The 57,671-nt window shown below is 65.8% G+C and carries 43 protein-coding genes and 4 tRNA genes (2 of these 47 cut by a window edge); 16 read left to right on the top strand and 31 right to left on the bottom strand.

The features are described from left to right. The 6 genes from AAFU51_01160 to asd form a co-directional block, all read right to left on the bottom strand. On the bottom strand, positions 1–158 hold the start of the coding sequence (locus AAFU51_01160) for a hypothetical protein (GenBank protein MEO1569852.1). It extends 1,339 nt beyond the left edge of the window; the window shows 158 of its 1,497 coding nt (coding positions 1–158); its start codon is at positions 156–158; the stop codon falls past the left edge of the window. Positions 159–224: 66 nt separating this feature from the next. Beyond that, entirely contained in the window at positions 225–851 is a 627-nt protein-coding gene (locus tag AAFU51_01155; protein ID MEO1569851.1) for an SLBB domain-containing protein, read from the bottom strand. 140 nt (positions 852–991) lie between these two features. Further along, on the bottom strand, positions 992–3,601 hold the full coding sequence (locus AAFU51_01150) for a P-loop NTPase (GenBank protein ID MEO1569850.1): 2,610 nt from the start codon (positions 3,599–3,601) through the stop codon (positions 992–994). 408 nt (positions 3,602–4,009) lie between these two features. Beyond that, positions 4,010–4,690 carry a tetratricopeptide repeat protein gene (locus AAFU51_01145; protein MEO1569849.1) on the bottom strand — a complete coding sequence of 227 codons (681 nt, stop codon included), beginning with the start codon at positions 4,688–4,690 and terminating at the stop codon, positions 4,010–4,012. Between the two features lie 217 nt (positions 4,691–4,907). Further along, the gene (locus AAFU51_01140; GenBank protein MEO1569848.1) at positions 4,908–5,423 is read right to left on the bottom strand and encodes a GNAT family N-acetyltransferase; all 516 of its coding nucleotides are present in this window, start codon (positions 5,421–5,423) and stop codon (positions 4,908–4,910) included. Beyond that, positions 5,420–6,511 (bottom strand): aspartate-semialdehyde dehydrogenase, encoded by a 1,092-nt coding sequence (gene asd / locus AAFU51_01135; protein ID MEO1569847.1) that lies wholly within the window; start codon positions 6,509–6,511, stop codon positions 5,420–5,422. Before asd ends, AAFU51_01140 begins: the two co-directional genes overlap by 4 nt. A gap of 135 nt (positions 6,512–6,646) precedes the next feature. On the opposite strand from asd, the gene folD reads away from it, so the two are divergent. The 4 genes from folD (at position 6,647) to AAFU51_01115 (ending at position 10,233) form a co-directional block, all read left to right on the top strand. Then, positions 6,647–7,552, top strand: a complete 906-nt coding sequence (gene folD, locus AAFU51_01130) for a bifunctional methylenetetrahydrofolate dehydrogenase/methenyltetrahydrofolate cyclohydrolase FolD (protein MEO1569846.1) — start codon at positions 6,647–6,649, stop codon at positions 7,550–7,552. 110 nt (positions 7,553–7,662) lie between these two features. Beyond that, a tRNA-Phe gene (locus AAFU51_01125) sits at positions 7,663–7,735 on the top strand. A gap of 127 nt (positions 7,736–7,862) precedes the next feature. Further along, positions 7,863–7,936 (top strand) — tRNA-Asp (locus tag AAFU51_01120). Positions 7,937–8,079: 143 nt separating this feature from the next. Then, positions 8,080–10,233 carry a TonB-dependent receptor gene (locus AAFU51_01115; protein ID MEO1569845.1) on the top strand — a complete coding sequence of 718 codons (2,154 nt, stop codon included), beginning with the start codon at positions 8,080–8,082 and terminating at the stop codon, positions 10,231–10,233. A 4-nt stretch (positions 10,234–10,237) separates the two neighbouring features. Here the strand turns inward: AAFU51_01115 and AAFU51_01110 are convergent, their stop codons facing one another. The 9 genes from AAFU51_01110 to AAFU51_01070 form a co-directional block, all read right to left on the bottom strand. After that, positions 10,238–10,675, bottom strand: a complete 438-nt coding sequence (locus tag AAFU51_01110; GenBank protein MEO1569844.1) for a VOC family protein — start codon at positions 10,673–10,675, stop codon at positions 10,238–10,240. A 59-nt stretch (positions 10,676–10,734) separates the two neighbouring features. Continuing rightward, positions 10,735–11,769, bottom strand: a complete 1,035-nt coding sequence (locus AAFU51_01105; protein MEO1569843.1) for a hypothetical protein — start codon at positions 11,767–11,769, stop codon at positions 10,735–10,737. 90 nt (positions 11,770–11,859) lie between these two features. Further along, positions 11,860–14,562: a DNA mismatch repair protein MutS gene (gene mutS / locus AAFU51_01100; GenBank protein ID MEO1569842.1), complete on the bottom strand. Its 2,703-nt coding sequence runs from the start codon at positions 14,560–14,562 to the stop codon at positions 11,860–11,862. A gap of 171 nt (positions 14,563–14,733) precedes the next feature. Next, the gene (locus AAFU51_01095; protein ID MEO1569841.1) at positions 14,734–17,064 is read right to left on the bottom strand and encodes a carboxypeptidase regulatory-like domain-containing protein; all 2,331 of its coding nucleotides are present in this window, start codon (positions 17,062–17,064) and stop codon (positions 14,734–14,736) included. A gap of 82 nt (positions 17,065–17,146) precedes the next feature. Then, positions 17,147–17,704, bottom strand: a complete 558-nt coding sequence (locus AAFU51_01090; protein ID MEO1569840.1) for a hypothetical protein — start codon at positions 17,702–17,704, stop codon at positions 17,147–17,149. 38 nt (positions 17,705–17,742) lie between these two features. Then, entirely contained in the window at positions 17,743–18,324 is a 582-nt protein-coding gene (locus AAFU51_01085; protein MEO1569839.1) for a superoxide dismutase family protein, read from the bottom strand. A gap of 70 nt (positions 18,325–18,394) precedes the next feature. Continuing rightward, a complete protein-coding gene (locus AAFU51_01080) occupies positions 18,395–18,772 on the bottom strand; it encodes an MmcQ/YjbR family DNA-binding protein (GenBank protein MEO1569838.1) in 378 nt (125 codons plus the stop codon). 96 nt (positions 18,773–18,868) lie between these two features. Next, positions 18,869–20,485: a T9SS type A sorting domain-containing protein gene (locus AAFU51_01075; protein ID MEO1569837.1), complete on the bottom strand. Its 1,617-nt coding sequence runs from the start codon at positions 20,483–20,485 to the stop codon at positions 18,869–18,871. A 255-nt stretch (positions 20,486–20,740) separates the two neighbouring features. Continuing rightward, complete coding sequence (locus tag AAFU51_01070) at positions 20,741–21,070, bottom strand: DUF3467 domain-containing protein (protein ID MEO1569836.1); 330 nt, start codon at positions 21,068–21,070, stop codon at positions 20,741–20,743. Between the two features lie 94 nt (positions 21,071–21,164). On the opposite strand from AAFU51_01070, the gene AAFU51_01065 reads away from it, so the two are divergent. After that, positions 21,165–22,529: a glycosyl hydrolase 53 family protein gene (locus AAFU51_01065; GenBank protein MEO1569835.1), complete on the top strand. Its 1,365-nt coding sequence runs from the start codon at positions 21,165–21,167 to the stop codon at positions 22,527–22,529. Positions 22,530–22,568: 39 nt separating this feature from the next. On the opposite strand, the gene AAFU51_01060 is transcribed toward AAFU51_01065, so the two are convergent. Further along, positions 22,569–23,993 (bottom strand): pyridoxal-phosphate dependent enzyme, encoded by a 1,425-nt coding sequence (locus tag AAFU51_01060; protein MEO1569834.1) that lies wholly within the window; start codon positions 23,991–23,993, stop codon positions 22,569–22,571. Between the two features lie 308 nt (positions 23,994–24,301). Between AAFU51_01060 and AAFU51_01055 the strand changes: the two genes are divergently transcribed. The 7 genes from AAFU51_01055 to aroA all read left to right on the top strand — a co-directional run bounded on the left by AAFU51_01055 (position 24,302) and on the right by aroA (position 34,445). Beyond that, the gene (locus tag AAFU51_01055; GenBank protein MEO1569833.1) at positions 24,302–25,792 is read left to right on the top strand and encodes an aldehyde dehydrogenase family protein; all 1,491 of its coding nucleotides are present in this window, start codon (positions 24,302–24,304) and stop codon (positions 25,790–25,792) included. A gap of 128 nt (positions 25,793–25,920) precedes the next feature. After that, the gene (locus AAFU51_01050; GenBank protein ID MEO1569832.1) at positions 25,921–29,007 is read left to right on the top strand and encodes a T9SS type A sorting domain-containing protein; all 3,087 of its coding nucleotides are present in this window, start codon (positions 25,921–25,923) and stop codon (positions 29,005–29,007) included. Between the two features lie 464 nt (positions 29,008–29,471). Next, positions 29,472–30,176 (top strand): hypothetical protein, encoded by a 705-nt coding sequence (locus AAFU51_01045; GenBank protein ID MEO1569831.1) that lies wholly within the window; start codon positions 29,472–29,474, stop codon positions 30,174–30,176. 417 nt (positions 30,177–30,593) lie between these two features. Then, a complete protein-coding gene (locus tag AAFU51_01040; protein MEO1569830.1) occupies positions 30,594–31,268 on the top strand; it encodes an HAD hydrolase-like protein in 675 nt (224 codons plus the stop codon). Between the two features lie 105 nt (positions 31,269–31,373). Then, positions 31,374–31,943 carry a sigma-70 family RNA polymerase sigma factor gene (locus tag AAFU51_01035; GenBank protein ID MEO1569829.1) on the top strand — a complete coding sequence of 190 codons (570 nt, stop codon included), beginning with the start codon at positions 31,374–31,376 and terminating at the stop codon, positions 31,941–31,943. Between the two features lie 81 nt (positions 31,944–32,024). Next, positions 32,025–33,074, top strand: a complete 1,050-nt coding sequence (gene add, locus AAFU51_01030) for an adenosine deaminase (protein ID MEO1569828.1) — start codon at positions 32,025–32,027, stop codon at positions 33,072–33,074. 54 nt (positions 33,075–33,128) lie between these two features. Beyond that, positions 33,129–34,445 carry a 3-phosphoshikimate 1-carboxyvinyltransferase gene (gene aroA, locus AAFU51_01025; GenBank protein MEO1569827.1) on the top strand — a complete coding sequence of 439 codons (1,317 nt, stop codon included), beginning with the start codon at positions 33,129–33,131 and terminating at the stop codon, positions 34,443–34,445. Here the strand turns inward: aroA and AAFU51_01020 are convergent. Beyond that, positions 34,442–34,801, bottom strand: a complete 360-nt coding sequence (locus AAFU51_01020) for an MGMT family protein (protein MEO1569826.1) — start codon at positions 34,799–34,801, stop codon at positions 34,442–34,444. The two genes, aroA and AAFU51_01020, sit on opposite strands and share 4 nt — an antisense overlap. A gap of 4 nt (positions 34,802–34,805) precedes the next feature. Beyond that, on the bottom strand, positions 34,806–35,639 hold the full coding sequence (locus tag AAFU51_01015) for a prohibitin family protein (protein MEO1569825.1): 834 nt from the start codon (positions 35,637–35,639) through the stop codon (positions 34,806–34,808). Positions 35,640–35,873: 234 nt separating this feature from the next. Here AAFU51_01015 and murB point away from each other — a divergent pair, with 234 nt between their 5' ends. Then, positions 35,874–36,959, top strand: coding sequence for a UDP-N-acetylmuramate dehydrogenase (murB, locus tag AAFU51_01010; protein ID MEO1569824.1), 1,086 nt, complete (start codon positions 35,874–35,876; stop codon positions 36,957–36,959). Between the two features lie 34 nt (positions 36,960–36,993). On the opposite strand, the gene AAFU51_01005 is transcribed toward murB, so the two are convergent. Next, complete coding sequence (locus AAFU51_01005) at positions 36,994–37,935, bottom strand: ADP-ribosylglycohydrolase family protein (protein ID MEO1569823.1); 942 nt, start codon at positions 37,933–37,935, stop codon at positions 36,994–36,996. A gap of 115 nt (positions 37,936–38,050) precedes the next feature. On the opposite strand from AAFU51_01005, the gene AAFU51_01000 reads away from it, so the two are divergent. Continuing rightward, entirely contained in the window at positions 38,051–39,883 is a 1,833-nt protein-coding gene (locus AAFU51_01000) for an ATP-binding cassette domain-containing protein (protein MEO1569822.1), read from the top strand. Positions 39,884–40,116: 233 nt separating this feature from the next. Here the strand turns inward: AAFU51_01000 and AAFU51_00995 are convergent, their stop codons facing one another. Beyond that, positions 40,117–42,429: a S46 family peptidase gene (locus tag AAFU51_00995; protein MEO1569821.1), complete on the bottom strand. Its 2,313-nt coding sequence runs from the start codon at positions 42,427–42,429 to the stop codon at positions 40,117–40,119. Between the two features lie 144 nt (positions 42,430–42,573). On the opposite strand from AAFU51_00995, the gene AAFU51_00990 reads away from it, so the two are divergent. Next, positions 42,574–42,657 (top strand) — tRNA-Leu (locus AAFU51_00990). Positions 42,658–42,660: 3 nt separating this feature from the next. Here the strand turns inward: AAFU51_00990 and AAFU51_00985 are convergent. From AAFU51_00985 to AAFU51_00955, 7 genes are all read right to left on the bottom strand, one after another. After that, positions 42,661–43,515 (bottom strand): 2-oxo acid dehydrogenase subunit E2, encoded by an 855-nt coding sequence (locus tag AAFU51_00985; GenBank protein MEO1569820.1) that lies wholly within the window; start codon positions 43,513–43,515, stop codon positions 42,661–42,663. A 78-nt stretch (positions 43,516–43,593) separates the two neighbouring features. Continuing rightward, positions 43,594–43,679: transfer RNA gene (locus tag AAFU51_00980), tRNA-Ser, on the bottom strand. Positions 43,680–43,815: 136 nt separating this feature from the next. After that, positions 43,816–44,541, bottom strand: coding sequence for a tRNA pseudouridine(55) synthase TruB (gene truB, locus AAFU51_00975; GenBank protein MEO1569819.1), 726 nt, complete (start codon positions 44,539–44,541; stop codon positions 43,816–43,818). 60 nt (positions 44,542–44,601) lie between these two features. Then, on the bottom strand, positions 44,602–45,546 hold the full coding sequence (locus AAFU51_00970; GenBank protein MEO1569818.1) for an FkbM family methyltransferase: 945 nt from the start codon (positions 45,544–45,546) through the stop codon (positions 44,602–44,604). A gap of 226 nt (positions 45,547–45,772) precedes the next feature. Next, on the bottom strand, positions 45,773–47,224 hold the full coding sequence (gatA, locus tag AAFU51_00965) for an Asp-tRNA(Asn)/Glu-tRNA(Gln) amidotransferase subunit GatA (GenBank protein MEO1569817.1): 1,452 nt from the start codon (positions 47,222–47,224) through the stop codon (positions 45,773–45,775). Between the two features lie 104 nt (positions 47,225–47,328). Further along, positions 47,329–50,526 (bottom strand): lamin tail domain-containing protein, encoded by a 3,198-nt coding sequence (locus AAFU51_00960; GenBank protein ID MEO1569816.1) that lies wholly within the window; start codon positions 50,524–50,526, stop codon positions 47,329–47,331. Positions 50,527–50,587: 61 nt separating this feature from the next. Next, complete coding sequence (locus AAFU51_00955) at positions 50,588–50,911, bottom strand: hypothetical protein (protein MEO1569815.1); 324 nt, start codon at positions 50,909–50,911, stop codon at positions 50,588–50,590. A 539-nt stretch (positions 50,912–51,450) separates the two neighbouring features. Between AAFU51_00955 and AAFU51_00950 the strand changes: the two genes are divergently transcribed. After that, entirely contained in the window at positions 51,451–52,386 is a 936-nt protein-coding gene (locus tag AAFU51_00950; protein ID MEO1569814.1) for a glycosyltransferase, read from the top strand. 9 nt (positions 52,387–52,395) lie between these two features. Here the strand turns inward: AAFU51_00950 and AAFU51_00945 are convergent, their stop codons facing one another. The 4 genes from AAFU51_00945 to AAFU51_00930 form a co-directional block, all read right to left on the bottom strand. Further along, a complete protein-coding gene (locus AAFU51_00945; protein ID MEO1569813.1) occupies positions 52,396–53,664 on the bottom strand; it encodes a pitrilysin family protein in 1,269 nt (422 codons plus the stop codon). Positions 53,665–53,810: 146 nt separating this feature from the next. After that, entirely contained in the window at positions 53,811–56,084 is a 2,274-nt protein-coding gene (gene pnp, locus AAFU51_00940; protein ID MEO1569812.1) for a polyribonucleotide nucleotidyltransferase, read from the bottom strand. Between the two features lie 357 nt (positions 56,085–56,441). Beyond that, positions 56,442–56,708, bottom strand: a complete 267-nt coding sequence (rpsO, locus tag AAFU51_00935; GenBank protein ID MEO1569811.1) for a 30S ribosomal protein S15 — start codon at positions 56,706–56,708, stop codon at positions 56,442–56,444. Between the two features lie 336 nt (positions 56,709–57,044). Next, on the bottom strand, positions 57,045–57,671 hold the 3' portion of the coding sequence (locus tag AAFU51_00930; GenBank protein MEO1569810.1) for a bifunctional riboflavin kinase/FAD synthetase. 330 nt of this gene lie beyond the right edge of the window; 627 of the gene's 957 nt are visible here — the last part of the coding sequence; its start codon lies off the right edge, out of view — the gene reads right to left on this strand; its stop codon occupies positions 57,045–57,047.

Below are 57,671 nucleotides of genomic sequence, written 5' to 3'. Positions count from 1 at the left end.
TCCAGGATGGTCCATGCCCCGCGCCCCATCCACTGACGCGCGGTCGTGGCCTCGCCCGCTGGGCCTGAGCCCTCCGGACCTATGCCCTCTAGACCTGGGCCATCTGCACGAAGGTTGCTCGTGGCTGGTGCGAGATCCGGGTCTGCTGGACGTGCCACGTGGTCCGGGTCGTCGCGTGGTAGTGGGAGCGAGGATGTACGTCCGACTCAAGACGGAGACAACGCTTAGTTGCCTCGGATCGCATCGATGAAGAAGGCGATCCCGCCCAAGGCCCCGCCTACAGCCAGGAGGTCGCGCCAGCCATACCGCTGCTTCTCGATCGTTTCGACCAAGAGCGTGTCGCCCTCCCGGAGCAGCGGGTAGGAGCGTGTGTCGGTGAAGGAGTCGTTCAAGTCCTCCTCGAAGATGGGACGATTGCCCGAAGTTGGCCGGAAGAGCTTCACGGTGGTCTTCCGCCGGCGCTCGGCCTGCTGCGTGGCCAACTGTGGGCCGCCCGACAGCGCAAGCAGGCGCCCCAGGTCCATGCCGGGTCCCACTTCGTAGAGCCCAGGATTCACCACGGCGCCAACCACGTAGACCTGGATGGTGGGCTCGCCAGGCTGCGTGAAGAAGAAGTAGTTGCGCACGTTCGAGTTGGTACGTTCCACGCGACCATACTGGCCCGTATCGGCCGTACCGCCCTGCGCCGGACTCGTCTGCGCCGGTACCGGCACCGGTGCCCCCTGCGGATAGCGCTGCTCGGGCGTCGTCTGCGGCGGGAGGCTGCCCGGCGGCGTCTGCTGCGCCATCGCCCCGCTGCTGAACAAGGCGAACGCTGCCACTACGGCAAAGAGGCGGATGGAGTAGGTCATGATTGTGGGCGGATGGAGAAAACGGTCAGCGTGGCGTGCGGCGGCAAGCCCCTGCGGAGTCTCTCAAAAGACGTTCCTGAACGCCGCGTGGAATCGACGAAGCGGACACCGCAGCGGCATCCCCGCTTGCGAGCGGTTGCCTACTTGTACGACGTCGTGTAGCGGTAGCCAAAGGTCTTCTTGTACCCAGCGGCGAGCTTCGGATCGAAGCGGTTGAGCACCACACCTGCGATGTACCCGCCCGCACCACTGAGCTCGGCCGCCGTCTGCGTGAGTGCTTCACCCGACGTGTCTCCTGCCGAAGCCACAAGCACCGCGGCGTCGGTGTGGACAGCGAAGAACGATGCATCGGCAGCAACGAGGGCTGGCGGGGCGTCGAAGATGATGAGGTCGAAGGTGCCGCTCAAGCGGTCGATGAGGCGATAGACCTCCTCCCCACTCCAGAGCTGCTCGGGGCTATCCACGGGCTCCCGGACCGTGAGCGCGAAGAGGTTGCGCACGCTCGTGTTCCAGTAGACCATGTTCATACCCGCACCCTGCGAGCCAGCGGGCGGGTTCGGCCCGAGCCCGAGGTAGTCGTGCACGGACGGACGGCGCAGGTCCGCGTCGACGATGAGCGTCCGGAGGCCCGCCTGCGCGGCTGAGATGGCGAGGTTGATCGCCGTCACCGACTTACCGGAGCCCACCTCGGGGCTCGTCACGACGATCGAGCTCGTACCGCCAGCCTCGGTGCCGAGGCGGGCATAGAGTGAGGCTTGGAGGTGGCGGTAGGACTCCGCCGACGGCGCGAAGGGGTCAGTCAGTGTGACGAGCGCTGGGTTGACGCCGCTCTGCTGTCCCTTGACGCCCTTCACTTGAGGCACTACCCCGAGGACCGAGAAGCCATACTCAGCGAGGTCGCTGGGCGCATAGACCGTCGTGTCGGTGCGATAGCGGGCAAACGCCGCGCCGAGGCCTAGCACGAGACCGAGCACGAGCGCCATCGGCAGCGTCACCGGCCAGTTCGGGCGCGATGGCTTGAGCGGCACTTGCGGCTCACGCACCACCTGCGTCACGCCAAACTCCGACTCCGCGGCAACTTCGGCCTCGTTGAGACGCCCTTCGAGGTACTGGTAGCTCTGCTCGGCAGCGGCGCGAGCGCGCTCCAACCCGGCCACGTCCCGGGCACGGCCTGGGATGCTGAGAAGCTGCCCCTGCTCTTCGCTGAGGCGCTGACGCAGCGAGGACACCTCGGCACGCGCCCCTTCGAGAGCGACGCGCTCCTGGCTAATGCGCTGGTTGAGGCTCGTGACATAGACCTCGCCGGTTTGGGACGTCGGATCGACACCGCCCGCCTGGACGACTTCGTCGACGAACTGCTCCGAGAGCTGCGCACGGCGTGCCCGCAGGCCCGTGAGCTGCGCCTCGTAGCGCGCGACGTCCGGGTTGAGCGACGGATTCGAGCGCAGCATCGGCTGCTGCACGTAGATGTTGTTGAGGACGCGCTCCAACTCCGTGATTTGCGCCTCTGTCTCGCGCAGTTCGCCCTGCACGCCCGAGGCGATGCGCTGCGTCAGGCGCGGCTGCAACTCGGCAAGTTCCTGCTCCAACGCGCGGAGCGACTGTTCCCGCATCGACACGTTGACGCGCGCCCGGTCGAGTTGCGCTTCGAGCGAGGCCACCTGCTGGATCAACTGCTGAGCCTGGGCGCCAAGGTCTACAGCGCCACGCTGGCGGCGGTAGCTGCTGAGTTCGTCTTCAAGCGTGGCCAGTTCGGCCTCCCGCTGGTCGCGCTGGTCGGCGAGAAAGGACCGCGTGCGCTCGATGTATTCGCGGCTCGTCTCACGCGAACGACGCTGGTATTCCTCCATGTAGAACTGGGCCAGGAGGTGCGCTTCCTCCGCCGTCCCGCCCTTTGCCGAGACGCGCACAGCGTCGACGTCGAGGCCCGCGGGCTCGACGCTCACGTAGCTACGTTGGATGAGCGCGCCCAAAGCTCGCTCGTCGAGCGGCTGGTCGCCGAGGGTACCGAGGATGGGGAACGTGGTGGTGCGCTCGTTGGCGAGCGCCAGTAAGCGCTCGGCCGTCCGCTCGGCAATCACGGGAGACTGCTGTAGGATGATGGCCTGGTTGAGCACGCGTCGGGTGCTCTCAACGCCACCCGGCGTGTCCACGAACCGCCCCATGATCTCGGTCTGCACCTCATTCGGGTCGGGCGTGTTGACCAATAGGATGGCGTACGAGTCGTACTGCGGCCCCATGTACAGGAGCGCACCTGCCGTCAGCGCCACGACAAATACCGTGATCCCGAGAATCAACTTCCAGCCGCGCCTGAGGATATCGTTCTTTTCCTGGGCGGACCGGCGCGCCTCAAGCTTCCGAGGGGGTGCGATGTTCGGGAAGAGCGGGCTCGCACCCGGATCGCTCAGCGGCACCGGCACCAAGCCCTCGGCGGGTCGCGTTGCCACGGCGGTGCGGCGTGCCCCCCGCGCGTCCTGCTGGCGCGTACTCGGGGCAAGCGCTTGCGACGCCGCCCGAGGCTCGCCGCCGTCTCCAGGGGCATCCAGGCGGATTTCGCTAGGATCATGCGGAACGTAGGGGTCGTAACCGCCGCCATAGCCATCGGCCTGGTGGACGGGGTCCGCAGGCTCGACGTTGCGGACCTCTGGAACGACGGGACGATCGTCCTGAAGCGCACGGAGTTCGCGCGCAAGTCGCTCGCGCGAGCCATCGCGGGTGGGGTAGCCAGCAGGATCGTTCGGGTTCGACATAGTCGGTGAAAACGGTTGCGCCAGACGAGGTCACGCCGTGGCGGAAAGCGAGCAGGATGGCAAGAGCGTGTGCCCTCCACAAGGATCCGACCAACGTCCGGCACCCTCGATTCAGGGTGCGGTTGGGTGCATGAACGCAACACCGCACGTCCCTATTGGAGCTATGGAGGCCCGCTTGAGGTAGGTGCCCAACTCCATCCATATTCGGGACGCAAGGGTTCGACCGACGCACGGCAGAAGCGACGCCAGCTGCACAGAACCCGGATACCGCACAGCCAGAGCGAAGCCCATGATTTGCGGAAGGTAGCATGCCCTCGCGCGCTGTCAAGCGGGCCCCTACGCTGGCTGAGCAACCGCGCTAGGCGCCGGGGCCGCCTTCTAACACGGAGGGCCCCGCTCCCGTCCTGCCTAGGACGCGATGCGCGCTAAGTCCCGGGCTGTGGCGCGGTCTGTCTCGGCCCGCTCGCTCACACCGAGGTAGGCGAAGATTTCACCGCGCAGCGTGTACGCGTCCGCATCCGACGGGTCGAGGTCAATGCTGCGGTTGACATCGGGGAGCGCGTCGGCATAGTTGCCGATGGCGAGGAGCGCCAGTGCCCGGTTGAAGTGTGCCTCGGCGTAGGTGGGCGCAAGCCCGATGGCGATGCCGTAGTCGGCGACAGCCTCGAACGGGCGTCCGTTGTCGCCAAAGGCGTTGCCCCGGTTGAAGTAGAGCTTGGCATCATTCGGCGCGACCCTCATCGCAGCCGTGAAGTCGTGGATGGCCTGCTCGTAGTCCTGCACGGCGGCAAAGGCGAGGCCGCGGTTGTTGAACGTGTCCGCGTCCGGGCCGTCGAGGTGGAGCGCCTGCGAGTAGTCGGCGATGGCCGCGCGGTGGCGTCCGCGGCGCTGCTGGGCGAGGCCTCGGTCGTAGCGACAGCTTGAATCGAACGGCATCAGCTCGATGGCGCGGTCGAGGTGCTGGATCGCGCGGTCGAGTTGGGCGGTGCTAGCGTCGCCGTGACCGAGTTCGAGAAGGCGCACGGCCTCTTCATAGGCCTGGCTGGCCTTGTAGTGTTCGCGTTGAGCGCGAACCTGGGGATCAGACATGGGAGAGCGTGAGATCGATAGGAGAGCGCCGAAAGCATGTGCGAAGGCCGTGCCGACTTTCCCAGGCTCCAGTCGCAACGCCGTTTCTGGCCCGTACGCGCCGATTGGGTCCATCGTACGAGGCGGTCTCGTCCCAGGCTGACACTGTTTCGTCTCAGCCGTCGTCTCAGCCTGAAGCGCGGTGGCCGCACACGCCGGATTGCTCCGTGGCCTGCACTCAGGCGTTAGCAGCTGCTCCAGGTTTCGCGCTGAGCCGCATCGTCACTGCCACGGCCTCACCGCCAACGCTCCGCCAAAACGCCCGTGCGGCTTCGCCGGCTGCCACCACACGCGCCTCGACCCGTGCGATGCCGAGGCCGTGTGCCCAGGCCTGCACCTGCTCGACCAACCGCTTCGCCACTCCCCGCTGTCGCCACGCCGGGTCTACTACGATTTCATCAACGAAGACGAACAGATCTGGCTGATAAAGCGGCCGAGGCTCAGCGACGTGCGCAGTCACAAGACCGACGACTTCGCGCTCGATGGTCGCCACAAGCGCGAGAACGCCAGGGTCATCGAGCATGCTGTTGAACTCGGCGGTCCACAAGGCCTCGGCGTCTTCGACAGTGGCTAGGACTGGGTCGAGGTCTGACTGGAGGGCGTCGAGATACGCCCACAGCCGAAGCACCGGCACGAGGTCGCCGCGCTCGACAGGCCGGATGGCGACCGGTGGAGCCTTCTCCGGGCCGCTCACAGTACTGCGACGCGTTTTCCCAGAGCGCCCAAGCGTTGCTCGGTGCGGAGGAGTTCGGCGTTGAGAATTGCCCCGCCTGCTGCACCGCGAATCGTGTTGTGCGAGAGCACGACAAACTTGACGTCGAACAGCTCACAGTCGCGAACGCGACCGACGGAGACCTGCATCCCGCCCTCGCGGTGCACGTGGCGGCGCGGCTGCGGGTAGGCGTCCTCGTCGAAGACGTGGAGGAGCCGATCCGGAGAGGACGGCAGTGCCAGGTGGTCAATGGGCGAGACGAAGGCGCGCATCGCCTCGATGGCCTCACCTGCGCTCGCCTTCGACCGGAACTTCACCGACACCGCCTCCATGTGGCCGTCCACGACCGGCACCCGCGTGCACGTCGCCGAGGTGCGAATTTCGACGTGCTCGACACCCTCAGTGGTGAGCTGCCCGAGCAGTTTGCCTGGCTCTTCGCCGAGCTTCAGCTCTTCCCCGCCGATGAAGGGCACCACGTTGGCGACGGCGTCGAGGGACGCCACGCCTGGGTAGCCTGCGCCGCTGAGCGCCTGCATTGTCACCACGTGCAGCGCCTCGATGCCGAAGGCGTCGTGCAGGGGCTTGAGCGCGCAGACGAGCCCGACAACTGAGCAGTTGGGGTTCGTGACGATGTAGCCGTCGTCGCGTAGCGCGCCCGTGGTTTTCTCACCCCCCCACTGTTGCCGGTCGATCAGCGCCGTGTGGTCGGGGTTGACCTCCGGGATGAGCAGCGGCACGTCGGCGTGCATGCGGTAGTTCTTCGCGTTCGAGATGACCGGATAGCCCGCTCGCGCAAAGGCTGCCTCCACATCGCCCGCCACGGACGAGTCCAGCCCGCTGAAGACGAAATCGCAGTCGAGCTCCGGTGTGCACGGCTGCACGACGAGGTTGCGGACAAGCTTGGGCATTGGTGTGTCGAGCGTCCAGTGCGCCGCTTCGGCGTAGGGCTTGCCCGCCGAGCGCGCACTTGCGGCCAGCGCGGTGACGCGGAAATACGGGTGGCCGTCGAGGAGTTGGACAAAGCGCTGACCGACGGCGCCGGTCGCGCCCAAAATGCCGACTCGAATCATGGGTCGAGGTGGGAGTGGAAGGTGACGGAAGGTGTCAGGCGAATCTACCGGGGCCTTCGCATTGCGATCCGCACGGGCCTGGTACTTTTGCGTGTCGCGAACCGCTTCCACCCTCGGCTTCTTCTAGGCTTCACCATGTCTGACACCGATACTTCGCCTGCCCTGCTCATCGACGGGCGCGCTGTTGCTGCGGCCGTCCGCGCCGATCTCCGCGCCGAGGTCGATGCATGGGTGGCGACTGGGCACCGCGCGCCGTCCCTCGCCGTCGTGCTCGTCGGCGATAACCCGGCGTCGGCGTCGTACGTCCGCGGTAAGACCAAGGCCGCCGCGGAGGCAGGTATCACCGCTGAGACGCTACGCCGACCGGCCGACTTGTCTGAAGCTGACCTCCTCACCCTTATCGCCAGCCTCAACGCCGACGACAGCGTAGACGGCATCCTCGTCCAGCTGCCCCTCCCCGACCACATCGACGCGGCGAAGGTGATCCATGCGCTCGCTCCAGAGAAGGACGTCGATGGCTTCCACCCCGAGAACGTCGGACGCGTGGTCCTGGGAGCCGGAGGTTTTGCCCCGTGCACTCCGGCTGGCATCGTGGAGATGCTGAAGCGCACCGGCATAGAGACACGCGGGGCGCACGCGGTGGTGGTCGGGCGCAGCCACATCGTCGGCACGCCGATGGCCAACCTTCTCCTCCAACGTGGCCTGGACGCCACCGTGACCGTGTGCCACAGCCGCACTGCTGACCTACGTCACCATACCCTGCAGGCGGACATCCTCATTGCTGCGGTGGGCCGTCCTCACATGATCTCGGCCGGAATGGTCAAGCCGGGTGCCACGGTGATCGACGTGGGCATCAACCGCGTGGATGATGCCTCCCGCAAGCGCGGCTATCGGCTCGTAGGCGATGTCGACTTTGACGCGGTCAAGGAGGTAGCGGGGGCGATCACGCCCGTTCCCGGCGGCGTGGGTCCGATGACCATTGCGATGCTACTGCGCAACACCTTTGAGGCGGCGCGCCGGGCAGCGGACGGCGCTGCGTGACACCCTTCGCCAACTGTTCGCACTCTGCGAATGTTCTTCGCAACGGGGCTCCGTATCTTTGAGGCCTTGCCATCGCGCGGGGTGCGAGTGCCCTCCGCAGCGGCGCTACCGGCCAGGTAGCTCAGTTGGTAGAGCAATGGACTGAAAATCCATGTGTCGGCGGTTCGAGTCCGTCCCTGGCCACTGTTCTTTGGGCGGTGCCGCTCGATGTGAAGCGCGCGTTGATCGCGTCTCGCGTGTTGTCCCAGTTCGTCTCGCCACCGTATGTTTTGATCCTGTCGTGCCGAAATCGGTGCGCCAGTCTCTGTTCGGTCCGGTAGTTCAGTTGGTTAGAACGCCGGCCTGTCACGCCGGAGGTCGCGGGTTCGAGTCCCGTCCGGACCGCACAGCAGCGCCCCACGCTCACCGCGTGGGGCGTTTTTTTATGGAACGAGTTTCCCCGCCGCTAACCGAGGAATCGGACGGAATTCTCGCGTGTGGCCCGCCCGCGATTCCCGTGGTCTCGCCATGTCACCCCAGCGCTCGTCATGATCGGTACAGCATACGCGCGTCTTCTTCGTTGGCTGTGGGTCCTGCCCCTGTTCGTCCCAGCGGCCGTGCTCGCGCAGAGCGCCGAGGGTACCCTTCCGGACCCCGATGCATCCGTGCGGACCGTACCGGACACGCTGCGTCAGCTACGCGACGTCGTCGTGACTGCGGCGCCGTTCACCCTCGAGTCCGCGCGGGCCCCTCTCTCCGTAGTCACCCGCATTCGACCAGGTGTCGAGCGTGTCACCGAGCCAGGGGCATCGCTCGCAGATCTTGGGGCCGGCCTTCCTGGCGTGTGGATCTCGGACCGCGGCAATCCCTCTACGGGCGAACGCCTGCTCGTGCGCGGTGTTGGCTGGCGCTCGGCCTTCGGTGTACGTGGCTCCCACGTGTTGCTGGACGACATCCCGCTCACGCTCCCGGACGGCCAGGCGCAACTCAATGTGGTCGATCCGGCCCTCGTCCGACGGGTAGAGGTGTTGCGGGGCCCGGCCTCGACGTTCTGGGGCAGCGGCTCGGGGGGCGTCATCGCGCTTTCGACGGAAGCAGGGCCTGGCGCCCCGAACGTAGCACTGCGCGCCCTTGGAGGCGGGTTTGGGCTCTACAAGGCCGAAGCAGCCGTGCAGCCATCGCTACGACGTGGTCGCCTGTCGGTGTGGGGCTCGGCGGTCAGCCAGCGTGGCTACCGCACCCATGCCGCTTCGGAGACGTTTCGCCTTGGCGCTTCGGGTCGTCTGCCGCTAGGCGCCGGGCGGTCACTGCAAGTTGTCGCCCTTGGAGCGTATGTCCCGCGAGCACAATCGCCGGGTGGGCTCACCCCCGAACAGGCTGCGGAAGACCCCAGGCAATCGCGCGCTGCCTCCATCGAGCAAGACGCCGGGAAAGAACTGACGCAAGGCTACCTAGCGCTCTCCTATGCCCAGCCACTTACAGCAAACGCCCGGCTCGCCACCACGGTGTGGGGCGGGCTCCGCACACTCGACAACCCGATTGTCCCCCGGTACATCGAACTTGACCGTGCTACCGGTGGCGCACGCGCAACCATTGAAGGCACCCAGGTCGCCGACCGACCCGTCTCCTGGGGCCTCGGTCTCGAGGTAGAAGCGCAGCGCGACGACCGCCTGGAGACGACCAACGACAGCGGCCGACCGGGCGCCGACGTGCTTACGAGTCAACTCGAAACCGTCCAGTCTAGCGCGGTCTTCAGCCGCATTGCGCTACCGTTTTGGGATCATGGCACAGGGTCTTGGACGGCCACGGCGGCCCTGCGCGCCGACCTCATCACCTATGAAGCACGGCCCAATGGCGTCGATGTGGGGGAGCCTGAGGAACGACGCCGCGCAGATGGCGCGCTGAGTCCATCCGTCGGCCTGACATGGACAGGGGCGCGTGGGCTGACCGTTTTCGTGAACGGAGCTGGTGCCTTCGACGCACCCACCACCACGGAATTGGGCAATCGCCCCGATGGCCGACCCGGCCTCAACCCGTCCTTATCGCCTGAGCGAACGTGGGGGGCCGAGGTAGGCGCTCGACGCACCTGGGCGAGCGGCAACGGGTTCGTCCGCCTCGACGCGGCGGCGTTCGCCGCACGTGTGTCGGGCTTGCTCGTCCCCCGCGAAATCGACGACGTCACCGTGTTCGACAACGGCGGACAAGCGGCGACGCTAGGGCTTGAACTGGGTGTCCAGGCCGAGCGCCTGCCCTTAGGACCGGGCCGCTTCTCCGGCGCCTGTGCTCTCACAATGGTGCGGGCCTCTTTCCTTGACAACGATGATCCCGACGTGCCAGCAGGCACTCGCCTTCCCGGCATCCCTCCTGCCCTGGCAACCTGGACGCTAACCTGGAGCTCCCATCGGACCCCGCTGCTGAACAGCCGGTTGGTCGTGGGGCTGAGCGGAGAAGCGGTCTCCGCCTACGATGCAACCATCGGGGGAAGCGACCGGACAGACGGCCATGCTGTGTTGCACCTACGCATCGCACTGAGCGACGTGCGGCTCGGCGGGGGCGTGCGCGCCACGCCGTTCGCGACGGTCCGCAACGTCACCGACGCGCGCTATGCGGGCTCCGTGGTTGTGAACGCGTTTGGAGGGCGCTTCCTTGAGCCGGCACCTGAGCGGCACGTCCTTGTAGGCGTATCGGTGTCGCTGAAATAGGCGGCTAGCCCTCGTCAGGCGGCTGCATTGTCGGCTGGTACAGTTCGACGCGGTGCCCGTCGGCGTCGCGGACCCAGGCGAACTTGCCGTAGGCCTCGTCTTGCCGCCCCAGTGCTTCGATGCCGTTCTGCTGGAGGCGGTCGAGGAGCGCGTCGAGGTCATTGACGCGGAGGTTGACCATGAACGGCTGGTCGCCGTACGTCTCCACGTCGCCGTGGACGAGAGGCGGCGGGAAGTCCGCCTTCGCCTGCATGATAGCGAATGTGGTGTCGAGGCGACGAGCCGGATCGTCGCGGTGGAGGCTCCAGAACTGATGGTAAAACGCGCCAAACTCGACGCTGCCCTCGAAGGCGAGCCCGAGGTGCTCGGTGTACCAGTCGGCGAGACGCTTCGGGTCGTTTGAGAAGACGAAGGCGCCGCCGAGGCCGTTGATGTGATCCATGAGTCTGTACGAGACGCGTGAGCGGACGATGCCTGGTCGCAGCCGAGTGTTGAAGCCGATTACGCGGCGCGGCGGCGCTTCTTGGGCTTCTCTACCGTGGTGGACACCTCGGCGGCGACGTCCTCGGGCTGCGCGCTTGCACCGTCGCCGGTGGAGGGCGCATAGCGGGCGTGCATGCGGTCGAGCAGGTTCTCGATCTGGTCCGGAGCGAGACGGTCGAGGTCGGACGTACCGCAGTAGTGCCGGGCCGCTACGCGTAGTTGCGCCGCGTCGAGGCCGTAGACGGTAGCCGTCTCGCGCAGGTCGGCGAGCGTAGGCCCGAGCGCGTCGGGCTCCGCAGCAGGCTGCGATGCCTCGTCAGCAGGTAGGGCGGCCGGCTGAGGTCCCGCGCCTAAACGGTTGAGGAAGTCGGCAAACGTCGGCTGCTCGATCTCGGCGCCTACGGGCAACTCGGGCACGTTGGACTTCACGACGCGCGCCACGCGCACGGTCTCGAAGCCCTCGACCCGGACGAACAACTCCACCATCACATCGACGAAGTATTCCAGGCCCGACGCCGTCATCGGGAGCACGCGCCCCAGTTCGTTTTCTTCCCGATCCTCTTTACCCTTGGCCGCGATCTGGTCGGTGATGACCACGCACGCGCCGGAATCGACGCAGAGGCGACGGAGGACTTCCTGGAGAACGAGTTGGTCGGCCTGCAACTCCTCGGCCGTGGGCTGCTCCGTCGGATCGCTTGTTCGGGCCCGCACGGCTTCGAGCAGGGCTCGGTGTTGGCGTCCGAAGTACATCGCCCAGGAGTCGAGGGCGTAGCAGCCATAGCCCTGCGCCTGTCCTTCGGGGCCCAGCGCCCAGTCAATGAAGGCGGGCAACTCCTGGGGCTGCTCAATCTCAAGCGCGTCGAACGTGGTACCGTCGGCGCCAGGAAGTAGGCGCGCCTTCCGCTCCGTGTCGAAGAAGCACAGGCGCCCGAGCCCAGCGTCGGCCAGGCTGGCGGCGAAGACCGATTTGCCAGCCCCAGCCGCGCCACGGACCGCCATCACAAGACGACGGCGCCGAGGGCGGCGGCTGAGCGGGTTGAAAGACAGCGACATGGCAGAGTTGGGATGTGTGCGCGGAGGACTCGAAATCAAGCTCCTGCAGCCGAGTGCCATCCGTGTGTCACACGTCCTCGCAGCCCTCGATCATCCGTCCGCGATCTGCTTCAACTCGGCGAGCTTCATCAGGGCCTCGATGGGTGTGAGGCGGTTCGGGTCGAGCGCTTCCAGCGTGTCCAGGAGTTGCGCCGCGATGGGATCAGGGGCGGCGTAGGCGACGGGTGCCGTGAGGTCAGGCGCCGGGATCTCGGGCGTGGCGCGCACGGACGGCAGCGCGCCGTCGCCAGACGCTGCTTCGGAGCGTGGGCCCTGCATCTCAGCCGCGACATCGTGCGCTTCCAGGTGGCGTAGCACGTGTTTCGCGCGAGCAATCACCGCTTCAGGCAACCCCGCCATGCGCGCCACCTCGATGCCGTAGCTATGGTCGGCCCCGCCGGGGATGAGGGTGCGGAGGAAGATCACGCGGCCGTCGTGCTCCTGCACCTGGATGCGGAAGGGCAGCACGCCGTCCAGGCGGTCGGCGAGCGCGTTGAGTTCGTGGTAGTGCGTCGCAAAGAGCGTCCGAGCTGCGACGGGTGTATGATCGTGCAAGTGCTCCACGATTGCCCAGGCGATGCTCAGCCCGTCGAAGGTGCTCGTCCCGCGCCCGACCTCGTCGAGCAGGATGAGCGAGCGTTGCGTGGCGTTATTGAGAATGTTGGCCGTCTCGTTCATCTCCACGAGGAAGGTGCTTTCCCCCGCCGCGAGGTTGTCCGAGGCACCGACGCGCGTAAAAATCTTGTCCACCACGCCGATCCGTGCGCGCTTGGCCGGGACGAAGCTGCCGACTTGCGCGAGCAGCACCGCGAGCCCGACCTGCCGCAGCACGACGCTCTTCCCCGCCATGTTGGGCCCGGTGATGACGTGCACTTGGCCACCCCTCGTCGGCTCGATGTCGACCTCGCCGTCGGGGTCCAGCAACACGCTGTTGGGGATGAACGCCTCGCCAGCGGGCAGCGTCCGCTCCACGACGGGGTGCCGCGCCGCTTCGAGGTCGAGCACGCGCGACTCGTCGACGGTCGGGCGCACGTAGTCATACTTCCGCGCGGCCTCGGCGAGCCCAGCGAACACGTCGAGCATGGCGAGGTAGCGGGCGTTGCGCTGGATCGGCTCGACGGCCTCGGCGACAGCCATCCGAAGCTCCGAGAACAGCTGTTGCTCCAGCGCCAGCGCGCGCTCCTCGGCGGTAAGGATCTTCTCCTCGTAGACCTTCAGGTCCTCGGTGATGTAGCGCTCCGCGTTGACAAGCGTCTGTTTGCGCGTCCACGCAGCCGGGACCTTGTCCTTGTGCGTGTTGGTGACTTCGAGGTAGTACCCGAAGACCTTGTTGTAGCCGATTTTGAGGCTCGTGATGCCCGTCTCGGCCGCGGCACGCGCCTGCAACTCGGCGAGGTAGGTCTTGCCGCCCTTGGACACCGTGCGGAGGTCGTCGAGTTCGTCGGAGAACCCGGAACGGATCGTGCCGCCCGCGTCCATCTTGGCCGGCGGCTCGTCGGCGAGCGCGGCGTGGATACGGTCGACGGTGTCCTGGCAGAGCGTGAGCGCGTCGGTGACCTTCGCGAGCGTCTCGGACGCCACGTCCTCCAGCAGTTGCTTGACGGGCGGGATCTGCCGGAGCGTGAGCTTGAGCGTGACGAGGTCGCGCGGCGTGGCGCGGCCCGTGCAGACCTTGGCGGCGAGGCGTTCGAGGTCGCCGACTTGCTTCAGTTCCTCGCGCAGGCTGCGTCGCAATCGCTCTGACTGGAAGAGCGCGTCCACGGAGTCGAGGCGCTGTTCGATCTTCTCGACGGACTGTAGCGGTCGGACGAGCCAGGCGCGCAGGAGCCGCCCGCCCATCGGCGTGAGCGTGTGGTCGAGGACGCCGATGAGCGAGCCGTCCCGGCGGCCCGACTGCATCGCGGCGACGAGTTCGAGGTTGCGCTTGGTGGCGGCGTCGAGCGCGATGTAGTCGCTGGCGTCGTAGCGCTGGAGGCGGCGCACGTGCGGGACGCGGCCCTTCTGCGTCTCGCCGAGGTAGTAGAGTGCCGCCCCCGCCGCTGCGATTGCGAGGGCGTCGGCGCTGTTCGGCCCGTCGTCGCCGTGATTGTCATGGAAGCCGTAGCCTTTGAGCGAGTGCGTCTCGAAGTGCCGCAGCAGAGTCTCGTAGGCGAAGTCGTAGCTGAAGACCCAGTCCTCCTGCGGCGTGAGCGCGAACGACGTGTCACGGATCGACTGAAGCTGCTTCTTCTGCCGCTTATCGATGAGCAACTCCGCCGGGCCTACGGTCTGCAGCAGCCCCTCGAAGTCTTCGGCCGCAGCCTCGGCGACGAAGAACGCGCCCGTCGAGGCGTCCACGAACGCGAAGCCGACACGGCCCTGCATGTGCTTAGTCGTACCCCAGACCGCCGCAGCGAGGTAGTGCGCGTGCTTCGCCGAGAGCAGTTGGTCGCGCATCGCCACGCCCGGCGTGACAACCTCCACCACGTCGCGCTTGACGATTTTTCGGGCGAACTTGGCGTCTTCGAGTTGCTCGCACACCGCGACGCGGTAGCCCGCACTGACGAGCTTCGGCAGGTGCGTTTCGAGCGCGTGGTGCGGGAAGCCGGCGAGCGGGATGTCCTCCGCCGCCCCGTTGCCGCGTTTCGTGAGCGTGATCCCGAGTACGTCGGCCACGACCTCGGCGTCGCGCTCGAACGTCTCGTAGAAGTCGCCCATGCGGAACAGCAGGAGCGCACCGGGGTGGCGGTCCTTGATCTTCCAATACTGCCGCATGAGCGGCGTCGCGCCCGCGCGCTTTTTCTTGTCGGCGGGCAGCGGGAAGAGGCTGGCTTGCTCCTGCGTCTGGGACGCGTCGGCGGGGGTATCGGACATGGTAGACGGCGGGTCGTTCGTGCCCGGCGAAGATACCGCCGCGCGGGTGTCAGTCCTGCTGTCACCGAGACCTCACCGGGCCAGTCCAATGCCTATGAACCACCCAACCTGGTCCAGCCGATACGCGGTGTCGATACGCATGGGAAAACGAAACGGGCGCAGCAGCGACAGGCCGACCTCGTGCGCGCTGTCGGCGTCCTCCGTCCACAGATGCCCGCCTGTGAGGGCCACGCCTACGGGGAGCCCGACGGTTTCGAAGAGGCTACGTCCGAAGTCGTGCTCCCAGGCGAGTTGAACGAACTGAGGCGTCGAGACAGGTGGACTGGCGATCGTGCGGAACGAGCCGAAGCCGCTGACCGCACCGGCTCGCGTCTCGGTGCGCGGACGCAGCTGTAGCGGTGCGTCGCCGCTCACCCACCCTGCCGAGAGGCTCGCGTAGAGCGCCGCAGGCTCGGGCCGCCGCCGAAACAGCGTAGCTACACGTCCGCCGACCTCACCGGTGAACCGCACCATGCTTGTCGCGTCCGCGCCATCCGCGTCGAACCGCCCCAGTTGGCTAGTCAACTCAGCGTAGATGCCTTGGGGCCGGGCCGCCCACCGCGGCTCCGTCCCCAACCCAATGCTCGCCTCGACCGATCGCCACGTGCCGGGCGTAGCCTCCGCGTTCGGACGCTGCCCTTCGCCGACGAACATGCCTTCGTAGTCGGTGCCATTGGACAAAGAATCGTGCGTCGCGAGTTGCCCCGCTACCTCAATGTGCGCCTTCTCCGTTGTCCACGACAGCCCGGCCTTCACGCGTGTGCGACGGAGGTAGTCGTGGTAATCCGCCCAGCCGATGTAGGTCGGCACCGCGAGGAACGGCTGCGGATAGACCGACGACCGCTCGAACGGGACCGTGGCCACGCCGCCCTCAGCGAAGCCAACCAGACGTTCGGAGCCAAGCCGCACCGGCAGTCGCGCCTCCATGCGCAGTCCTGCATCGAGACGCACATTCGACGTAGCGATGCCGAGGCGCGGACGCACAGCGACGTTTTCGCCAACGCCGAAACGCGGCCGAACGCCGAAATAGGCCCCTTGGACGCGGTTATACCACGCCTCCACGCTCTCTGCGAAGCGCGGCAGCGGAGGCGCGAGGGCGTCGGTCACGACTACTTCGGGAGCCTCCTCGACTGGGAGCGGAACGTAGTAGCGCAGCAAGCCCTCGGGGATGAGCGAGGCGCGCAACGGACGCGTGCTCGCCAGCAGCACCCGCGCCTCGTCGTCGTCCGGCGGCGCGATGGAGCGACCGGCGGCGTAGACGTCGCGCCCCGCGTAGACGCCAGGCGGCTCGGCGATGCGCTCGCGGCGTGCGAAGAGGCTGTCGCCCCCGAAGATCCCAGGGCGTCGACTCGTGACGATGGTCGTCTGCTGCGTACGGACGACCGGGAGAAAGGCACCGGGCACGCCTACGTCCACCCGTCCGGTCACCTCGAAGCGATCCGAGATCCAGACAGAGTCGGCCTCCGCCGAAGGCGTGAACGTCTGTCGATACGTCGCGGCCCATGCCTGCACCGGCGGTTCTTTCTCCAGCGTGACGGACGGCCGCAGTTCGGCCTCGGCGAGCACGAACAGGCTATCGACGACGCGCAGCCGGCCCTCGAAGGCGGAGGCGAGCGCCGAACGAGAGCGTACCGACACCTCCCACAGCACCTGCCCGTCCTCCTCAATGCGGTCGCCGACGCGGAAGGTGTAGACATCGAGCGCGTTCGGGTGCGTCGGACCGATGAAGCGGAAACCGTCGAGGACGACCTCGTCGTCGAGGTAGAAGTCGGGGACGGGCACCACGCGGGCGTAGCGGAAGGCGCGACCTGCAGGGCGACGGTGCCGGGCGAGCACGATCTCGCGGCGAGAATCGCCCCTTGCCGTCTGCGTGGGCCGCACGTAGACATCGCTGAGTGTTTCGGTGACGCGGATCACTTCACCACGCCGCCTTAGCGTGAAGCGGGTGTAGTGTTCAGCGGTGTACGGTTGGAGGGCGGCTCGACGCTGTTGCTTGCGCCGGATGACCTCCCGCATGAGCGTCACAGCACGATTCTCCCCCGCCACATCCAATCCTTCCAGTTCGAAGACGCGCGGACGTAGCCGGATCGTCACTTCCAGCGGCTCGCCCGGAAGAATTACGACGCGTTGTGGTTCATAGCCGAGAAACCGCACCTCGACGGTTGCAGGAAGGCTTGGCAGCCTCAGCCGAAACCGCCCCGTTGCCTCAGTGGTCGTCCCCCCTTCAATCCCGCCGGTGAGTGTTATCGACGCCCCCGCAAGCGGCTGGTCGTCTTCGCCTACGACCGTGCCCCGCAGTACCTGACCGGACGCATCGCTTGCAGCGCACCACAGGAGTAAAACGAGGACGTAACGAACAGTCACAGAGCGATGCAGAGTCTGGCAGCAACGAGGGGCGATGCGACAACGGCTAGGTCCGCGCTCCTCGTGTGCCTGGCCGCAACGATCAGCCATCGCCACCAAATCCCTGCGCGCCAGCAGTCGTGCGCACGCGCTCGATGCGGTCGACTTCGTGGATGGTGCACCCGATGGGATCGCCGTCTTCGTCGAGGTCCCGCGCAAAAAGATCGCGGACCCGCAGTGTGCCCGTGATTCGCACCCGCTCCGATGGGCCGACGGCCACGCTGTCCTCGTCGCGGACGACCACCGGCTGGAACCCTGCGCCAGAGCAGCGGGCGTTGAGTTGGCTCGGCCCGCGCCCGTCCCCGATGAACGTCGTGAAGTAACGGCGCTCGGTCTCCACGTCGCCCGTGGGCGCGTCTACGTCCGGGAGCAGCTTAAGCTGACACGCGCGTCCACTCGGCGCGGTACCGCCCGCGGAGCACATGAGCAAGCGCGGCCGCAGGTGCAACACGTCTTCCACCGTCACGCGGCGCACGTCGTAGTCGTGCGCACACGCCTCGTGGTAGTCAACGACCACCGGCTGAGCACCCGGGCGAGGTTCCGATCCGTACAGCGCGGACTGGCAGCCCGCGAGCGCCGCGAGCAGGAGGAGCGATGACAAGACGCGCACGGTGCTAGCAACCTGTCGGGCTGGGCGCGCTACATCGCAGCGCCATCCTGAGCGATGATGCCGCAACCAACGCGGGCTCCTGCGGCACCAGAAGGCTGGCTGGTCAGGTCATCCGCGCCGGCGTGGATGATGAACGCCTTGCCAACGATGCTCCTCTCGCCATCGAGGCGGAGCACGGTGTCGTCGAAACTGCCCGCTGCGACGCCGTCCGCGTTGGCCTCGATGTTGCCGAGGTCGCCTTTGTGCCGCTCTGCTGCGTCGTTGGACGGAGCGCCATGGTCGTGGCCGTCGGGGTTGAAGTGCCCCCCTGCGGCGCCGCCGGGCGTGCCGTCCTCGCCAGGCCCGCAGCCGCCATTCGTGTGGACGTGGAAACCGTGCAGTCCTGGGGTCAGGCCAACAATCTCGTAGGCTACCGACACGCCACCGCCCCCCTCGGTGAAGGTGATGGTACCTGAGACGCCGGAGTCCGCGAGCGCCTCGATGGCGACGGATGCCATCTGAGCCGGAGCGGCAGCGTCTGCCTCAGTTGGTTCGTCAGGCGTAGTGGGCTCGTCGGACGACGACGCGCAGCCAGCGAGGGTGAGGGCACAAGCGAGAAACAGAGCGCGCATAACACGGCGGGGCAAGATGTGAGCGTCCCGGTGTGACGGGGTGCCTGCCAGGCAGTTCCAGACCGGCTCGTCAGCGCGACGCGGCACGCTCCCAGCCGAGCGCTTCGAGGCGAGCCTGCTCCGATTTCTTGAGCGAGCCAGCAATGAGGTCGTACGAGTGGTCGATCAACGCTCGCACGAGGTCACCGTCGAGGCGCCCATACTCGACCGTGTTCCAGTGTTTCTTGTTCATGTGGTAGCCTGGCTGCACGGCGTCGTAGCGCTCACGCAGGGCGACCGCACGCTCGGGGTCGCACTTCAGGTTGACCGTCCACGGCGGCCCGTCGAGTCCGAGCAGGGCGAACATCTTGCCGCCTGCCTTAAAGACCAGCACGGTATCGCCGAAGGGGGTTCCCTCCGAGGCATCAGGTTTGGCGAGGCAGTAGTCCCGGGCGATATCGATGGTCATGGCAATAGGGCGTGAGCACAAAAAGGCGGCGGGACGAAGCTAAGCGCTGCTCCGTCCCGCCGCTGTGAACCTAGGCGTGCGGGTTTCCCAGCCCTCTCAACGAAGTACCGTCAGTCGCTTGGTCGCGATGGCGGCACCCCGTTCGAGGCGGTACACGTAGACTCCGCTCGCCAGTCCGGTCGCGTCGAACTGCGCGGTGTGCGCTCCCACGCCGAGGTCAGCGCCGCTGAGAAGCTGGGCTACGGCGCGGCCTGTCACGTCGTACACGGTGAGCGTGACCTGCTCAGCTTGTTCCAAGGTGAACCGGATGGTCGTGGCCGAGCGGAGCGGGTTCGGGTAGGCACCCTCGCGGTACCCATCGTCCGCGTCGTCCGAGGCCTGGGCGAGCGCGTCGAGGCGACGGAGTGACCACCCGTCGGAGCCAGGCGCCCGAGTTGCGGCTTGGTCGGCTACCCGAAACGCGGCGAAGTCACCCGCGTCCGCAGCACTGGCATAGGTGCCGAGCTTGAAGAAGGCGTAGTAGTGTTCGTCAGGATCCAGGCGACCGGGCACGTCGAGCGCGTACCGGACGACGCCGTCGAAGGCCTGCGGGATGCGTACGGGGTCTGCCTGCGTCATGCCCTCGCTGGCGTAGCGTTCGTCGTCAAAGTCGTAGCGGCGGAGTTCGACCCAGGCGTCAACGTGCTGCGCGGTGCCGCTGTTGTTGGTGACCCGCACGTCCACAAAGGTCTCCGAGCCCGGTGCGATCTCGTCTGGCATGCCAACGAGGTCGAGCGCGAGGTTAGGGATCGGCGCATCGAGAGCCGTCACCGTCGCGTCGGGCGGGCCCCAGATGGTGGTATCGTGGTCGCCGAAATAGTCGTAGCGGAAGTCCTCATCGTCGTAGACGGTCGTCACGAGCACATAGCGCGTGTTGGCGTCGAGCCATACGTCGTCGATGAGCGAGGCATACCAGTAGTAGCTGGTCGGGTAGTCATCGTCCGAGGCGACGAGGTTGCGGCAGGGGTCGAAGCGGAAGGCTTCGTCTTCGTAGAGGTAGATCACGCCGTCCCAGAGGTAGGGAAACTCAAACTGCTCGGAGTGGATGTCGTACCACCCTTCCGTGTCGGTTTCGAACGCCTGCAGGACGAAGGCGGGAAACTGCGTGAAGCTCGCCGCACAGGCGTCGGGGGTTGCCTGGCTGCCCGGCCGGAACCACAGCGCCGACTCGCCGCCGTAGGGCAGTTCAGTGGTTGACAGCGGCGGTGCGTCGTCGAACCGGAGGTCGGCGTTGGAGTCGGTGGTGTAGAGCTTGTTCGTGAACGCTCCGACCTGATTGGGTGTGAGGCTGGTCGTCACGATGACGTACGTGCCCGCGAAGAGCGTCGTCGTCAAGGACGAGCTTGCGCTGTTGGCGATGAGGTTGTCGCACGGGGCCATTGGGTCGAACGTGCCCTCGTACAAGAGCAGAAGGCCAGCGAAATCCCAGCTCCCTTCGATCCAGTGGCGGATCGGCGCGGTCCCGAACTCGACGTCGTAGGCGTCGGTGAGGAAGCCCTGGGAGTCGTAGGGCACGACGGTGTCGGAGACTTCGCACGGACCTCCGTCGAAGGTCGGACGGGCCCACGTTGGCGGGCTGTCGGCGGTCGTGCCGTCGTAGACGATGGAAACCTGGGAGAACGCTGCAGGCGTGAGGACCACGCCAAGCACCAGCAGGAGGCTAGCAATACGCATGGGAGAGGCGGCTGGAGGAGAAGGCTGCGGCATCGTTTCCGAGGCAAACGCGCGCCGGAACCGATGTCCCAACAGCGTACCGCAACGCAAAACCCGATGGTGACAGCCGATTCCTACCCTCCGCTTCAGGCGAGAGCGCATCCCGCTGTAGGGGATGGTATGCAGCCAGTCCGACTTATGCCGCTCCGCGCCACCGCTCGTGTACCCCTCGCACCTTGACTCACCCGTGCTGTGACGGATTCACAAAAACGGCCGCTATGCTTCGCCGCCGGGGCCTCCGAAGAACTGAATGGGGCCTGACGAGCCGTTCTCGCCGATGGCGCCAAACTGCGCCTCGTACTTCCCGATGTTGTCTTCCAAGGCCGCCAGCAGGCGCATGGCGTGCTGTGGCGTGATGACGATGCGACTCTTCACGCGTGCCTTCGGCAGCCCCGGCATCACACGGATGAAGTCGAGGATGAACTCCTCGGGAGAATGCGCGATCATGACGAGGTTCGAGTAGATCCCCTCGGCTTGCTCTTCGCGGAGTTCGATGTTGAGCTGCGGGTTCTGGGGCGCGTCGTCGGGGCGCTTGGCGTCGGACATGGGCGAGATGGGAAGCGGGTGAGGACGGGAACCGAAGGTACGGCCTGCCCTTTGCTTGCCGCCTAGTCTTCCTCCCTCCTACCTGCTAGGCGCGATGCGCGTTGTCTCCTCTCTTCTGCTGCTCTGCGCGTGCCTCGCAGGAGCCGCGTGGTGCCAGGCGCAATCCGCGTTGCCCATCCGGTGCGCCGACCTTTCGTTCGAAGACGAGGTGCTGGCGGGGGGCGGACAGTACGATGGCGGGACCGCGATGGCACAACTCGCGGAAGCGGGTCTGAACACGGTACGCCTCCGCCTCTGGCATACACCGGAACCGGGCCGCGACGACCTTGCCGATGTCCTCGACGCCGCGACGCGGGCCGAGGCGCTCGGTCTCGATGTGCTCCTCGCGCTACACTACTCCGACACGTGGGCCGATCCGGGGCAGCAGACGCAACCAGCGGCCTGGGCGTCGCTCTCGCCCAACCTCCTAGCGGACAGTGTCTACGCCTACACGAGCGCCGTTCTAGCCGCTCTGCGCGACCAGGGCACACCGCCGCGCTACGTTCAACTAGGCAACGAGATCACGGGCGGGATGCTGTGGGACACGGGCCGCGTCGGAGGCACGTTCGATACGCCGACCCAGTGGACACAGCTCGCCGCGCTGCTCGCTTCCAGCCGCGCGGCCGTCCGTGGCGTGCTCGGCGACGATGTGACGGTGGTGGTCCACATCGATCGCGGGGCCGACCTGGCGGGCGCTACCTGGTTTTTCGACCGCCTTCGTCCGCTCTTTGACGACTTCGACGTGATCGGGCTGTCGTACTACCCCTGGTGGCACGGCGACCTCGACGCGTTCAGCGCGACCCTCGACGGCCTCGCGGCGCGCTACGGCCTCCCGCTCTTCGTCGCGGAGACCGCCTATCCGTGGACGCTCGGCTTCGTCGACGACACGAACAACCTCGTGGGCCTGCCCGAGCAGGTGCTGCCAGGCTATCCCGCCACAACAGAAGGCCAGGCCGACTTTCTAGCCACTGTGAACGGGCACATCGCTGCTTTGGCCGATGGCGGGGGGCTGGGGGTTTGCTACTGGGCGCCCGACTGGATCGCTGCGCCTGACTTCGGCTCGGCCTGGGAAAACGTCGCACTCTTTGATGCCGAGGGCCAACTCCTCTCAGCGGCGTCTGTGTTGGGCGGGACCAGCGTCGATGCGGCGGCGACACGCCCGCCCGCCCCGGCGCTCCGTGTCGCCGCCTATCCGAACCCAGCGACGGAGACCATCGCCATAGTCCTCGACGGGCCGCCCGGATGCGGCACCGTCGACGTCGTAGACCTGCTCGGGCGCACCCATCGGGACGCTGAGCCGATTTGCAGCGGGCGACCGCTTCGGATGCACGTCGGCGACTGGGAGCCGGGAGTTGTTGCCCTTCGCATCCAGTGGGGCGCACAGCAGCGCACGCGCTTGCTCGTGATCGCACCCAGATGAACTGAGCACGGCAGATGAACTGAGCCTTCTCGGCGTGCGCTATTTGCTCCGGCTCGCCTCGGCAAGCGCGGCGATGAGGTCCGAGCGCGTGAGGATGTAGTAGCCGTCGACCGGCGCGCCGTCACCACCGGCAGCGGTTTCGCTGGCGTGGACCAGCACAGCACCGGCCGGACCGTCGAGGTAGGCTGAGAGGTGATCGAGGTGCAGGTTCGCGGGCACGACGGGCAGCGGATCGCCCATCGTCTCAGCCACGGCGGCATCGCGGGACGCGGGGTCTTCGATCAGCCGCTGCAAGACCGAACGCTCGGTGAGGCTCCCCACCGGCTCGCCCTCGTCGATGACCGGAAGCTGGCTGATGCCATACTCCGTCATGCGTGCGATGGCATCCGCGAGTGTGTCGCTGGGCGAGACGGCCACGACGGCACCCATCTCGGCACGCCGGCGCAGCACGTTGGCCGCGGTGAGTTCGGGACGATCCTGGACGAACCCGTTGCGCCGCATCCACTCGTCGCTGTACGTCTTCGAGAGGTAGCGGAAGCCCGAGTCAGGTAGCATGACGACGACGACATCGTCCGCGCTCAGGCTATCGCGGTGGGCGTGCAGCCAGTCGAGCGCGCCCGCCACGGCCATGCCGCACGACTGCCCGATGAAGAGGCCCTCCTCGCGGGCGAGCCGCCGTGTCATGAGCATCGTGTCCCGGTCCGTCACCTGGATGTAGTCGTCCACGATGTCGAAGTCCATGTTCTTCGCCAGGATGTCCTCGCCGACGCCCTCGGTGAGGTACGGGTAGATCTCGTCGTGATCGAAGACGCGCTCGTGGAAGTACTTGTAGTAGACCGACCCGAACGGATCGACGCCGACGATGTTGACATTGGGGTTCTGCTCCTTCAGGTAGCGCGCCGTGCCCGATATGGAGCCACCCGTGCCGGCCCCGGCGATGTAGTGCGTGATGCGGCCCTCGGTCTGCGTCCAGAGTTCGGGACCAGTCGTGTTGTAGTGCGCCTCGGCGTTGGCGGGGTGGTCGTACTGGTTCGGGTAGAACGAATTCGGGATCTCGCGAGAAAGCCGCGCCGCGACGGAGTAGTACGAGCGCGGGTCGTCCGGCGCGACGTTCGTCGGGCAGACGATGACCTCGGCCCCGAGCGCGCGCAGCACGTCGATCTTCTCCGGCGACTGCTTGTCCGTCGTCGTGAAGATGCAGCGGTAGCCCTTCGCGATGGCCGCGAGCGCGAGCCCCGCGCCCGTGTTGCCCGAAGTGCCCTCGATGATCGTCCCGCCTGGCGCGATCTGACCCTTCGCCTCCGCGTCCTCCAGCATCGCGATGCCGATGCGGTCCTTGACCGAGCCGCCGGGGTTGAAGAACTCGACCTTCGCGAGGACCGTGCACGGCAGGTCCGCCGCAACACGGTTGAGCCGCACGAGCGGCGTGTTGCCGATGGTGCCGAGGATGGAATCGTGCCACATGGTCGGGTCCAGCTAGCCGGGAGGGAACGCAGTCGAAAAAGGTACGACGGTGCAGGGTCGCAGGGTCGCAGGTCGCAGGTCGCAGGTCGCAGGTCGCAGGTCGCAGGTCGCAGGTCGCAGGTCGCAGAAGCAAACCCGGCTCGGAAGCCGCGTCAAGCGAATTCGCTGCGCTTGGCTTCACCCTAGTCGCTATTCACCAGTCGCTAGTCGCCCCCTCCCCTCTTCTTTCGCCCATCCTTCTGCCTTCCTCCTTCACCGCCCCGATATCTTCCCCCTATCCCCCATTTCTTATTCCCTATCCCCTAAAGATGGCTGACACGTATCACAACTACATCGGCGGCGCGTGGGTGCCCGCTGAAGACAACGCCACCTTCGAGAGCCGCAACCCCGCGAAGCGCTCCGACCTCATCGGGCGCTTTCCTCGTTCTTCGGAGCGGGATGTCGCCAAGGCTGTCGAGGTCGCCAACGCGGCGTTTGACGCGTGGCGACTCATGCCTCCGCCGAAGCGCGGCGACATCCTCCGCACCCTCGGCGACATCCTCACGGAGCGCAAGGACGACCTCGCCCGCGCCATGACGCGCGAGATGGGCAAGCCCCACTTCGAGACGAAGGGCGACGTGCAGGAAGCCATCGACACGGCCTACTACGCCGCCACCGAGGGCCGCCGCCTCTTCGGGCACACCGTCCCGAGCGAGATGGACAACAAGTTCAACATGTCCGTACGCCGCCCCATCGGCGTCGTGGGCGTGATCACGGCGTGGAACTTCCCCGTGGCTGTCCCGACGTGGAAGATGTTTCCGGCGCTGCTCGCGGGCAACTGCGTGATTTTCAAGCCGAGCGAGGACGCCCCGCACTCGGGCATGCTGCTCGTCGAGGCGATGATCGACGCGGGCTTCCCCGAGGGCGTCGTGCAGCTCGTCCAGGGCGACGGCACCGCCGGGCGTGCGCTCGTGGAGCACCCCGACGTGCCCGTCATCACGTTCACGGGCTCGACCGAGACCGGCCGCAAGATCGGCGAGGTGTGCGGGCGCATGCACAAGCGCTTCTCGTTCGAGATGGGCGGCAAGAACCCCGCCGTCGTGATGGAGGACGCCGACCTCGACCTCGCGCTCGAAGGCATCCTCTGGGGCGCGTTCGGCACGACCGGCCAGCGCTGCACCGCCACAAGCCGCCTGATCGTCCACCGCGACGTGCAGGACAAGCTCGTCGGCATGCTGAAGGACCGCGCCGAGGCGCTCGTGCTCGGCTACGGCAACGACGACGACACGGAGATGGGCCCGCTCATCAACCAGGACGCGCTCGACAAGGTGACGCGCTACATGGACATCGCCAAGGACGGCGGCGCGACGCTCGTGACGGGCGGTACCGCCGCGACCGGCGAAGGCCTGGACGATGGCTACTTCTTCCAGCCGACCATCTTCACCAACGTCGACCCCGACTCGCGGCTCGCGCAGGAGGAGGTATTCGGCCCTGTCCTCGCCGTGATCACCATCGACTCGTTCGACGAGGCCATCGCGGCGGCGAACAACACGCCCTACGGCCTCTCGTCGGCGGTCTACACGAAGGACGTAGCCCGCGCCTTCCGCGCACTCCGCGACATCGACGCCGGCATCACCTACATCAACGGCCCGACCATCGGCGCCGAAGCGCACATGCCGTTCGGCGGCGTGAAGGCCACCGGCAACGGCCACCGCGAAGGCGGCTGGGAGGTCTTCGAGTTCTACACGGAGACGAAGACGTGCTACATCGACTTCTCGGGCACCCTCCAGCGCGCCCAGATCGATAACTACGACGACTAATTCCCCAGGCATCGTCCTGAACGCGGCCCCTCCATTGCTTGAATGGAGGGGCCGTTTTACTTTAGGCCGCTCACGGAATCTCAACGCTCCGCGATTCCGCACTTTTCTTTCCTCCCTTCGTCAGACCTATGCCCTCTCGTTACCGTAGCCTACGCACCTTGGCGACGCTTGTCGCCATGCTGGCTCTCGCCAGCGCCCCCGCTTTAGCGCAAGTCTCTACGGACACCCCTGCCCGTATCGCCCAGCCCGGAGACGCCCCGACCCTGTCGACGCGCGCACACACGGTCGCGGACGGTGGCACCTACACCCCCTCTGCGGTCCGTCCTCCGGACGCCTCCTTCTCGAAACGGCAGGGGGGGCTGATTCAGGACGGGGGCTTCGAAGCGACGACGGGCCCGTTCGGCGACAACCCGTCGTGGGACGGCGTGCTCACCGTCAACAACGCCACGCCCTTCTGCAACCCGCAGTGCCTCACCGGCAACCCCCAGCTCGCCCGCACGGGCGACTTCTTCGTCATCTTCGGCTTCGGCAACGTCGGCACGGACTTCATCGAGCAGACCGTTTCCGTGCCTGCGGCGGGCGACTATATCCTGCAGTTCTTCCTGCGTGGCGGCCTCTCCGACAACAATGAAAACGGCACCGCCGAGGCCCAGGGTCTCTTCAGCGTCACCGTAGACGGCACGCCGGTCTACACCCTCACGCCCGAGGAGGCAATCCCTTTCAACCCAGCCTACTCGCGCATCGAGGTGCCGGTGTCGTTCTCGGCTCCGGGCACGGCGTCAGTGCGCTTCGAGCTCGACGTGACGGGCGGGACCGACGATGTCTTTCAGGTCACCCTCGACGACATCTCGCTGGAGATCCCACCGCCGCCGCCCGTCGGGCAACTCATCGGTGACCCGAGCTTCGAGGGGACGTCCGGGTCGTTTGGCACCAACCCGTCGTGGGACGGCGTGCTCACCGTCAACAACGCCACGCCCTTCTGCAACCCGCAGTGCCTCACCGGCAACCCCCAGCTCGCCCGCACGGGCGACTTCTTCGTCATCTTCGGCTTCGGCAACGTCGGCACCGACTTCATCGAGCAGACCGTGACTGTGCCCGAGGCGGGCGACTACAACCTGCAATTTTACCTGCGTGGCGGCCTCGCTGACAATAACAACAACGGCATGGCCGAGGTCGACGGAGCGTTCAGCGTCACCATTGACGGCACGCCCGTTTACACGCTGTCCCCGGAGGAGGCGCTGCCCTTCAGCCAGGCCTACACGCGCATCGACGTACCGATATCGTTCGAGGCTGCAGGCGCAGCGACCGTGCGGTTCGAGCTAGATGTGCTCAGTGCGAGCGCACCTGGGGACGATGTCTTCCAGGTCACCCTCGACGACATCACGTTGGGGCCGCCGCCTGTGACGGACCCGATCCTCAACGCAGGCATCGTCGCCACCGAAATCCTCGACGACGGCTACTATGGTGCCAACAGCGGCAATGGCCTCGGCATTCTCTTTGACGGCGAGAACGGCTTATTCGAGGGGCAGTTGCTCGCTGGTCTAGGCCCCGAGACGGTCTACGGTGAGCCTTACACCCCAGGCGAATGGGTCACCACGCGGGCCATCGCCAACATCGACGCGCCAGAGGGTTTCGACGAGGCCGTCGAGACGGTCTTCGAGTCGTCTGACGGCGCACTACAGGTCACGTTGCGCGCCTTCACAGCCGCCAACGCGCCGGTCTTCCTGGAATACGAAGTGCTCAACCAGAGCGGCGCGGACGTTAGCGAGGTCTACGTCGGTCCGTTCGCCGACTGGGACGTGGGGACCTTTAGCTCCAACCTCGCCGGCTTCGACGCGGGCACGAACCTGCTCTACGTCTTGGACAACAGCGACCCCGAGAGCAGCTATTTCGGGATTGCGGCACTCTTCTCTAACGCTGCTCCTGTCTCGGGCACGAGCGGCAGCCTCGACCTGACCATGGGCACGGACGACGGCGAGCTCTACGCGGCGCTGACCAGTCTCAGCGCGTTTAGCATGGTGCCCGGCGACCGCCGTACAGTCCTCGGTACGGGCCCGTGGGCGATTAACGACAGCGACACGGTGCTTGCACGCTTCGCCCTCGTTGCCGGCGAAAGCCTGGCGGCCATCACGGACGCAGCAGAATCCGCCCAGGCTGCCTTCCCGGCACCGACCGGCTTTGACACCGGCCTCGTCCAGACCGAGATCCTTCCCGGCGGCTTCTGGGGGGCCAACCGTGGCGATGGCACCGGCTTTGTGTTCGACGGCACGAATGGGCTGTTCGAAGGCCAGTTCATTGCGAGCGTCACCGCGAATGAAACCTTCGGCATTCCCTACGCCGGCGATAACAATGGGTGGGTCGCCACAAGTGAGCCGACCCAGGCAACCCCGCCAGACGGGTTCGAGAGCGCCTTCACGGTCACGTTCGCCAGCGACGACGGCGCGCTTAGCGTCACCCAGCTCGCCTATGCCAACACCGGAGACCCCTACGTTTTCTTCGACTACACCCTCACAAACACCTCCGGCGGCCCGCTTGACGAGGTCTACGCAGGCCTGTTCGCCGACTGGGACATCGACGACGCCGGGGACGATATCGGCAACTACATTGACGAGTCTCAGGTGCTCTTCGCATCCGACCTGGATGCTCCGCTTCCCTTCTTCGGCGTGGCGGCGGGCCTGTCGAACGAACAGCCGCTCTCTGGTATCGCCTTTGACGTCACCGGAGGCGGTCAGGAGGACGAAGTCTTTGGCTCGCTCACTACGTTCGACGAGCTTCCCTTCGGAGGGGCGGATCGGCGCATGATGATCTCATCCGGGGCCTATTCGCTTGCCGACGGCGCAAGCGCGACGGTCACCTTTTTCGTGGTGGCCGGCGAAGACCGTGAGGCGATTGCGGCGAACGCAGCGGCGGCTCAGAGCATCCTCGTAGACGTGGAGGAGACGACGCTGGCCGGTACGTTTGCGCTTCACAGCGCTTTCCCGAACCCGTTTAGCGCGAGCACAACGCTGGGGTTCACCCTCCCGGAGGCCACCGATGTCCGCCTAGACGTCTATGACCTACTCGGCCGGCGCGTAGCCACGCTCGTTGACGGGCCACAGGCGGCGGGCTACACGGCGGTCACGTTCGATGCCGCTCATCTTTCAAGCGGGACCTACGTCTACCGCCTCGCGGCTGGCCGCACGCAGCTCGTAGAGCGCTTCACGCTGGTCCGCTAGCTGGAGCCTTCCAGTTATAGCCAGCTTTAGTGCTATGCCTACCAGGCCTCGCCGGACCACACCGGCGAGGCCTGTGGTGCGTTTGGCGGGCTCTCCCCGGCTGGCATCCCGCTTCGCCTCCCGCTTCTGTGTCCCACCTTTTCGTTAACCGTCGGGACGCTCCCAAATAGCAGCAGCATCGGACGGCGGTGTGGGGAGACGATACTCACCGATGCCGCGTCTCGGTTGGTCCCTACCGGTCGTACTCAGGCACCCTCTAGCGCGCCCAGATCGACAACGACGACGACTCGGTCGACTGTACAGACCGTCCATGTGTAGCCGAGGTGTCATCGCGTGCCTTGGCTACGTTTGTTTGCATCTCCTGCGCCCTACTCTTAGCCACCCTGAAAGAGACCCGTGTAACGGAACAAGGTTTGCACCTCAACATGTGCTCCTCCGTCTCATGCACGCGATGACTCCCTCGCATGGCTATCCCCTCTCGTGGCAGTGCCTTACAACAGCCCACATCAAGCCTCGTCGACTTGCTTCGCTTGATCGACAACCGAGGCGATCGAGACTTCGTCGAGTTTGCCATCCACTTTGAAGAGGAGCAAGCCTACGGGCAAGAGATGCTCGGCAAGATCCGCCGTCGACTGGATCCCGACGTCATTCCGGTTCATGCCCACGAGTATCGCTGCAACAGCTTTGTGAACGCACGCAACTCGTTCGTCAAGTTCTGCGAATCGGACCCTTCTTTAGCGACGGGGTCGATGATCTGTGCGCTCACCGAGCAGCGCGAATACTTCGTCCACTACACTCAATTTGTAGTCGCCCATCAGATCGTTGCCGCACAAGAAGCTATTGCGAACGCTCGGTTTTGGGTTAACAAAGACACCGCAAAGGCGGCTTTGCACAGCGCCGAAGGATTACTCAGTAAGACAATAAATGCAAGGGTTTCGGTTGACAATCAGCCCAGTCAACCTAGCTTCGGCGAGATTTCCGACGAGGTCCTGAACGTAGACGAATACGAGAAATTGCTCGACACGTTGGATGCGGCTTCCAAGCAAGCTCGCCGTGCCGTGAAAGTTCTTCCGAACCCAGAGCAACGATTCAATCGGTGGACGGTGCTTGCGTCCTTGCTGATCACGTTAGCAGGCTTGTTGCTTACGATCTTTCTGGCGCAGAGTTGAGATCGTGCGCCAACCGCACTCGTTCAAGTACACGTAGTGCTCTACCGTAGGCTTTTCGGGCCGCGGGTGCGTTTGCTGTGGTAAGCGGCTCCCCTGCAATCGAAGGCCACCCCATCAGGTGAAGGAAAAATCGGGGTTGTTTGTCTGTGCGCTTGATCATGGTCGATCGGCGAGATGTATGCTGACTCAGCGCTAGATGGGTCCACAACCATACCTACTCGTTCTTCGATGATTCCACTGACCCAATTGGAATACCCGCGTTACCTATCCACCCCCTCGAAACCGATCTTTTTGACTTACCTGTGAACCTACCCATCGATTTTTGCCGTTAGGAAGGATCAGATGTACTCGCGATGAGGTAGCGCCTTACACCTATCATGCAGGCTCCCAAGAACATCCCACCACGGCACCTTCCTCATGCTCCTCCTCTTCGACATCGACGGCACCCTTCTGAACGGCAACGGCATCGGGCGGCGGTGCGTGGAAGCGGCACTCAGCGAGGTTGTTGGGCGGCCTGTATCTGCGGAGGGCGTGCCGTTCTCGGGCAAGACTGACCCGCAGTGCCTCCGCGATGTCTACACCGCCAACGATATCGGTGCTACGGATGCGCTGATCGCGGACGGGCTGGAGCGCTACGTCGCCACCATGCACGCGACGGCGACGGTGGACACGATCACGGTGCTGCCGGGCGTCCCGGCGCTCGTCGAGCAGTTGCGCGTCGACGAGCGCGTGCAGCTCGCGCTGCTGACCGGGAACGTCGAGGCGATGGCCTACCTCAAAGTCGGCTTTCTTGGCTATGATCGCGCGACGTTCCCCTTCGGCGCGTTCGGCAGCGACAGCGAGGCGCGCAACGACCTTCCGGCCATCGCCGCCGAGCGCGGACAGGCCCACGCCAGCCGAGCGTATGCCCCCGACGAGGTCGTCATCATCGGCGACACGCCGCGCGACATCGCCTGCGCTCGGCACTTCGGCGCGCGCGCCATCGCCGTGTCTACGGGCCGCTTCGACGCCGACACCCTCGCTGAACACGAGCCGGACGCGCTGCTGCCCGATCTCCTTGATCCGGATGCATTCTGGGACGCCTTGCGATAGCAGACGGCGAGCCCACCCGGTAAGCGTCGCATCAGCGGTTGGTTAACCCAGGGTACCGTCGTATTCTTGCGGCACCACTACCCACCCCATCGATCCCCAAAAGCGATGGCGGATGCCCTCGACGTCACACAGCTGTTGCACGCCTACTCCGGCGGCAACCGTGATGCGTTCGACGACCTCTTCGCGCAGGTCTACGACGAACTCCGGCGCCTCGCGCGCTACCACCTCCGGCAGGAGCGGAGCAACCATACGCTCTCGACGACGGCGCTCGTCCACGAGGCATACATCAAGCTCGTCCGGCAGGAGAACGCGCAGTGGCAGAACCGCGCGCACTTCTACGCGGTCGCGTCGCAAGCCATGCGGCGGCTGCTGATCTCGCACGCCCGCAAGCGCAACGCCCAGAAGCGCGGCGGCGACGTGGCGCGCGTTACGCTCAACGAGCACCTCGTGGAAGGCGCGATGCAGGACGACCAATTGCTCGCCCTCGACGAGGCGCTCTCGCGGTTGGAACAGCTGAGCCCCCGACAGAGCCGTGTGGTGGAATGCCGCTTCTTCGGCGGGCTCTCGGTTGAGGAGACCGCGGCGGCGCTCAGCATTTCCGAGGCGACAGTCAAACGCGACTGGCGGGTAGCGAAGGCGTGGCTCTTCCGCGAGCTACGGGAGTCGGACGGCTGACTCGTCACACAGGCATAGCACGGGTGCCGTGGCGCGCGCTCCGCGATCTCCGTAGCTTGCGGAAATCAACCTACTGCATCCGTGACGCTGACCAAAGACGACCTCCGCGCCTGGCCTAAGGCCGAACTCCACTGCCACCTCGACGGCTCGCTCCGCCTCTCCACGATGCTGGAATTGGCTGAGGAGTTTGGCAAGATGGACCTTCTCCCCGCTTCCACCGAAGCCGACCTGGAACGCGAACTCCTGAAGGTGGATGCCTCGGCGACGCTGGAAGAGTACCTCGCCTGGTTCGGCTACTCGATCCCGCTCATGCAGACGCGCGACGCGCTCCGGCGCATCGCCTACGAGTTGGCTGAGGACGCCGCGGCCGAGAACGTGCGCTACCTCGAAGTGCGCTACGGCCCGATCCTGCATACGGAGGAAGGCCTCACGCTCGATGCCGTCAACGACGCCGTCCTCACGGGGCTGAGCGATGCCGAGGCCGACTTCGGCATCAAGACCGGCGTGATCGTATGCGGCCTGCGCGACCGCTTCGAGAGCGCCTCTCTCCAGCAGGCCGAGCTTGCCGTGCGCTACAAAGGCCGCGGCGTACTCGGCTTCGACCTCGCTGGCGGCGAGCGCGGCAACCCGGCCGACATGCACGGCGCGGCGTTCCACCTCGCCCGCAAACAGCTCCTGAACATCACCGTGCACGCAGGCGAGTCGTTCGGCCCTGTCTCGATCCGACAGGCACTCTTCAAATGCGGCGCGCACCGAATCGGGCATGGCGTCACGTTGCGCGAGGACCCGGACCTGATGCGCTTCTTCGTGGACCGGCAGATCCCGCTCGAAGTCTGCCCGACGTCGAACGTGCAAACGAAAGTGGTCCCGAGCTACGAGGAGCACCCCGTCTCGGAGTACGTTCGGGCAGGCGTCCCGGTCACGGCGAACACCGACAACCGCCTCTTCAGCCGCACGACCATGACGGACGAGTTGTGGCTCCTCCACACGCGCTGCGGCCTGACCGTCGAGGAGTTGCGCGAGGTCACGCTCAACGGCTTCCGCCACGCCTTCCTCCACTATGAGGAAAAGCAAGCGCTCGTCGAAGAGGCCGAAGCCGAGCTCTTGGGCCTGGCGATTGGGGATTTCTGATGCGAGATTTTTGATTGTAATTGGACATCTCAAATCGAAAATCGTCAATCCAACATGACCATCTCCGTTGAGCCGGTCCCCGCCATCGCAGGGTCGGTCACGCTGCCTGCCGACAAGTCGATATCGCACCGGGCGGCGCTGTTCGCGGCGATGGCCGAGGGCGAAAGCGAGATCGTTGGGTTCTCCGATGCTGCCGACCCGCACAGCACGCTCGACTGCCTGCGCGCGCTGGGCGTCGAGATCACGGAGGTGGACGGTAGCCTGAGGGTCAACAGCCGAGGCCTGCGCGGCTGGCGCGCGGCGGCGGGTCCGCTCGACTGCAGCAACTCGGGCACGACCATGCGGCTCATTGCGGGGTTGCTCGCCGGGCAGCGCTTCGGGAGCACCCTCATCGGCGATGCCTCCCTCTCCGTGCGACCCATGGCGCGCATCGCCACTCCGCTCCGGGAGATGGGCGCGGAGATCATCATGACCGACGGTCATGCGCCGCTGACCATCCGCCCCCGGCGGCTCATCGGTACGACCTACGCACTGCCCATGGCCTCGGCGCAGGTAAAATCGTGCGTGCTTCTTGCTGGCCACCTCGCCGATGGCACGACGACCGTGATCGAGCCTGTGCCCACGCGGGACCACACGGAGCGCCTACTGGGGCTCGACACGATGGACATCGGCGGCGTGCGGCATGTCTCCGTCGAAGGCGGCCAGACGGTGCAGCCCGGTCTTTGGGTCGTCCCGCGCGACGTCTCGGCGTCGGCGTTCTTCCTCGTCGCGGCATCGATCCTGGAGAACGCGACGCTGGAGATGGCGAGCGTAGGCCTCAATCCGACCCGATCGGCGGTCATCGACGTACTCCGTGCGATGGGTGCAGACATCCGCATTACGAACGAGCGGGAGCACAACCGCGAGCCACTCGCCGACCTCCGTGTCTACGCGCCATCCAGCGGTCTCGTCGGGATCGAGCTCGGCGGCGCGATCATCGCCAACCTTATCGACGAAATCCCGATCCTCGCCGTAGCCGCTGCGCTCGCCGACGGCCCCACCACCATCAGCGACGCGGGCGAGTTGCGCGTCAAGGAGACTGATCGCATCATGGCGACCGCCGCGATGTTGCGCGCCTTCGGGGTCGAGGTCATCGAACGCGAGGACGGCCTGACGATCCACGGACGCGGACGCACGCTCCTGCGAGGCGGGCGGACCATCGAGAGCTTCCACGACCACCGCATCGCGATGGCCGCGGGTGTCGCTGCACTTGCTGCCGACGCGCCGACGACGATCCGGGACGCTGACACCGCCCGCATCTCGTTCCCCACGTTCTGGGACGAACTCGACGCCATGGCCGGTGGCCAGATCGTGAGCAACGCGCTCAGCTAGGAGTCGTTCAGTGTCGTCTCCTCGGCGGGGTCCCAGAGGTGCGCGGCGAGGTCAACCTGATCGTCGTCCACGAAGGCGACGTCCTCTGCGAGCAGCCGTTCGGCCATAAAGTCGGGCGTGGGGAAGTGCCGCCGCCCGACGAGGACGCCGTTGCGGTTCACGACGCGGTGGCACGGCACTGCGAGCGGGTCGTCGGAGCAGGCGACCGCCTTGAGCGCCCAGCCGACGGCCATGCCGGACTGCCCCGTGCCGATGTGCCGTGCGATGTGCCCGTAGGTCGTCACGCGCCCACGTGGAATCTGGGCCACGACAGCCCAGACCCTGCGGAAAAAGTCAGAAGGGGCGCGTTCAGCCACGACGCTAGTTGTCGCCCAAGATGAGCGGGAGGCCACTATCCCCACCACCAACGACCACAACTTTCGCATTGGGTGACTCGGCGAGTTGGCGGGTGGCCTGGATGCCCTCGAACTGGAGGAAGCGATCCGAGAGCGACTCCGTGATGATGCGCTGGTAATCGGCCTGGCCTTGTGCCTCAACGCGCTTCCGGTTGGCCTCCTGCTCGGCGACCTGGATCGAGAGCCGGGTCTGCTCCACGCGCTGCTCCTCTTCGAGCTTGTTCTCGATGGCCGAGCGGATCTGCTGGGGTAATTCCACGTCACGGATCAGTACCGCGTCGATGTCGATGAACACCGAGTCAGCGGTTTCGGAGAGGCGGCTCGTGATCTGCTGCTGGAGTTCGTCGCGGCGCGTCGAGTAGAGTTCCTCCGGCGTAAAGCGACCGACGGCTGCGCGCGACTCCGAGCGGATCTCCGGCTGGATGAGGTCCTCGTAGTAATCGCGCCCGAAGGTGACGTGGAGTTGCGGGAGATTCGCGAGGTCTGGGCGGTAGCGAACGGACACGTCCATGGCGATTTCGAGGCCGTTGGAGGAGAGCACCTCCACCTTCTCGTCACGGTTTTTAAGCGTCACGTCGTAGATCGTCATGCTCTCCCACGGCCAGAAGATGTGAAAGCCCTCACCGAAGCTGCGTTCGAGATTGGTACCGGAGAGCAGGCTCACCTTGACGCCCTGCTCGCCCGAGCCCACGGAGGCGGTCATGCAGCCCGCTGCGATGACGAGAAGGATGAAGACGAAGAGCGCTACGACGCCGTAGCGGCCGGCGGTGCGCGTGAGGTTGGGATACGGGTTGGCCATGACGGAAGCAGTCGGGTGGAAAGGCAAGACCTGAGAGGACGCGCAAGCTACGATGCCGCGCTGATCCTGTCGAATCTGTGTTCGGGATTCGGTACCCGCGAGTCGCCGCGCGGCTCCGCATCCTACCCGGAAAGACAGGCGCAACGTTCTCACGACGATCTCACGGCCCGACCCGGCCACGCAGCGGCCTCTGCACGTAGACTTGTCGCCGACCCACCGCTCTCCGTGCTCTCTATGCCCGCCCCCAAAGCCGCCCTTCGCACTGCCCTCGTAGATCGCTTCGGTCCGGACCGCGTTCAGCAGAACGTCCGGCTCGCACCGCTTACCACGTTCAAGATCGGCGGTCCGGCCGACCTCTTCCTCGAAGCACGCACCGCCGACGAACTCGCCGACGCGATCACGTTGGCCCGCACATCGGCGGTCCAGTATTTCCTCCTCGGACTCGGCGCCAACATTCTCGTGGGCGACCTCGGCTTTCGTGGCCTTGTCATCCGCAACGCGGCCACGCACGTCACCCTGGACGAAGCGCAGCACCGTCTCACAGCAGAAAGCGGCGCCATCGTCTACCCGAATCTCATCAAGACGGCCGTGGGCGCTGGGCTGTCGGGCCTGGAACACTATGTGGGCATCCCATCGACGGTGGGCGGCGCGCTGTGGCAAAATCTGCACTTCCTCTCCCCCGACCGCTCGCGGACGATGTTCATCGAGGAGGTGCTGCTCGAAGCCGACCTGCTCACGGAGGAGGGCGAGCGCAAGACCGTCGGTGTGGACTACTTCGAGTACGGCTACGACGACTCGATCCTCCACCACCGCGACGACCTCGTGCTCTCCGCTACGTTTCAACTCGCGCCACACGACGAGGCCACAATGCGCGAGATCATGGCGGCCAACCTCGACTGGAGGCAGAAGCGGCACCCACCGCTCGATACCGAGCCGAGCGCGGGCAGCATTTTCCAGAAAATTGAGGGCGTTGGCGCGGGGCGGCTCATCGACTGGTGCGGGCTCAAGGGCTGCCGGATCGGGGGCGCGATGGTGACGCACCGGCACGCGAACATCTTCATCAACCAAGGCATCACCGAGGGCCGCACCATCGATCGCGGAGGCGCCACCGCCCGCGACGTGCGGCACCTCATCACGCATGTGCAGACGGTCGTCGAGCGCGAGCAGGGCTACCGCATTCAGCCCGAGATCAAATTCGTCGGCGACTTCGGCGACCTCCCCGGCATGTACCCGAAGAACTGGGCCGACTCCGACGGCTTTACGGGAGGCCTCCCCCCTGGCGGTCACACCGACGCCCACACCGAGGGCGTCGGGCGATAGCGACAACGCATCAGGGCGTCATCGAATCAGGGCGTTAACGCATCAGCGCATCGGCCACCGCGAGGATCTGGTCGCGGGCTTCGAGGCCGTCGTGCCAGGCTTGCGGGAACGCGTCGGCGCCGTTGAGCGCGCCGAGTAGCGCCCCGCACAGCGCGCCCACCGAGTTTGCGTCGCCGCCGACGTTGATCGCGGACAGGAGCGTGGTCTCGGGCAGGTGTGGGTTGCGCGCAAACATGGCGAGGGCGAACGGCCACGACTCGCTGGCGTGCACCCCCGTCCCACCGCACGCGTCCTGGAGATCGAGCGGGAAGTCGTCGAGATTATCCCGAAGCGCGGCGAGTCGGTCTGAGACCGAGGTGTCGGTGTCGCCGGAGCTTCGCTCGACAGCGAGCGTCTCGGCATGAACGGCCTCCCAGAACGCATCCACGTTGAAGGAGTCTGCCTCTGCCAGCAGCGCTGCTCGGACGGCGAAGGCGTGCCCGTAGGCGGCAGCCACGGATGCGGGATGACTGTGCGTCGCGCTCATCAATGGGACGAGATCGGATTTTTTGTCCTCGTCCACGGATTCTGCTTTCGACAGCCATGCACCGAGCGGAGCCATCGTGACTGCTGCCCCATTCGACGGGGCCGCGAACGTCGTTGCCTGCTGCAACGCCTCCAGCAGACCCGGCTCCCAGCGCCGCGCGTGGGGGAGCAGTTCGTTCAGTGCTCCTCGAAGACGCTCTCGATGCCCTCCTCGCGTGGCGGAGTCTGCCAATACGCGGGCGAGGGCAAGCATGCGCTGCGTATCGCCCGTCCACTGTCCGGCGTCGAGTTCACCGCGCTTCTCGTCGGCGCGGTATTCTTTGATGCCCTTGTAGTAGAGCCGCACGTTTTGGTGACTCAGGTGCTCGATGGGCATGCCGAGCGCATCGCCGATGGCGGTGCCGAGCAGCGCGCCGCGCACGCGGTCGGGGGAGAGCGAGGTCGAGGGCATGGGGCTAGGTTTTGGTGAACGCCGATCCTGTCGGGCCGCTCAACGTTTTGACCCGGCTCGAAGTCCCCTGCCCGGACTGCTCTTCATTCTTTACTCCTCTCCTTTCTCGAAACCGATGCCCGTCCTCACGCTCCACGACGTTTCGCTGAGCCTAGGCGGTCCGCGCCTCCTCGACAGCACGGGGCTGGTCCTCGACGACGGCGAGCGCGTGTGCCTTGTCGGGCGCAACGGGACGGGCAAATCGACGCTGCTGCGGATCATCGCTGGGCAGGTCGCGCCGGACGAGGGCGAGGTGCGGCTGCGCTCCGGCGCGCGGGTCGCCTACCTGACGCAGGCCGCACCTGAAGCGCCTGGACTGACGGTGTTCGACGTAATTGCCGAGGGCCTGCCCGAGGGCTTCGACCGGCACGCGAACGCGCACCGCGTGGAGGCGCTGTGCTCGCAGATGGACCTCGACCCGCAGGCGCGCTACGACGATGGCTCGGGCGGCATGCGGCGCCGCACCCGCCTCGCTCGCGCCCTCGTCGCCGAGCCCGACCTCCTCCTCCTCGACGAGCCGACGAACCACCTCGATCTCGACGCGATCACGTGGCTGGAGGGCTTCCTGAAGCGCTGGAGCGGCACGCTGCTCTTCGTCACGCACGACCGCGCCTTTCTTCGAGCACTCGCCACGCGCATCGTCGAGCTGGACCGAGGTGTGCTCAAGAGCTATCCGGGCAACTACGACACGTTCCTCCAGCGTCGCGACGAGCTGCTTGAGATCGAGGCGCGCGAGCAGGCGCAGTTCGACAAAAAGCTCGCCGAGGAAGAGGCGTGGATCCGGCGCGGTATCAAGGCACGTCGGACGCGCAACGAGGGCCGCGTGCGCGCGCTCAAGGCCATGCGTGACGAGCGCGCCGCCCGCCGCGAGACCGTCGGCGAGGTGCAGGCCGAAATCAGCACCGCGAGCCGCTCCGGCAAGCGCGTCATCGTGGCGAATGACATCGCCTACGCCTGGCCCGCTGCCGAAGGCGAAGCGCTGCCCGTCGTCCGCGTTTTCTCGACGACGATCCAGCGCGGCGACAAGGTCGGGCTTATCGGCCCCAACGGCGCAGGCAAGACCACGCTCCTGCGGCTGCTCCTCGGTACACTCAATCCCGATGCTGGCACCGTCGAACACGGTACCAATCTCGAAGTGGCCTACTTCGACCAGCACCGCGATGTGCTAGACGACACGATGACGGTCGAGCAAGCCGTCACCGACGGTATGACCGACACGGTGCAGGTCAACGGGCAGCCCGTCCACGTGATGAGCTACCTCAAGCGATTTCTGTTCGAACCGAAGCGCGCCCGCGAGGCCGTTGGTGTGCTGTCGGGTGGCGAGCGAGCCCGGCTGCTCCTCGCCCGCCTCTTCGCGCGGCCCTCGAATGTCCTCGTCCTCGACGAGCCCACGAACGACCTCGACTTGGAGACGCTCGACCTCCTCGAAGACCTCCTCGGAGAGTATCCCGGCACCGTCCTCCTTGTCAGCCACGACCGCGCGTTCCTCGACAACGTCGTCTCCTCCACGTTTGCCTTCGAGGGCGACGGCATCGTGAACGAGTACGTAGGCGGCTACGCGGATTGGTTGCGACAGAAGCAGCGACAGCAGCAGCGCAAGGCTGAAGCCTCCAAGCCAAAACAGCCCACTTCGACCTCGAACGGCAAGCCGCGTGGCGGCAAGACGAAGCTGTCATACAAAGAGCAGCGCGAACTCGACGCGCTTCCGAGCCAGATCGAGACGCTCGAAGTGGAGCAGGGCGAGATCCACGCGGCGATGGCTCTGCCTGACTTCTACACGCAGGGACCGGACGTCTACGAGACGACACAGAAACGGCTCACCGAGCTCTCAGGCGAGCTAGAGGCCGCCTACGAGCGTTGGGACGAGCTCGAAACGTTGCAGACCGAACTGGAAGCCGCTCGGGCTTGAGCCTCGTGCTGGTTCGCGACAGACTCACGGGATGTACCCTCACTGTCCTGCGTCGTCTTCGCACTACGCCGCTCCTCGGACTGCCCCCTTAGACACGAGAGGGACAGCTTGCGCACCGTTGCAGGTGTGCAAGTGGGGGGAGCAATCCTGGCATAGGGACGGCCCTGAACAGAGAAAGGGGAACGGCCCGAAGACCGCTCCCCTTTCTGTATGGAGCCTGGTTCAGCCGCGCCTTACTCCGGCAGCGTGCCCTCCGTGAGCTCTTCCACGAGGCGCGTCGCCTGGTAGATGTCGCGGATCGATTCGAGCATGCCGCGCGAGTCGACGGAGACAGTGCGGTTGAAGGTGTCGTCGAAGATGTAGTTGCCCGGCAGGCTGTTGATGTTGCCGTCGAAGGCAACGCCGACGATCTCGAGGTCGCGGTTGAGCACCGGCGAACCCGAGTTGCCACCGATGATATCGTTTGTCGAGACGAAGTTCATCGGGGTGGTGTAGTCGAAGCCTGCGCCGGGGTTGAGCCAGTTGTCGGGGAGGTCCCAGTCGCAGTTGGCCGCGCCGTCGATGCTCGTGAAGAGGTCGTCTTTGGCTGTGCCGTCAGCGTCGCAGTACGAGTGGTAGTGGTCGTAGAGCCCAAACATGGTGGTGAAGGCCGGGGCGACGGTGCCGTTGTATTCGTAGCCCTTCACGACGCCGTCCGAGATGCGGAGCGAGAACGTCGCGTCCGGCGGGATCGACTCGCCGTAGACCTCAAAGCGGGCGCGGGCGAGGCGGCTCGACAGCTCTTCGAGCTCGGCGCCCGACTGGCCTTGGGCCTGCTGCATCATGCCGAAGCGCGGCGCAAGAGCCTGCGCGATGGCAAAGGCCGGGTCGTCCGATTGCAGGATGTCGTCCGATGCCAGGAAGGCTGCGGTGGCTGCGGAGTCGGCGAAGACCGTGTTGGCGACGAGCATCCGGGCGCGCTCTGCCGGATCCATACCCCCGAGGGCCGCCTGCGTGAGCGGATCGTCCTCGCCCAGGTAGAACTGGAAGTCGCGGAGGCGTGCTTCTACCATCAGCGCGTCGAGCTCGCTGGGGATGTCCTCGGACAGGATGTTGCCTTTCAGCCCGGCCAGGTTTTCCTCCGGCACGCCGCTCGACTTCTGTGCGGCGTAGAAGTAGCTCAGCAGTGCCCGGCGCATCGTCTGCGAGGCATAGGCGGGGCTCGTGATCGCTAGGAGCGCGCCAAAGAGCGGAGCGTCGGACCGGGCAGCATCGCGGTTGGCTGCGATGGCGTCGAAAAGGCCACCATATTCCTCCGCCATCGCCGGGTCGGCCATGATGGCGGCGCGGAAGTCGTCCTGCGCAGCCTGACGGCGAGCTATGATGTAGGAGTCCTGGAGACCCTCTACGCGCCCCGTGTAGGCCTTGCGGCCATTGGCAGCCCCGAGGAAGCTGTCACGTACCTCTGGCGTCTGCGGGTGGTCTGGGTTGGCGTCGATAAACTGCTTGAGCGCCACCTCGCGGGTCGCGAGCAGACGGAGGATGTAGGCTTCCGTGAAGTCGCGGCGGAAGAGCAGCTCGGAGACGGTCTGGAGGCGCGTCGTGGAGCCGGGGTTGCCGATCACAAAGACGAGGTCGCCCTCGGCCGCACCGTTGTCCGACCACGGGAAGTAGACGTCCGAACTGACCGGCTCGCCGTTGTCGTCGTAGACGCGGAAGAGCGTAAAGTCGAGGCTGTAGCGTGGGTAGGTGAAGTTGTCCGGGTCACCGCCGAATTTGCCAAGGCGGTCTTCCGGCGCGAAGACAAGACGGACATCGTCGTACTTCTGGAAGATGTACGCCTTGAACTGGCCCCCGGCGTAGAGCGTAATCACTTCTACGCTCACGCCAGCCTCTTCCCCACCCCGCTCTTCAGCAAGCCGCGTCTGAATGGCTTCGATGGCTTCGTCGCGGGCGGCGCTGCGCGCCTGGTCGCCTTCTACGGCGTCAGCGGCGGCCTCGACTTCCGCGGTCACATCAATGATTTCGGTGAGTTGCTCGGCGGGGTAGTCCACGGGGCGCTCGTCGGCCAGCGTCTCGGCATAGAAGCCATCGCGGGGCAGGTCTTCGCCCTCACGGGTCGCCTCGGTCAGGCTGGAGCGCCCACAGTGGTGGTTGGTAAGGAGTAACCCGTGCGGCGACACGAACGAGGCCGAGCAGTTGGGGAGGCGGATAGCGCCGAGGCGGGCCCGCTCAAACCAGTCAGCGTCCGGCGTGAAGTTGTAGCGCTCGCGGAAGTAGTCGAGCGGTGGGTTGTCGAGCGTAAACATGCGCCCGTTGTCGAAGCGACCGGCCTGGACGGTGTCGGGGTCGAACGAGAGCGGTGCGGCGCTAGCCATCGCTTCCATGTCCTCTTCCATCGTCTCCATGGCGTCTTCGGCGTCGTCCATCATCTCTTCGGCCGTGTCTTCGGCCTCCTCGACCGCCTCAGCCATGGCTGGCGCGGGGTCGGGCGCGGTCGTGGGGGTGACAGTGCCACAGCCCCACACAAGGGCGGCGGCTAGGAAGAGCAACAACGATCGGTTCATCGGAAGAGTGGATCCAGTGAGAATGGCAGGAATGCAAGGGGGCGTTGAAGATACGCGCCCGTCCTTTTCGGCTTGCGAAGCATGTGGGAAGGCGACGCCCGACCGGTTCCGGCGCCAACGCGGTGGCGTACCTTTAAACCTCCTGCCCCTATGCTGGAATTGGTAGACAGGCCAGACTTAGGATCTGGTGTCCGAAAGGGCGTGTAGGTTCGACTCCTACTGGGGGCACGCTCAGCCGCGTGGTGGCTCGCACAGTCGTGCAGGGTCGCGCAGTCGGCGCGCGACACCGCTGAAGAACACCCCGACGTGTCGTCCGTCCACGAGCCGGTGGTCGAAGGTGGCGGAGAGCGGTGCGCAGATGCGACCGATGGTGGTTTCTCCCGTGGCGACGGGCATGGGGCGTGGCTCCATCAGCCACACGACGGTGGTACCGCGGGCGGCTGGGACGAGCGGCCCATCCACTGAGCGCGTCCAGAAGGGGGCCTCGCGGTGCTTGAAGCGTCCAACCTCAGAAAGCACGACCGTCCCGAACGATTCCGGCGCCATATCGAAGGCAGGCAGCGCTAGACCGAGGCCCGACGTCATGCCACGTAGCGCTTTGAAAACGGGCCGACGGACAGCCCATGGGATGCGTGCTAGCGTGTAGGTTTTCTTCGTTGCCCGTCGTCCCTGTGGCGTACGCAGGTGGCGCAGTCCGGCGTGCGCAGCCTCGGCTAGGGCGTACGCCGTCTGGGTATGTGCAGCGGCGAGCCTGATCTCTGTCAACGCATCACGACCTGGCACCTTCGCCGTCAAGAGCACGTCGAGGGAGCGCTTGGCGCGGACTCGTCCGCGGTGGAGGTAGGTGTTCATGGCCGGCACGTCCTCGTCGATCGTGCGCGCGATGGCGGCAGCCACGAGGTGCACCAGGCCGAGCCGTACGCCAGGTCGGCGTCCCGCTTCGAGAAATGCGACCGCCTCGGAGACATCCACGTCGACGGTCACGGAGAGTCGGGCATCGGTCGGCGCAGCGAACACCGCGGCAGCCATGCGTCGCCACGGACTGTCGTGGCGGTACGGGTCGGCAGGGTCCGGCGGCGTCGGCATGAGCGGAAGCTACAACGTCGTTCCACAAAAAAACCTGCCCGTGAGAACGAGCAGGCTTGTGCGAACATCGGTTCGCGGCGGAGGGGGAGGGATTCGAACCCCCGGTACGCAAAGCGCACAACGGTTTTCGAGACCGCCCCGTTCGACCACTCCGGCACCCCTCCGGGGAGAACATACGCACTCGCGAGCCATGCTGCGCGGGCGGTATGCGTCATGTATCGACAGACGAGAAAACTACGGGCAGGTCCTGCTTCCGGCCGCGGCGTCTCGTCGAAGATTGCCCGAAACGATTGCCAGTGCTCAGTCCCCTTGACGGGTTGCTGCCTCCAGGCCTTCTATGGTCCAGGCATCCGCTACTCGGTGTTCACCGATGGCCTCGCGACGTAGCGCCACGAGGTGCCCTCCAGCGCCGAGTGCTTGTCCGAAATCGTGGGCCAGGCTGCGGATGTAGGTTCCCTTCGAGCACGCTACCTCTATGTCGACATCGAACGTGCCTGGCTTCTCCTGGCGTGCCTCGCCGACCTGAAAGCGGGTCACGGTAACGCGGCGCGGTTTGATCTCGACATTTTCGCCGCGGCGGGCCTTCTTGTAGAGCCGCTCGCCGCCCTGCTTGATCGCCGAGTAGATGGGCGGCACCTGGTCGATCTCGCCGAGGAAGTGCTGTCGCGCCTCTTCCATCTCCGCAGCCGAGGGCGCGCCGTGCATCGACACGACGTCTAGGATCTCCGCTTCGGCGTCGTACGACGCCGTTGTCTCGCCGAGGCGAATGGTGCCGGTGTACTCCTTTGGCAGACCCATGAAGCGGTCCTGCTCGCGCGTCGCAGCACGCCCAACCAAGCAGATGAGCAGGCCCGTCGCCATCGGGTCGAGCGTGCCTGCGTGGCCGATCTTTTTTATGCCGAGGAAACGCCGCAGCCGTCGGATGACGCCAAACGAGGACAGCCCCTTTGGCTTATCGACAAGGACGGCATATCCGGGATCGGTTGGGATCGGCTGCCCGGCGGTGAGAATGTGGAGATCTGACATGGCCTACGGGTTGACCGCAAGCTACGTCTTCACGCGTGCCCCCGCGTCTCCCCCCTCGCGCTAGGCGACTGCTGGCACGCGGACTAGCTCTCCCCGCGTAGCCGGTTCCGCACGACGAGTGCGAACGGGAAGGAGGCGTTCGGCTTCCGCGACCTTGCTTCCGTGGACAGCGATCACGTCGTGGCTCCAACCGTTGATGCCGCCGGAGCGCATGACCATGTTGGCAAGTGGACGCCGAGGGATGTTGAAGAAGACGTAGCCATGGCGCCGTAGCAACTGCACGGCCTCGTCGTTGCCGCCGTGGTGGCCTGCCCGGTTCAGTTCGAGCAATATGAAGTGCGGCCCGACATGGTCGAGAAAGCGCGCGGCTCCGCGGAGCACGGTCGGTTCATAGCCCTCCACGTCCATCTTGACGAGCCGAGCTTGGTCCACGCCGAGCTCTTCGAAGTAGTTGGTGGCATTGAGCACCGGGACACGCACGCGTTCGCCCTCAGTCCCCGCTTCCACGACGAGCGACGCCGCGCCGTAGTTGTGGCTGGGGATAAACAGGTCGAGGTGCGCCTCCTCATCGCCCAAAGCGAGGTTGTGGATGTGCAGATTGCCCAACCTGTTTGCCTGTACCGAGGCCTCCATCAGGGAAACAAGTTGGGGCTGCGGCTCAAAGGCATGCACGCGGCCGTGAGGACCGACAAGCCCTGCGGCGTAGTGCGAGACGAGCCCGACATTGGCGCCGATGTCCAGCACGGTGTCGCCGGGTCGGAGAAGGCGCTGCAGGACCCAGGTGATCTTGGGATCGAGATCGCCGAAGTAGTACACGGCGCGCCCGACGAACTCGGTAAGCGGGACGCGAAGCGTCATGCCGTTTCGGAGGCGCGCGTCCTGGATGCCATCGCCCTCCACAGCCCAGCGGCAGAGTCGTGAACGAGAGAGTTGACCGCACCCAGTCTGGAGCGGATAGAGGTGGCCGAGGGCAGCGAGACCGTGCCGGAGGAGGGGGCGAAACATGGAGGTGCGGTGAGTTTGGTGGTAGCCTCCCCTGCTCACAAATGCGACGCCAAGTAGAGAAATCTAGTCTCAGTATCGCCACTGATATTCGGCTCGTTGCCTATCACCCGGCGGCGTCGTTATGCCTAGGTTCCGCTTCGCCTTGTCATCCCAAAGTCTGACGTCCCCCTGTGGCATCTCCAACCGGCAGGAGCGAAGCCCATCCGGTGCACCTGCTGGGGCGTTCCTACCGGCCCAACGACGCCCCGACGCGAAGCAGCGTCGCTTCGTCAAACCAGCGGCCGAGCAGTTGGACACCGACCGGCAGTCCAGCAGCCTCGTGTTCTTCCGGCAACGGCGTCCGGGCCGGCACCACGAGGCCTGGGATGCCAGCGAGGTTGGCTGGGACCGTGTAGACATCGGAGAGGTACATCGCCAGCGGATCGTCGAGGTTGGCCCCGATGCGGAACGGTGCAGCGGGAGTTGCGGGCGTCAAAAGCACGTCGCACCGATCAAAGGCGGCCTCGAAGTCGCGACGGATCAGGGTACGGACGCGCTGCGCTTTCTCGTAGTACGCGTCGTAGTAGCCCGCCGAGAGCACGTAGGTGCCGAGCAGGATGCGGCGCTTCACCTCGGTGCCAAACCCTTCGGTGCGGCTTGCGGTGTACATGTCGTCTAGCGAGGAGCCCGCTGGCAGGGCCGCGCGGTGGCCGAAGCGCACGCCGTCAAAACGTGCGAGGTTGCTCGACGCCTCGGCCGTAGTGAGCACGTAGTACGTGGCAATCCCAGCGTCGGTCATCGGCAGCGATACGTCCACGAGGGTCGCGCCAAGGTCTTCGAGGCGTGCCGCTTGCGCTTCCACAGCAGTCCGAACCGCGGGGTCGAGGCCCTCGGCGAAGTACTCCCGTGGCAACCCAACGCGAACCCCTTCGACTCCACGGTCCAGCCGGGTCGCGAAGGGTGGCACGTCGTGCCGCGCACTCGTCATGTCGTGGGCATCGCCTCCAGCCATGACTTCCAACAACCGGGCAACGTCCTCAGTCGAGTGAGCGAGCGGTCCCACGCAATCGAACGACGACGCGAAGGCGACGAGCCCAAAGCGGCTGACGCGGCCGTAAGTCGGCTTGAGCCCCACGACGCCACAGAACGCAGCTGGCTGCCGAATCGAACCGCCGGTGTCACTGCCGAGTGCCGCATGGCAGAACCCTGCCGCCACCGCTGCGGCGCTGCCGCCCGACGACCCACCCGGCACCCTGTCGAGGGCGTGTGGGTTGCGGACTGCCCCGAAATAGCTCGTCTCGTTGGAGGAGCCCATGGCGAACTCGTCGCAGTTCGCCTTCCCAATCACGATGGCGCCCGCTTCCATGAGCCGCTGGACGGCCGTCGCAGTGTAGAGTGCGCGGAAGCCCTCCAGCATGCGGGATCCGCAGGTCAACGGCTGCCCTTCGATGCTGAGGTTGTCTTTGACGGCGATCACCATGCCAGCCAGCGGCATCGTAGTTCGGTCGAGGGTGCCGGCGGCCTGCAGCGCATCCAAGGCGCGTGCCTGTGCGAGGGCATCCTCCGCGCAGACTGAGAGCAGCGCATTGACTTGTCCATTGAGCGCGTCGATCCGAGCCAGGAACCCGTCCACGAGCCCCTTGTGGGTCACCGCACCAGAACGCAGGCGGTCGAGGTCAGCGGCGAACGAGGCAGGCATGACGGAGCGTCAAAGGTGGGTAGCATAGGCAGAAGCATCCAAAATACCGCGCCCGCCCCGACGTCGAACCGGGGCGGGCGGGCCCTGCGTGTGCAAGCCGTCGATCAGCGCACAAGCGTCACACGTCGGGTCTCGACGAACTGCTCGCCGGCCACGCGGATCACGTAGAGGCCGCTCGCCCACCCACTGCCGTGAACCTCAATGCGGTGGGTGCCTGGAGGCTGCATACCATCCGTGAGCACGGCGACGCGTCGGCCCAACGCATCGAAGACCTCGGCCCGGACCGTCTGGGCATCGGCGAGCGTGAGCGTGAACTCCGCAGTGGGGCTGAAGGGATTCGGGTAGACCTCGCTCAAGGTGTAGCCGCGCGGCAACATGTCGTCGCTGTTCGCAACGCTGCCGTCGGCCACGCGCAGGACGAAGCGCGGCGCCTGACCGCGAGCGTCATCCTGCAGCCATGAGGGCGTCGCGCGCAACGAGGACGGCAACACAAGTTCTGCCTGGCGGTGCTCCTGGGTCGGCAACGCACGTGCGCCAACAGGCTTGCTCGTGAAGGCGTAGAGCGAATCGGAACGCAGATCCACGACAGTACCCGTCATTCGGTCTTCGAGTTCGAGGCGCCACGTGCCGGGGACGTTGTCGAGGAGCGGCCAGGACAGCGTGAATGCGCCTGAGATGTTGGTGGTGAAGTCGAGCTCAACCTCGAAGTCTGTGGCTTCCAATGGTCGAGAGTCCACGGCCCGTAGAATGGATTTGCCCGCCCGCTCGCCGACAAACGCTAGGGTGCCAAAGGCGCCACCGAGCGGGTTAAGCTTGGACCCATCGAACGGATCGGCGCCGACCTCTGCCCCAGGCATCCACTGCAGGACCGTTGCGACATCCAGGGTGCCCACGTTGTTCGCAGCGTCCCGGCCGCTCAGCTTGAAGCCAAGCCGCCGCCGTTCGAGCGAAGCGTACCGCCCGTAGAAGACGCCCCCCTCTGAATCGGTGTCGGCGACAGACACATCGACCGTGTTGGAGCCGTCCGTGTTCTCGACGAAGAAGCCTTGCCAGGTGGCCATCAGGTCAGCAGCGGTGCGCGAGAATACGCGGTAGGCCCCCGTCCCGCCACCGTCCTCGGTGAACGGGTCCCACACCTGGACGACATCGCTCAGGGTGCCACTCCCTCCGGACTGCGACACGCCCGAGAGCGCAAGCGAGTTTTGGTAGGGATTGCCAGCGAGGTAGAATTCCCCGGCCGGGATCGTGAACGTAACCGGCCCAGCGGGCTCGCTACCTACGGCCGACAGCGTGTACGGCATCGGGGTACTACTGCTCGCGCTCAACGACAGGTCGAGGTCGTAGTGGTACCAGATGAAGCCGCGTCCGGGGACGAACTCATAGTCCGTTCCGTCCGTCGGCGTGCCAACCCCACTGTCGTCGTTGGTGTCCGTGCCGGGCTCTACGAAATCGAGCGTCGCGTCCGGAGTCCCTGGCGCATAGAGCGTGTAGATGTTTGCTGCGTCGGTGTCGTCGTCGAAGTAGCCGTCGACGCCCTGGACGAGGTTCTGGGCGGCGAGGTCGGCCAGGGTGACGCCGGTGGAGGGCACCGAGAGCATGTACCAGCCAACGTCGAGGGTGTCGGCGGTGCCGCGCTGGCCGCCGAGCGTCATCGAAGCCGCCGTCGCCGCGGTGTTGCCGAACGCTCTTGGGGAAGCGAAGCTGCCGTCGGCCTGCTCGGTCGTGGCATCTACGAACACGCGCTGCGCGCCCTGGGGCGTCCCGCCGGAATTCGTCCGCGTGTCGGTGAGGAGCCCGTCGGCGGGCACCAGCGAGAGGGCCCGGAGTTCACGGCCGACCTCGGCCCCATTCGGGTTGCCGTCGCTGATCGTGACTTGCGCGATGACGGTACTCCCCGACTTGATGATGATCTGGTCGTCACCGTTGTCGAGGTTGGGATCATCAGTCAGGTTGCAGGTCGTGTCGCCGCCGTCGTCGCACACGTTGGCGTCGCACACCACACCACCGAGGATGATATCGCGGTTGCAGAGTAGCGCGAAGCTGTCGCTGCCCGTACCGGGCTGGAGGATGATTGAGGGGAATGTGAACGACTGTCCGTCATCGTCCTCGAAGGTGAGCCCGGTGAGGTCGAGCGCGGACGAGGTCGTGTTGTACAACTCGATGTATTCGCCCGCTTCGACACCGCTCGACGAGTCGGGGTCGGCCATAAACTCTGTGATGACGAGGTCGCCAGGGCTGAAGACGCCGCCATCGTTGTCCTGAATTGTGAGGGTGAACGTACTGGGTGTACTCACCGTGGCGCCCTCCCCGCCTGACGCGTTCTGAAGCGTAAAGACGAGGTCTTCGTTGCTCTCGACGGTCATGTCGTCTGTCACGGTCAGGGTCACCGTCTCATTGGCGCTGCTGCCCGCAGCAAACGTGACCGTTTGGGTGGTGTAGCTCCCCACATCGGCCGCGTCGCCCGAGGTGAGTGCCACCTCGACCGTCGTTGCTGTAGTCCCGGATGGATTGGCGATGCTGACTGTGAGGTCTGTGGTACCGACCCCCTCGCTGACCGAAGCGCTCGTGCCTACGAGTGCGACGGTCGTGGTGACCGTCGCCGAGAGTTCTACGCTGAGGTCGTCCAGCGCGAACTCGTCGCGCGAGCCGCTGCCGCTCACGTCTGCACTCGCGAACTCCAGATACAGGCAGTCGCCACTCGCTACCACCACGGGGAACGTGGTTGACCGCGCCGTCACGACCCAGGCGGGCATCGCGTCATCGGCCTCGGGCGAGACTACTTCGGTTCCGGGCACGGCCGTGTAGCTACCTGGCTCCGTGCCGCACGTCCCGACGGCATACCCCAGCGCGCCGAACGAGTTCGACCTACCCTGGTCGTTATAGACGTGCACCTCGTACTGGATGGTCGCCGAGGCCGAAGCCGAGCCCGCGTTGTTTTGCGCCTGGACGACGTAGGTCCCCGGCGTGAAGTCGTCGCCGGTGGGCTGCACACCCCAGGCGATGTCGCCGGAGGCTACCTCGGCAGCATAGATGCCGCCTGTGCCCACGCCGCCCGTGTTCGTGGTGCCGGTGAAGTCGCTACTGGTTTGCGTCCCACCGAAGGTGAGCGTTCCCCCGTTGAACCCCGTAGCGATGAAGTTGTCCGAGTCTAGTTGTCCTGCGGCTGGACTGGGCGCGAAGCCGCTGCCGTCGAACGTGTTGAAGTCTTCCGTGACGGGGGTTTCCAGGGCAGTGATGTCAAGCTGGGCGTGCGCAGACATGGAGAGTCCAACGCTGACGAGCACCAAGAGCAGAGTACGCATGGCAGTGCGAGGTAGAGCAAGCGATCGGTAGCCACTGCTGGGGGCACGCGGCGAGACGGGCCTAGTGGCTAGAGGAGCGGCGGAGACGGCGGGCGGCGTAGCCAGCTCCCGCCAAGGCAAGGAGTCCGAGGCCACCGTCGACAGGTACGACAGGAGGCGCGCCAGGCAATTCAGGTCCGAGCATATCGTCTTCCTCGAAGAAGGGATCGAACTCTGGGGCGACAGCCTCGGGGTCCGCCTCGTAGTACGGGGTCGGTTCGGACGGCCGCGCCCAGTCGGGTAGTGTTTGCGCGAGCGCAGACGGGACGCAGAGGAGCAGCAGCGCCAGGACAGCAACGGACACGCGCGTCGCCAACCAAGCCCGCCGCGTAGTGAAACGCAGCATGGCGGATGCAGAATGGTGGAGTGAGGTGGTAGCGCGGAAGACTAGCATCCAGCCACCCAGAACTCCAAAGCACGCATGTTATGGCTACGCTACGACGGAGAAGTTCGCGCAGTCTCCCCACGAGGCTGTCGTCTGCGACGTGAGCCCCGGCGTCATTGAGTGGGCCTCGCTTGTCTTTGCGCCCCTCCTTTCCGCTCGGTGGCTGACGTCCAGTTGGTTCCCAGGAGTGGCCCGCCTACTTTGCAGACGCCACTCTCTGCCCGTACAAACTCATGCCTCCGATGCTCCGCGTTGGCGTTTACCTCGCTGACCAGAACCCTCATCGTGACCGCTCGCTCGGCATCAGCACCGTTACTCAGTCCATTTTGGAAGGGCTGAGCGCAGAGCCGAACCTCAGGTTGCAGGCCTGGACATCACGCTCGGCGCTTCGTCCAACAGCCGATGTACCAACGCGTGCCTTCCCATTTCGGACAGACCAGGTTGGGCCGCGGCTGCTCACAGACCTCTTCCACCCTTGGCTAATCCCCGCCCGCCCAGATGTGTGGTTCTATCCGAAAGGCTACCTCTCCCTACTAGCTCGGCCAACGCGTCCTGCACTCCTCCTCATCCACGACGCCATCCTCGACTTTTATCAGCGAACGTACCCGGAAGACCGGCCTGCGGCAAGCTACACGTACTGGCTACGCGTACTTGAGCGCAGCCTGCGGCGTGCTGACCGGATCGCCACGGTGTCGGAAACATCGAAGCGGCAAATCGAGGACTTTGCCGAGCGCCGCGGCTTTCGCCTGCCCGCCATCGATGTCGTGTATGCGGCCTGCCACTACGAGCACGTCACGCCTGCCTATGCTTCGAAACAGGACTACGTGCTGCACCTGGCCTCGGACGCGAAACACAAGCGCACCCGACGTCTCTTGGATCTCTGGCGGCTGGGCCTCGCCGCTCAGCGCGACCTGCCACGCCTCGTGCTCATCGGCGCCTTGTCGGAGGAACTCGCCGCCTACGCCCGCGCCACCACGCACGTCGAGGTGCTCCCCCGACAACCCGAAGCATCGCTCGTTGCCTACTATCAAAATGCACGCGCAGTCCTCGTGCCCTCGGAGATCGAAGGCTTCGGGTTACCCGTCCTGGAGGCCTATGCGCTAGGCACCCCTGCGTGCTACACCTTGGGCACGTCGATGGAAGAAGTGCTGGCGCCCTACACCTCCGTAGGTGGGTTCGATCTCGACGTCCCCGACTCGTTTTGGACCGCCCTGGACGCAGCCCTGTCGATGAAGCCTGCCGACATCGAGGCCATTCGGCTACCCCTTCTGGAGCGCTACTCCAAGTCACGGCTCTGCACCCACATCACCGCCGCACTCAAACGGACGGCCGAGCATCCCGCGCGCGCGCGCCAGAGCACCCCGCGCCAGAACATCCATCGTCCCGTGGAGCCTGGCAGTACGATTCTGACGAGCACCGCGCAGGCCGTCACTTGACGCGTATCGCTACGCGCCCTTTTCGGGGACGATAGCAATTGATGACAGCCGGTCTTGCCGGAAGAGCGCGGCCGCGACATCGCGGACATCGTCCGCTGTCACCGCGTCCACGTGTGCGATCACGTCGTCGAGCGTGAAGTAGCGCTCGAAGGCAAGCTCGACCTTGCCCATGCGCATCATGCGGTTGGACATGCTCTCCAGCCCGAGCATCATCGAGCCCTTGAGTTGGGTCTTGGCGCGGTTGAGCATCCGATCACTCACGCGCCGCGTGGCCAGCTTGTCGAGTTCGCGCTCGACCAGGTGCCGAGCACGGTCTACCTTGCCCGCGTCCACACCGATGTAGACGCCGAAGTCGCCTGCGTCGGCAAGCATGTTGGCGAACGAGTAGACACTGTAGCAATAGCCGTACTTCTCTCGGATGTTCTGACTGAGGCGGCTCGACATGCCGCCGCCGAGGATCGTGTTGAGGATGGACACCGCTGTGCGGCGCTCGTCTTGCAGTCCCCACGCGCGCGTTCCGACCACGAGGTGCGCTTGCTGGATCGGTCTGGTTTCAACGACGCGACGCGGCGCATAGCCATTGACAGGCGCACGGTCAACCGGCACGAGCGCGCGGTCGAAGCCCGCCGTGAGCTTGCGAACGAGCGCAACGACGGCGCCGTGCTCGACGTTGCCCGCGACCGAGACCACGAGCCGGTTCGGCGTATACCGCGTCTCGACGAACGCCCGGAGATTGTCCCGGGTGAAGCTGCGCACGGTCTCCGGGGTGCCCAACACAGGCCAGCCAAGCGGGTGGTCGGGGTAGATCGTCGCCTCGTAGTGGTCGAAGATCAGGTCCTCAGGCGCATCGGCATACATCTTGATCTCTTCCAGCACCACGTCCTGCTCTTTCTCGATTTCCTTCTCCGGAAAGACTGGATCGAGGGCAAGGTCGAGGACGACATCGAGGGCGCGGCCGAGGTGCTCGTCGAGAGCGCGGGCGTAGTAGCAGGTGTACTCTTTCGACGTGAAGGCGTTGAGGTAGCCGCCGACGGCCTCCATGCGCTGCGCGATGTGATGGCCCCGGCGCCGCGTGGTCCCCTTGAAGACCATGTGCTCGATGAAGTGGGCCAGCCCGGCCTCCTCGGGCGCCTCGTCTCTGCTGCCCGCGCCAATCCAGACTCCCACGGAGATGGAGCGCACCGACGGAATCTGCTCCGTCACGACACGCAGGCCATTGGGCAGGATCGTGCGTTCGAATACAGGATAGCCGAGGTCGATGGAGGAGGTGAGTTGCATCAAGACGAAGTGCTCCAGGAGAGGTGCGTGGCAGGGTTCGGCAATTCCGCGGACCGAAGTGTATGCCACAAGTGGGCCCGATACAGAACGCCCCGGAGGCGGGTTCCACCTCCGGGGCGCTCAGGCTTTGCAGCGTGGCTCAGCGCCTAGTCGCGGCGACGGCCACCGCCACCACGACGATCGCCACGGCCACCGCCACGACGATCGCCACGGCCACCGCCACGGCTGTCGCGACGCTCACGACGCTCGCGCATCGCGGCCTTCTCCTCCTCGGTAGGCTCGGGGAGGAACGGCTTGTGGCTCACGCGGAGCTTGCCGCCGTCGCGGACCTCGATCAGCTCGACCTCGATGCGGTCGCCGATCTGGACGATGTCCTCCGGGCTGTTGACATAGCCGTGGGCCATCTCCGAAACGTGGAGGAGGGCCTCCTTGCCCGGCATCAGCTCCAGGATCGCGCCGAAGGGCAGCATGTTGATCACCTTCGCGTCGTAGCGGTCGCCCACTTCGGGGACCGACACGATGCCCTTGATGACCTCGATGGCCTTCTCGGCACCCGGGCCTTCCTCAGCCGCGATGGTGACGTAGCCCTTGCCGTTCTCTTCGGCGATGTCAATCTTGGTACCCGTCTCGGCTTGGAGGCCGCGGATGTTCTTGCCACCCGGCCCGATGATCTCGCCGATGAACTCGGCGTCGATCACGATCTGGAAGAGGCGCGGGGCGTTCGGCGCGAGGTCGCCACGGGCCTCGTCGATGGTCTTCGCCATCTCGCCGAGGATGTGGTCGCGACCCTGCTTAGCCTGACTGAGGGCCGTCTCCATCGTCGAGCGCTGGAGCCCGTCGATCTTGATGTCCATCTGGCAGGCCGTGATGCCGTCTTCGGTGCCGGTGACCTTGAAGTCCATGTCGCCGAGGTGGTCCTCGGTACCGAGGATGTCACTCAGGACCGCCACGCGGTCGCCGTCGGCGATGAGGCCCATCGCGATGCCCGCGACCGGCTTCTTGATCGGCACACCGGCGTCCATGAGGGCGAGCGAGCCGCCGCAGACCGACGCCATCGACGACGAGCCGTTCGACTCGAGGATGTCCGAGAGGACGCGTACCGTGTAGGGGAACTCCTCCTCGGTGGGCAGCATCGGCTTGAGGGCGCGCTCGGCGAGGTAGCCGTGGCCGATCTCGCGGCGGCCGGGGCCGCGCAGGAACTTCGCCTCGCCCGTCGAGAAGGGCGGGAAGTTGTAGTGCAGGTAGAACCGCTTGTCCTGGGTGTCGAAGACTTGGTCGACGGCCTGCACGTCGCGGCCGGTCCCGAGCGTGACGGACACGAGCGACTGCGTCTCGCCGCGCGTGAAGATGGCCGAGCCGTGCGCTTTGGGTAGGTAGCCGATTTCGCTCCAGATGTCGCGCACCTCGTCGGTGGCGCGCCCGTCGAGGCGACGGCCTTCGCCGAGGATCATCTCGCGCATGACCTGGCTCTCGGCCTTCGAGAAGGCCTTCTTGGCGTCGCCGTAGGAGTAGGTGTCCTTGTACAGCTCGACGCCCTGCTCGCCGTCCTCGTTGATCTCGAAGAGGGTGTTCAGGAGGTCGGTGCGGATGTCGCGGATGCCGCCGTAGAAGGTGGCCTTGGCGTAGGGCTTGCGGAGGTGCGCTTCGACGGCGTCTTTGACGCGGCCGTAGATGTCCGCCACGAGCGCCGGGTCGGGCGCGGTCGTGGTGTACTCCATCGGCTCGATAACACCGCGGTCGGCCTCGTACTTGGCGCGCAGTTCCTTGATGCCGGCGATGATCGTCTTGATGGCGTTGTGGGCGAAGTCGAAGGCGTCCATCATGTCGGCCTCGGAGACTTCGTCCATCTCACCCTCAACCATCACGAGCGCGTCTTCCTTGCCCGCGACCACGAGGTCGAAGTCGCTCTCGGCGCGCTCCGACTTGGTCGGGAACAGGACGAATTCGCCGTCGACGCGGCCCACGCGGACGTGCGCGGTCGGGCCGTCGAACGGAGCGCCGGTGACGCTGAGCGCCGCCGAGGCCCCGACGCCACCGAGCATGTCGGCGTCGATCTCGAAGTCGGCGGAGTAGACGCCGGTGATGATCTGGACCTCGTTGATGAAGCCGTCCGGGAAGAGCGGGCGGATCGTGCGGTCGATGACGCGGCTCGTGAGCACCTCCTTGTCCGACGGGCGGTTTTCGCGCTTCAGGAAGCCGCCGGGGAATTTGCCCGCGGCGGAGTACTTCTCGCGGTAGTCGACCGTGAGCGGGAAGAAGCTCTGGCCCTCGCGCACGCCGTCGGCAACGACGACGGTGGTGAGGACCATGGTGTCGCCCATGCGGACGACGACGGAGCCCGTCGCCTGCTTGGCGAGCCGGCCCGTCTCGATGTGGATGGTCTTGCCACCCACTTCAATGGTTTGCGTAATGGCGTTCATGCTGTGCGGCATTGCGGGCGCACACGGTCACGTGTGCGGCCTGTTGGGTGATGCACCGCGCTAGCATGGCTAGCAGCCTGGGCCCGCGTCCTACGTCGGCTTCTGGCAAGAGCGAACTCTCGCAGAGGCGGACGCCGGGAATCAGTTTCAAACGAACGATGGCCAGAACGAGTGGCCGTGCTGGAGATCGCTCGGTGGGAACTGACTGCCGGAACGGGGGCGATGGCGGTGCGGTGCGGGACGGAGCGCCTTGCTCCGTTTCTTAAGATATCGCTTTCAGGTTGAGGCATCCCCGACGGGACGACCTTGACCTAAAACGAGCGCGGCGGCTCCTCAGGTGAGAAGCCGCCGCGGGGGCTATTTACGGATGCCCAGTTCCTTGATGATGGTTCGGTACCGCTCAATGTCGCTGGCCATCAGGTAGTCGAGGAGACGACGGCGCTTGCCAACGAGCTTGAGCAGGCCGCGCCGGGACGTGTGGTCCTTCGGGTTCTGCTTCATGTGCTCCGTCAGCTCGACGATGCGGTCAGTGAAAATGGCGATTTGGACTTCCGGCTTACCGGTATCCTGCTCGTTTGCCCCGAACTGGGCGATGAGCTCTTGCTTGCGTGTTTTGGTGATCATGCCACCTCGTTAGATGCTACGATGCTAAGGAAGTGGACGGGCGGAGCGGAATTCGTCAGTCGGGGTCGGGGAGGACTCGCCGGTGGGGAGCGAAGTCAGCATGCTCGTCGCAGGTGAAAGTCTACGCCGCCAAGGTCGTGCCGTTCGTCACAGGGGCACGCCTTTGTGCGAAGAAGCGCCCAAGATAGCGGTCCGCCCCGTATGATCCAACCGCCCTTCAGCCCCGCCCCGCCATTGCACACGTGGTAGCTGTCAAGACACTGCCACACGCGGAGCTTCTGGATACGAGCCGGCGTCAAGCGGTCGGCTAACTCCGCAGCTAGCCTATAGCCTGGTCTATCCCGCCAGAATCGCATGGCTCGCCGCCCGGTCACCCTCAAGCTGAATCCGGATCGCATCAATCCCATCGAAGCGACGCTCGTCACGGATGCGGGCGATGAGGTGTACGCGGAGCCGCTCGCCGTAGAGGTCGCCTTCGAAATCGAAGAGGTGCGCTTCGATGCGAACAGCATCGTCGTCTTCGAAGGTGGGGCGATATCCGATGTTCATCATGCCTCCATAGCGCACCGTTTCTTGCTTTGCGCCCTGCGCGGTCCCCTCGTGATCGACCCAGACTGCGTAGACGCCCGGCTTCGGGATCAGCTTACGCGCTTCCTCGGGCTGGATGTTGGCCGTCGGAAAGCCGATAGTCCGTCCGCGCTGGTCGCCGCGCACGACGGTGCCCGCGAAGCTGTAGGGCCGCCCCAGCAGCTCGGTGGCCTTCGCTGCGTCGCCGTCGTTGAGGAGGGCGTTGCGGGCCTTCGTCGAGCTGACCGTCACGCCTGCGACGATCTGTTCGGGGATCACATCGACCGTGAAGCCGTGGGTGCCACCGAGGTTTTCGAGTAGCGCGCGGTCGCCGCGTCGGTTGCGACCGAAGCGGTGGTCGTAGCCGATCACGATCTCGCGGAGGCCGACGGTTTC

The sequence above is a fragment of the Bacteroidota bacterium genome, from assembly GCA_039821555.1.
Lineage (GTDB): Bacteria > Bacteroidota > Rhodothermia > Rhodothermales > Rubricoccaceae > JBCBEX01.
Note: the sequence above shows the minus strand (reverse complement) of the source record. Positions and strands in the feature narration are given on the sequence as shown.

Bases quoted from the DNA above. Each gene is read 5' to 3' on its own strand.
- AAFU51_01085 (MEO1569839.1), bottom strand. From the start codon at position 18,324: ATGCGCGCTCTGTTTCTCGCTTGTGCCCTCACCCTCGCTGGCTGCGCG.
- AAFU51_01110 (MEO1569844.1), bottom strand. From the start codon at position 10,675: ATGGATCACATCAACGGCCTCGGCGGCGCCTTCGTCTTCTCAAACGAC.
- AAFU51_01150 (MEO1569850.1), bottom strand. From the start codon at position 3,601: ATGTCGAACCCGAACGATCCTGCTGGCTACCCCACCCGCGATGGCTCG.
- AAFU51_01075 (MEO1569837.1), bottom strand. From the start codon at position 20,485: ATGCGTATTGCTAGCCTCCTGCTGGTGCTTGGCGTGGTCCTCACGCCT.
- AAFU51_01050 (MEO1569832.1), top strand. From the start codon at position 25,921: ATGCCCTCTCGTTACCGTAGCCTACGCACCTTGGCGACGCTTGTCGCC.
- AAFU51_01065 (MEO1569835.1), top strand. From the start codon at position 21,165: ATGCGCGTTGTCTCCTCTCTTCTGCTGCTCTGCGCGTGCCTCGCAGGA.
- aroA (MEO1569827.1), top strand. From the start codon at position 33,129: ATGACCATCTCCGTTGAGCCGGTCCCCGCCATCGCAGGGTCGGTCACG.
- AAFU51_00985 (MEO1569820.1), bottom strand. From the start codon at position 43,515: ATGCCGACGCCGCCGGACCCTGCCGACCCGTACCGCCACGACAGTCCG.
- AAFU51_01080 (MEO1569838.1), bottom strand. From the start codon at position 18,772: ATGACCATCGATATCGCCCGGGACTACTGCCTCGCCAAACCTGATGCC.
- folD (MEO1569846.1), top strand. From the start codon at position 6,647: ATGTCTGACACCGATACTTCGCCTGCCCTGCTCATCGACGGGCGCGCT.
- AAFU51_01040 (MEO1569830.1), top strand. From the start codon at position 30,594: ATGCTCCTCCTCTTCGACATCGACGGCACCCTTCTGAACGGCAACGGC.
- asd (MEO1569847.1), bottom strand. From the start codon at position 6,511: ATGATTCGAGTCGGCATTTTGGGCGCGACCGGCGCCGTCGGTCAGCGC.
- AAFU51_01035 (MEO1569829.1), top strand. From the start codon at position 31,374: ATGGCGGATGCCCTCGACGTCACACAGCTGTTGCACGCCTACTCCGGC.
- rpsO (MEO1569811.1), bottom strand. From the start codon at position 56,708: ATGATCACCAAAACACGCAAGCAAGAGCTCATCGCCCAGTTCGGGGCA.
- AAFU51_01000 (MEO1569822.1), top strand. From the start codon at position 38,051: ATGCCCGTCCTCACGCTCCACGACGTTTCGCTGAGCCTAGGCGGTCCG.
- truB (MEO1569819.1), bottom strand. From the start codon at position 44,541: ATGTCAGATCTCCACATTCTCACCGCCGGGCAGCCGATCCCAACCGAT.
- gatA (MEO1569817.1), bottom strand. From the start codon at position 47,224: ATGCCTGCCTCGTTCGCCGCTGACCTCGACCGCCTGCGTTCTGGTGCG.
- AAFU51_00970 (MEO1569818.1), bottom strand. From the start codon at position 45,546: ATGTTTCGCCCCCTCCTCCGGCACGGTCTCGCTGCCCTCGGCCACCTC.
- AAFU51_00960 (MEO1569816.1), bottom strand. From the start codon at position 50,526: ATGCGTACTCTGCTCTTGGTGCTCGTCAGCGTTGGACTCTCCATGTCT.
- AAFU51_01015 (MEO1569825.1), bottom strand. From the start codon at position 35,639: ATGGCCAACCCGTATCCCAACCTCACGCGCACCGCCGGCCGCTACGGC.
- AAFU51_00995 (MEO1569821.1), bottom strand. From the start codon at position 42,429: ATGAACCGATCGTTGTTGCTCTTCCTAGCCGCCGCCCTTGTGTGGGGC.
- AAFU51_01155 (MEO1569851.1), bottom strand. From the start codon at position 851: ATGACCTACTCCATCCGCCTCTTTGCCGTAGTGGCAGCGTTCGCCTTG.
- murB (MEO1569824.1), top strand. From the start codon at position 35,874: ATGCCCGCCCCCAAAGCCGCCCTTCGCACTGCCCTCGTAGATCGCTTC.
- mutS (MEO1569842.1), bottom strand. From the start codon at position 14,562: ATGCGGCAGTATTGGAAGATCAAGGACCGCCACCCCGGTGCGCTCCTG.
- AAFU51_01005 (MEO1569823.1), bottom strand. From the start codon at position 37,935: ATGCCCTCGACCTCGCTCTCCCCCGACCGCGTGCGCGGCGCGCTGCTC.
- AAFU51_00945 (MEO1569813.1), bottom strand. From the start codon at position 53,664: ATGCAACTCACCTCCTCCATCGACCTCGGCTATCCTGTATTCGAACGC.
- AAFU51_01070 (MEO1569836.1), bottom strand. From the start codon at position 21,070: ATGTCCGACGCCAAGCGCCCCGACGACGCGCCCCAGAACCCGCAGCTC.
- AAFU51_01145 (MEO1569849.1), bottom strand. From the start codon at position 4,690: ATGTCTGATCCCCAGGTTCGCGCTCAACGCGAACACTACAAGGCCAGC.
- AAFU51_01105 (MEO1569843.1), bottom strand. From the start codon at position 11,769: ATGTCGCTGTCTTTCAACCCGCTCAGCCGCCGCCCTCGGCGCCGTCGT.
- AAFU51_01045 (MEO1569831.1), top strand. From the start codon at position 29,472: ATGGCTATCCCCTCTCGTGGCAGTGCCTTACAACAGCCCACATCAAGC.
- pnp (MEO1569812.1), bottom strand. From the start codon at position 56,084: ATGAACGCCATTACGCAAACCATTGAAGTGGGTGGCAAGACCATCCAC.
- AAFU51_01060 (MEO1569834.1), bottom strand. From the start codon at position 23,993: ATGTGGCACGATTCCATCCTCGGCACCATCGGCAACACGCCGCTCGTG.
- AAFU51_00955 (MEO1569815.1), bottom strand. From the start codon at position 50,911: ATGCTGCGTTTCACTACGCGGCGGGCTTGGTTGGCGACGCGCGTGTCC.
- AAFU51_01115 (MEO1569845.1), top strand. From the start codon at position 8,080: ATGATCGGTACAGCATACGCGCGTCTTCTTCGTTGGCTGTGGGTCCTG.
- AAFU51_01055 (MEO1569833.1), top strand. From the start codon at position 24,302: ATGGCTGACACGTATCACAACTACATCGGCGGCGCGTGGGTGCCCGCT.